Source organism: Halorubellus litoreus (assembly GCF_037081675.1).
In the GTDB taxonomy this organism is placed as follows: Archaea; Halobacteriota; Halobacteria; order Halobacteriales; family Natrialbaceae; genus Halorubellus; species Halorubellus litoreus.
The window spans coordinates 897,916-954,111 of the sequence record NZ_JAZAQL010000002.1; the positions used below are offsets into that span (position 1 = coordinate 897,916).

Annotated in this window: 56 protein-coding genes (2 of these 56 cut by a window edge); 28 read left to right on the forward strand and 28 right to left on the reverse strand. The window is 66.8% G+C overall.

From position 1 onward, the window contains the following. The 6 genes from VYJ16_RS11745 to VYJ16_RS11770 form a co-directional block, all read right to left on the reverse strand. Positions 1-350 carry the start of a hypothetical protein gene (locus VYJ16_RS11745; protein ID WP_336350494.1) on the reverse strand. Its footprint begins 784 nt before the window's first position, so 350 of the gene's 1,134 nt are visible here — the first part of the coding sequence; it begins with the start codon at positions 348-350; its stop codon lies off the left edge, out of view. A 77-nt stretch (positions 351-427) separates the two neighbouring features. After that, positions 428-700 (reverse strand): hypothetical protein, encoded by a 273-nt coding sequence (locus VYJ16_RS11750; protein WP_336350495.1) that lies wholly within the window; start codon positions 698-700, stop codon positions 428-430. A 248-nt stretch (positions 701-948) separates the two neighbouring features. Next, on the reverse strand, positions 949-1,452 hold the full coding sequence (locus tag VYJ16_RS11755) for a hypothetical protein (RefSeq protein WP_336350496.1): 504 nt from the start codon (positions 1,450-1,452) through the stop codon (positions 949-951). Continuing rightward, positions 1,449-1,907, reverse strand: a complete 459-nt coding sequence (locus VYJ16_RS11760) for a metalloprotease family protein (protein ID WP_336350497.1) — start codon at positions 1,905-1,907, stop codon at positions 1,449-1,451. The genes VYJ16_RS11755 and VYJ16_RS11760 overlap by 4 nt, the downstream gene beginning before the upstream one ends. 792 nt (positions 1,908-2,699) lie before the next feature. Next, positions 2,700-3,479 (reverse strand): hypothetical protein, encoded by a 780-nt coding sequence (locus VYJ16_RS11765; RefSeq protein WP_336350498.1) that lies wholly within the window; start codon positions 3,477-3,479, stop codon positions 2,700-2,702. Between the two features lie 234 nt (positions 3,480-3,713). Beyond that, positions 3,714-4,058 carry a hypothetical protein gene (locus tag VYJ16_RS11770; RefSeq protein ID WP_336350499.1) on the reverse strand — a complete coding sequence of 115 codons (345 nt, stop codon included), beginning with the start codon at positions 4,056-4,058 and terminating at the stop codon, positions 3,714-3,716. A gap of 193 nt (positions 4,059-4,251) precedes the next feature. On the opposite strand from VYJ16_RS11770, the gene VYJ16_RS11775 reads away from it, so the two are divergent. From VYJ16_RS11775 to VYJ16_RS11790, 4 genes are all read left to right on the forward strand, one after another. Then, positions 4,252-4,473: a hypothetical protein gene (locus tag VYJ16_RS11775; RefSeq protein WP_336350500.1), complete on the forward strand. Its 222-nt coding sequence runs from the start codon at positions 4,252-4,254 to the stop codon at positions 4,471-4,473. 76 nt (positions 4,474-4,549) lie between these two features. After that, positions 4,550-5,044: a hypothetical protein gene (locus VYJ16_RS11780; RefSeq protein ID WP_336350501.1), complete on the forward strand. Its 495-nt coding sequence runs from the start codon at positions 4,550-4,552 to the stop codon at positions 5,042-5,044. 128 nt (positions 5,045-5,172) lie between these two features. Continuing rightward, positions 5,173-5,772 carry a site-specific integrase gene (locus VYJ16_RS11785; RefSeq protein WP_336350502.1) on the forward strand — a complete coding sequence of 200 codons (600 nt, stop codon included), beginning with the start codon at positions 5,173-5,175 and terminating at the stop codon, positions 5,770-5,772. Positions 5,773-6,239: 467 nt separating this feature from the next. Continuing rightward, positions 6,240-6,692, forward strand: coding sequence for a GIY-YIG nuclease family protein (locus VYJ16_RS11790; RefSeq protein ID WP_336350503.1), 453 nt, complete (start codon positions 6,240-6,242; stop codon positions 6,690-6,692). A 258-nt stretch (positions 6,693-6,950) separates the two neighbouring features. Here the strand turns inward: VYJ16_RS11790 and VYJ16_RS11795 are convergent, their stop codons facing one another. The 5 genes from VYJ16_RS11795 to VYJ16_RS11815 all read right to left on the reverse strand — a co-directional run bounded on the left by VYJ16_RS11795 (position 6,951) and on the right by VYJ16_RS11815 (position 15,581). Then, the gene (locus VYJ16_RS11795) at positions 6,951-9,938 is read right to left on the reverse strand and encodes a hypothetical protein (protein ID WP_336350504.1); all 2,988 of its coding nucleotides are present in this window, start codon (positions 9,936-9,938) and stop codon (positions 6,951-6,953) included. Positions 9,939-10,090: 152 nt separating this feature from the next. Next, positions 10,091-11,923 (reverse strand): N-acetylmuramoyl-L-alanine amidase, encoded by a 1,833-nt coding sequence (locus VYJ16_RS11800; protein ID WP_336350505.1) that lies wholly within the window; start codon positions 11,921-11,923, stop codon positions 10,091-10,093. A 478-nt stretch (positions 11,924-12,401) separates the two neighbouring features. Further along, positions 12,402-13,670 carry an iron-containing alcohol dehydrogenase family protein gene (locus VYJ16_RS11805; RefSeq protein WP_336350506.1) on the reverse strand — a complete coding sequence of 423 codons (1,269 nt, stop codon included), beginning with the start codon at positions 13,668-13,670 and terminating at the stop codon, positions 12,402-12,404. After that, positions 13,667-14,665, reverse strand: coding sequence for a ring-cleaving dioxygenase (locus VYJ16_RS11810; RefSeq protein ID WP_336350507.1), 999 nt, complete (start codon positions 14,663-14,665; stop codon positions 13,667-13,669). The genes VYJ16_RS11805 and VYJ16_RS11810 overlap by 4 nt, the downstream gene beginning before the upstream one ends. Before the next feature lie 253 nt (positions 14,666-14,918). Beyond that, positions 14,919-15,581 carry an HAD family hydrolase gene (locus tag VYJ16_RS11815; RefSeq protein ID WP_336350508.1) on the reverse strand — a complete coding sequence of 221 codons (663 nt, stop codon included), beginning with the start codon at positions 15,579-15,581 and terminating at the stop codon, positions 14,919-14,921. Between the two features lie 187 nt (positions 15,582-15,768). On the opposite strand from VYJ16_RS11815, the gene VYJ16_RS11820 reads away from it, so the two are divergent. Beyond that, the gene (locus VYJ16_RS11820; RefSeq protein WP_336350509.1) at positions 15,769-17,835 is read left to right on the forward strand and encodes a S8 family serine peptidase; all 2,067 of its coding nucleotides are present in this window, start codon (positions 15,769-15,771) and stop codon (positions 17,833-17,835) included. Between the two features lie 18 nt (positions 17,836-17,853). Here the strand turns inward: VYJ16_RS11820 and VYJ16_RS11825 are convergent, their stop codons facing one another. Both VYJ16_RS11825 and VYJ16_RS11835 read right to left on the reverse strand, forming a co-directional pair. After that, positions 17,854-18,891 carry a hypothetical protein gene (locus VYJ16_RS11825; RefSeq protein ID WP_336350510.1) on the reverse strand — a complete coding sequence of 346 codons (1,038 nt, stop codon included), beginning with the start codon at positions 18,889-18,891 and terminating at the stop codon, positions 17,854-17,856. 119 nt (positions 18,892-19,010) lie between these two features. After that, positions 19,011-20,279 (reverse strand): lycopene cyclase domain-containing protein, encoded by a 1,269-nt coding sequence (locus VYJ16_RS11835; protein WP_379762307.1) that lies wholly within the window; start codon positions 20,277-20,279, stop codon positions 19,011-19,013. A gap of 175 nt (positions 20,280-20,454) precedes the next feature. Here VYJ16_RS11835 and VYJ16_RS11840 point away from each other — a divergent pair, with 175 nt between their 5' ends. Beyond that, positions 20,455-21,540 carry a hypothetical protein gene (locus VYJ16_RS11840; RefSeq protein ID WP_336350511.1) on the forward strand — a complete coding sequence of 362 codons (1,086 nt, stop codon included), beginning with the start codon at positions 20,455-20,457 and terminating at the stop codon, positions 21,538-21,540. Between the two features lie 38 nt (positions 21,541-21,578). After that, complete coding sequence (locus VYJ16_RS11845) at positions 21,579-21,995, forward strand: VanZ family protein (protein WP_336350512.1); 417 nt, start codon at positions 21,579-21,581, stop codon at positions 21,993-21,995. A gap of 3 nt (positions 21,996-21,998) precedes the next feature. Here VYJ16_RS11845 and VYJ16_RS11850 read toward each other — a convergent pair whose 3' ends face one another. Continuing rightward, positions 21,999-22,973 (reverse strand): ornithine cyclodeaminase family protein, encoded by a 975-nt coding sequence (locus VYJ16_RS11850; RefSeq protein WP_336350513.1) that lies wholly within the window; start codon positions 22,971-22,973, stop codon positions 21,999-22,001. A gap of 109 nt (positions 22,974-23,082) precedes the next feature. Between VYJ16_RS11850 and VYJ16_RS11855 the strand changes: the two genes are divergently transcribed. Then, complete coding sequence (locus VYJ16_RS11855; protein ID WP_336350514.1) at positions 23,083-24,249, forward strand: NAD(P)/FAD-dependent oxidoreductase; 1,167 nt, start codon at positions 23,083-23,085, stop codon at positions 24,247-24,249. A 94-nt stretch (positions 24,250-24,343) separates the two neighbouring features. Here VYJ16_RS11855 and VYJ16_RS11860 read toward each other — a convergent pair whose 3' ends face one another. The 4 genes from VYJ16_RS11860 to VYJ16_RS11875 all read right to left on the reverse strand — a co-directional run bounded on the left by VYJ16_RS11860 (position 24,344) and on the right by VYJ16_RS11875 (position 26,357). Further along, positions 24,344-24,553: a hypothetical protein gene (locus VYJ16_RS11860; RefSeq protein ID WP_336350515.1), complete on the reverse strand. Its 210-nt coding sequence runs from the start codon at positions 24,551-24,553 to the stop codon at positions 24,344-24,346. Further along, positions 24,550-25,044: an HTH domain-containing protein gene (locus VYJ16_RS11865; RefSeq protein WP_336350516.1), complete on the reverse strand. Its 495-nt coding sequence runs from the start codon at positions 25,042-25,044 to the stop codon at positions 24,550-24,552. Before VYJ16_RS11865 ends, VYJ16_RS11860 begins: the two co-directional genes overlap by 4 nt. Positions 25,045-25,484: 440 nt before the next feature. Further along, complete coding sequence (locus tag VYJ16_RS11870) at positions 25,485-25,613, reverse strand: DUF7989 family protein (RefSeq protein WP_336350517.1); 129 nt, start codon at positions 25,611-25,613, stop codon at positions 25,485-25,487. A gap of 90 nt (positions 25,614-25,703) precedes the next feature. After that, entirely contained in the window at positions 25,704-26,357 is a 654-nt protein-coding gene (locus VYJ16_RS11875; protein ID WP_336350518.1) for an HAD family hydrolase, read from the reverse strand. Positions 26,358-26,498: 141 nt separating this feature from the next. Between VYJ16_RS11875 and VYJ16_RS11880 the strand changes: the two genes are divergently transcribed. The 3 genes from VYJ16_RS11880 (at position 26,499) to VYJ16_RS11890 (ending at position 30,302) form a co-directional block, all read left to right on the forward strand. Continuing rightward, positions 26,499-27,314: an aldo/keto reductase gene (locus tag VYJ16_RS11880; RefSeq protein WP_336350519.1), complete on the forward strand. Its 816-nt coding sequence runs from the start codon at positions 26,499-26,501 to the stop codon at positions 27,312-27,314. A 114-nt stretch (positions 27,315-27,428) separates the two neighbouring features. Next, positions 27,429-28,817, forward strand: coding sequence for a DNA polymerase IV (gene dinB, locus VYJ16_RS11885; protein WP_336350520.1), 1,389 nt, complete (start codon positions 27,429-27,431; stop codon positions 28,815-28,817). A 66-nt stretch (positions 28,818-28,883) separates the two neighbouring features. Beyond that, complete coding sequence (locus VYJ16_RS11890) at positions 28,884-30,302, forward strand: DnaJ domain-containing protein (protein WP_336350521.1); 1,419 nt, start codon at positions 28,884-28,886, stop codon at positions 30,300-30,302. 42 nt (positions 30,303-30,344) lie between these two features. On the opposite strand, the gene VYJ16_RS11895 is transcribed toward VYJ16_RS11890, so the two are convergent. Continuing rightward, positions 30,345-30,980 (reverse strand): uracil-DNA glycosylase family protein, encoded by a 636-nt coding sequence (locus VYJ16_RS11895; RefSeq protein ID WP_336350522.1) that lies wholly within the window; start codon positions 30,978-30,980, stop codon positions 30,345-30,347. A 120-nt stretch (positions 30,981-31,100) separates the two neighbouring features. Between VYJ16_RS11895 and VYJ16_RS11900 the strand changes: the two genes are divergently transcribed. From VYJ16_RS11900 to VYJ16_RS11925, 6 genes are all read left to right on the forward strand, one after another. Further along, positions 31,101-31,673 (forward strand): peroxidase-related enzyme, encoded by a 573-nt coding sequence (locus VYJ16_RS11900; protein ID WP_336350523.1) that lies wholly within the window; start codon positions 31,101-31,103, stop codon positions 31,671-31,673. Positions 31,674-31,866: 193 nt separating this feature from the next. Beyond that, positions 31,867-32,457, forward strand: coding sequence for an AsnC family transcriptional regulator (locus VYJ16_RS11905; RefSeq protein WP_336350524.1), 591 nt, complete (start codon positions 31,867-31,869; stop codon positions 32,455-32,457). A gap of 89 nt (positions 32,458-32,546) precedes the next feature. Further along, positions 32,547-32,747, forward strand: coding sequence for a heavy-metal-associated domain-containing protein (locus VYJ16_RS11910; protein ID WP_336350525.1), 201 nt, complete (start codon positions 32,547-32,549; stop codon positions 32,745-32,747). Between the two features lie 67 nt (positions 32,748-32,814). Next, entirely contained in the window at positions 32,815-33,234 is a 420-nt protein-coding gene (locus tag VYJ16_RS11915; protein WP_336350526.1) for a plastocyanin/azurin family copper-binding protein, read from the forward strand. A gap of 99 nt (positions 33,235-33,333) precedes the next feature. Next, a complete protein-coding gene (locus tag VYJ16_RS11920; protein WP_336350527.1) occupies positions 33,334-33,804 on the forward strand; it encodes a plastocyanin/azurin family copper-binding protein in 471 nt (156 codons plus the stop codon). 122 nt (positions 33,805-33,926) lie between these two features. Next, positions 33,927-34,592, forward strand: coding sequence for a plastocyanin/azurin family copper-binding protein (locus tag VYJ16_RS11925; protein ID WP_336350528.1), 666 nt, complete (start codon positions 33,927-33,929; stop codon positions 34,590-34,592). Positions 34,593-34,840: 248 nt separating this feature from the next. Here VYJ16_RS11925 and VYJ16_RS11930 read toward each other — a convergent pair whose 3' ends face one another. Continuing rightward, the gene (locus VYJ16_RS11930) at positions 34,841-36,031 is read right to left on the reverse strand and encodes a mechanosensitive ion channel family protein (RefSeq protein ID WP_379762538.1); all 1,191 of its coding nucleotides are present in this window, start codon (positions 36,029-36,031) and stop codon (positions 34,841-34,843) included. Between the two features lie 147 nt (positions 36,032-36,178). On the opposite strand from VYJ16_RS11930, the gene VYJ16_RS11935 reads away from it, so the two are divergent. The 3 genes from VYJ16_RS11935 to VYJ16_RS11945 all read left to right on the forward strand — a co-directional run bounded on the left by VYJ16_RS11935 (position 36,179) and on the right by VYJ16_RS11945 (position 39,362). Then, positions 36,179-36,682: a metal-dependent hydrolase gene (locus VYJ16_RS11935; RefSeq protein ID WP_336350530.1), complete on the forward strand. Its 504-nt coding sequence runs from the start codon at positions 36,179-36,181 to the stop codon at positions 36,680-36,682. Between the two features lie 95 nt (positions 36,683-36,777). Continuing rightward, a complete protein-coding gene (locus VYJ16_RS11940; protein WP_336350531.1) occupies positions 36,778-38,550 on the forward strand; it encodes an acyl-CoA dehydrogenase family protein in 1,773 nt (590 codons plus the stop codon). Between the two features lie 59 nt (positions 38,551-38,609). Next, positions 38,610-39,362 carry a preprotein translocase subunit SecD family protein gene (locus VYJ16_RS11945; protein WP_336350532.1) on the forward strand — a complete coding sequence of 251 codons (753 nt, stop codon included), beginning with the start codon at positions 38,610-38,612 and terminating at the stop codon, positions 39,360-39,362. A 70-nt stretch (positions 39,363-39,432) separates the two neighbouring features. On the opposite strand, the gene VYJ16_RS11950 is transcribed toward VYJ16_RS11945, so the two are convergent. Then, entirely contained in the window at positions 39,433-39,606 is a 174-nt protein-coding gene (locus VYJ16_RS11950; protein ID WP_336350533.1) for a hypothetical protein, read from the reverse strand. A gap of 117 nt (positions 39,607-39,723) precedes the next feature. On the opposite strand from VYJ16_RS11950, the gene VYJ16_RS11955 reads away from it, so the two are divergent. Further along, the gene (locus tag VYJ16_RS11955; RefSeq protein ID WP_336350534.1) at positions 39,724-40,416 is read left to right on the forward strand and encodes a class I SAM-dependent methyltransferase; all 693 of its coding nucleotides are present in this window, start codon (positions 39,724-39,726) and stop codon (positions 40,414-40,416) included. A gap of 15 nt (positions 40,417-40,431) precedes the next feature. On the opposite strand, the gene rbcL is transcribed toward VYJ16_RS11955, so the two are convergent. Together rbcL and VYJ16_RS11965 are read right to left on the reverse strand one after the other, a co-directional pair. Beyond that, entirely contained in the window at positions 40,432-41,688 is a 1,257-nt protein-coding gene (gene rbcL / locus VYJ16_RS11960; protein WP_336350535.1) for a type III ribulose-bisphosphate carboxylase, read from the reverse strand. Positions 41,689-41,775: 87 nt separating this feature from the next. Further along, a complete protein-coding gene (locus tag VYJ16_RS11965; RefSeq protein WP_336350536.1) occupies positions 41,776-42,558 on the reverse strand; it encodes an HAD-IIA family hydrolase in 783 nt (260 codons plus the stop codon). Positions 42,559-42,684: 126 nt separating this feature from the next. Here VYJ16_RS11965 and VYJ16_RS11970 point away from each other — a divergent pair, with 126 nt between their 5' ends. Both VYJ16_RS11970 and VYJ16_RS11975 read left to right on the forward strand, forming a co-directional pair. Next, the gene (locus VYJ16_RS11970; RefSeq protein WP_336350537.1) at positions 42,685-43,704 is read left to right on the forward strand and encodes a phosphotransferase family protein; all 1,020 of its coding nucleotides are present in this window, start codon (positions 42,685-42,687) and stop codon (positions 43,702-43,704) included. A 72-nt stretch (positions 43,705-43,776) separates the two neighbouring features. Then, complete coding sequence (locus tag VYJ16_RS11975; RefSeq protein ID WP_336350538.1) at positions 43,777-44,358, forward strand: NUDIX domain-containing protein; 582 nt, start codon at positions 43,777-43,779, stop codon at positions 44,356-44,358. Between the two features lie 53 nt (positions 44,359-44,411). Here VYJ16_RS11975 and VYJ16_RS11980 read toward each other — a convergent pair whose 3' ends face one another. After that, entirely contained in the window at positions 44,412-45,386 is a 975-nt protein-coding gene (locus tag VYJ16_RS11980) for a Gfo/Idh/MocA family protein (protein ID WP_336350539.1), read from the reverse strand. Between the two features lie 123 nt (positions 45,387-45,509). Here VYJ16_RS11980 and VYJ16_RS11985 point away from each other — a divergent pair, with 123 nt between their 5' ends. From VYJ16_RS11985 to VYJ16_RS11995, 3 genes are all read left to right on the forward strand, one after another. Then, positions 45,510-46,364 carry a hypothetical protein gene (locus tag VYJ16_RS11985; RefSeq protein WP_336350540.1) on the forward strand — a complete coding sequence of 285 codons (855 nt, stop codon included), beginning with the start codon at positions 45,510-45,512 and terminating at the stop codon, positions 46,362-46,364. Between the two features lie 59 nt (positions 46,365-46,423). Beyond that, on the forward strand, positions 46,424-48,376 hold the full coding sequence (locus VYJ16_RS11990) for a hypothetical protein (protein ID WP_336350541.1): 1,953 nt from the start codon (positions 46,424-46,426) through the stop codon (positions 48,374-48,376). Between the two features lie 80 nt (positions 48,377-48,456). Next, the gene (locus VYJ16_RS11995; protein WP_336350542.1) at positions 48,457-49,686 is read left to right on the forward strand and encodes a hypothetical protein; all 1,230 of its coding nucleotides are present in this window, start codon (positions 48,457-48,459) and stop codon (positions 49,684-49,686) included. 86 nt (positions 49,687-49,772) lie between these two features. Here VYJ16_RS11995 and sucD read toward each other — a convergent pair whose 3' ends face one another. Continuing rightward, complete coding sequence (gene sucD / locus VYJ16_RS12000; protein ID WP_336350543.1) at positions 49,773-50,642, reverse strand: succinate--CoA ligase subunit alpha; 870 nt, start codon at positions 50,640-50,642, stop codon at positions 49,773-49,775. After that, positions 50,639-51,793: an ADP-forming succinate--CoA ligase subunit beta gene (sucC, locus tag VYJ16_RS12005; RefSeq protein WP_336350544.1), complete on the reverse strand. Its 1,155-nt coding sequence runs from the start codon at positions 51,791-51,793 to the stop codon at positions 50,639-50,641. Before sucC ends, sucD begins: the two co-directional genes overlap by 4 nt. 235 nt (positions 51,794-52,028) lie before the next feature. Between sucC and VYJ16_RS12010 the strand changes: the two genes are divergently transcribed. Beyond that, complete coding sequence (locus VYJ16_RS12010; protein ID WP_336350545.1) at positions 52,029-54,131, forward strand: histidine kinase N-terminal 7TM domain-containing protein; 2,103 nt, start codon at positions 52,029-52,031, stop codon at positions 54,129-54,131. Between the two features lie 233 nt (positions 54,132-54,364). Beyond that, positions 54,365-54,952: a DUF7344 domain-containing protein gene (locus tag VYJ16_RS12015; RefSeq protein ID WP_336350546.1), complete on the forward strand. Its 588-nt coding sequence runs from the start codon at positions 54,365-54,367 to the stop codon at positions 54,950-54,952. Positions 54,953-54,995: 43 nt separating this feature from the next. On the opposite strand, the gene VYJ16_RS12020 is transcribed toward VYJ16_RS12015, so the two are convergent. Both VYJ16_RS12020 and VYJ16_RS12025 read right to left on the reverse strand, forming a co-directional pair. Continuing rightward, entirely contained in the window at positions 54,996-55,526 is a 531-nt protein-coding gene (locus VYJ16_RS12020) for a 50S ribosomal protein L16 (RefSeq protein ID WP_336350547.1), read from the reverse strand. A 100-nt stretch (positions 55,527-55,626) separates the two neighbouring features. Further along, on the reverse strand, positions 55,627-56,196 hold the 3' portion of the coding sequence (locus VYJ16_RS12025) for an ABC transporter permease (RefSeq protein ID WP_336350548.1). It continues 405 nt past the right edge of the window; the window shows 570 of its 975 coding nt (coding positions 406-975); the start codon falls outside the window, past its right edge; its stop codon occupies positions 55,627-55,629.

A 56,196-nucleotide genomic window follows, 5' to 3' on the forward strand; every position in this document is an offset into this window, starting at 1 on the left:
GCGACGTGCTCGTCGACAGTCAGGTCGGGGTTGACGAACGCGCTCCAGTCCTCGACGCCCTCGTCGCGCATCACGCCCTTGATGGCCCGGAGCTTCGGGACGTTCAGCCCGTCCTTCGAGAAATCGAAGCGGTCGCGCTCGCCGTCGGTCAGCGAGAGCTGACCGGTGCCGTCGTGGTCGTCGCGGGAAATCGCCGCCTGCTGTCCGACCGCGTCGAGCACCCGGTCGGGCGCGTCCGAGACGATGGTGACGGTCTTCATGCGAGCGTCGTCGTGCGGGCACAGGTACTCGTCGAACTCCTCGCGAACGCCACGCGCCTCGTCGCGACTCCCGAACTCGAACTCAGGCACGCGCCACCTCCAGCCGCGGCGTTTCCGGCAGTCGCGGCAGCACTAAGCCCGGCAGCCACGCCGACGGCCAGCCGCCCTCAGACATCGCCGTACACCTCGATGTACGGGAAGAACTCGCGGTTCGGTTCGGTCTCCTCAAGGCGACCCCAGGAGACGACGAGCGCCTTCTCACCGAGCGCGCCAACGTCGCGGTCGTCGTCGAGCGCGGGATACTCCGGTGTGTCCAGTGTCCACCACGCCAGCCCGTCCGTCTCACCGGCCAGCGCCTTCCGAACGCCCCGGAGGAACCGCTGTTCGGCCTCTGTGTGCGCCTGAAACACGACGCGATCACTACCCTTCGAGACGTTCATCCGTGAACTCGTCCGGGAACGAGTGGTCGTTAGCGAGATGCAGCTCCATCCCCACTCGTGTGGCTCGATTTACTTTGCACCCATCACGTCGGCACTCCATAGGTCCCACCTCCTTTTACGGACTCAATCAGCTCGGTTCTGGTCAGTTTGACCATGCCCACTCGTCACGGCCGAACCCCGTAAACGTAATCTAGTTTATAATTTCTGAATCTCTGAATGTCGGAGGATATCTGCCATCCGCTCAATTTCTACAACATTTTCCAAACCACGACCGAGATAATCACTGAGAAATAGACATAAGGAAGCGCGATTACGCCTACAAGCGCTACAGACGGTTCACTATATGATAAGAGTCGATTTGATAACTTAATCCAGAAATAAACTCCTGCAAGGAGGTTGAGCAGAAGACAGCCTCCTATGATGGATTTGGCGAGAGTAGAGTCCGGCAGTAGTTCCATCATCCCTCTCCAAAGGTTCCAGAATTTTTCACCGAAATCGCTCTTGGAGTTCTTCCGGCGGTTCCTTCTGTTTTCCCGCCGAATTTGTGCAGGACTCTTTCCCGCATCTGCGTCCAATAGGTTCTGAACCTGCCTCATCAACAGGTGTGTCATTGAGGCAGCGAACATCACAAGAAAGAGTATAACGAGATTCACTCTACTCGGAGAAATTGAGTAGACTAGGATCGAGGCGGCAAGCGGCCAAAAGGCCATTTCGGGAGCGCCCTTGGCGGCCGAAGAAAAGCTGATTCTCATGGTGACGACTCACCTTCGTCCGTAGGAAAGGCAACGTAGTTTTCAAGGTCTTCTCCAACCGTCACCATAGTATCATCTGGCCACAAGAGAAGTCGAAAAATCCAGAGAAGGTCGCTGTATGAACCGAGAGAATGCATTAGGAGACCCCATACGAGCAGATGCTCCATGTCGCCAAGATCTCCTGTTAGAAGGAGTGGTAAATAGATAATTGTGAGCAGTTGAGGAGCCAACAAACCAAGGATACTCTCCCAGGTCTCGACGTCTTCATCAGGGATATAGATACTACTCGGCCAGATATACACGGGATTATAACCCAAAGCTCGGTCAGCTATGAAATGCAGAGATTCATGGAGAAAGAGAGTGCCGGCTAACCCTATTCCGATTCCTACAATTAGAAGTCGGTAATCGGGGTGACCAAATTGTAAACCGTATTCCAGAGTCAGAAGCAAGAACATGCTACCGATTAGACCGAGGGATATCCACTGAGAATACCCGGGTAAGGAATACTGTTCGTAGGGAGTGTAGCCCTCTGGAGAATTAGGAGCAACCAATCTTTTCCACCATGTACCCGATTACCAGTTATGTTGTTGAGGTTTTCGGAAGCGGGGGTGAAATTCGTAGTTCTTGGAGGAGTTCGACGGTTAGGTCCCTTCCGCCTCTGGACTATTTTCGCGGGCAAGGCATAAGTGATAACAGGGAAGAATACCCGCAAATGGATGTTCCGTTCGTCGGTGAAAGAGGCGAAGTCACTATATCCAGGATTAGCAATAACGGGAACGCTCTAGTCGAATTGGATGATGAAGGCCACATCAATGTTGGCCCGGTCCATTGTTTGACTGTGGAAGAGGGCGATACTGTAGAGGTGAAGCGTCTCAATGAGAGGTATGCTAAGTGTGTTTCCGACGATACAGGGATTGAATATGACGTCGAATTTCAGAAGGTGGCAGATTGCTCTTCGTCAAGCAAGAATAGTACGGACAGTGTGAAAACGGCCGACAGGTCAAATAGCAAAACCAGTAAGGATACGAAATCTTGGAAGGGCGAAAATAAGAATCATCTCGCCAGCGATCGGCTATAACATCACCTATTCTTATCAGGAGAACTCAAAAATCAGGAAGAGGGAAGTCGGGGTTCTTGCCAAAGACCGGCAATAGGGGTAAATCCTGATGAGAAGGCCTGGGGAATCCTGAAGTTGAAATTTCCGAGTTCACTAGGAGGTGTCGAATCAGTCTTCGCGGAGAGCTTTTTTACCCAAATAGATATCGGAGTTCTTCGTTATCATATGGGAGTTTCTCAGAAACCTCATATTCGATATCAGGCTCGGCTACGAGGATTGCTAAGGTCTGAATATTTTGAGGGCCAGAATTCAATTCGTTTTCTCCCCCATCAGGTAGGAAACCACGTGCTGGGAGATTTTCATCGCTCGTTGTCAAAATCTCTTCTAAGTTTTCAAATATCCAAGGGTCTCCGGTCACTCCTCTGAAGAACGCGTTAAGGAAACTACGAGTTTCTCGATTTCCTATGCTTAAATGTAAATGCTTCCCATTTGCCCCATAATTATCTGGATCAACTTTCCGTATGCTTTGAGCCGGGAAGTACCGGAAGCTTTCCTTTAGATACACCAAGCCAAATGAGCTAGGTGTGTGATGTAGCATGGTTTCACAATCTTCCTTTAGATGCCGGACTAGATCTTTCGCCGCACCTCGTTTAGCGTATTGTTTCTTCCATTTCGCTTGGGCCATCACGCCTGTGCCTGTAATGCCCCCCTTTTTAGCAAAAAAGAGAGCAAGGATCAGATCTGATCCAACATATTGTTCTGCAGAATTCTGCCCCGAATCCGGGACTTTTTTTGACTCTATATGATATCGTGTCGCCTTTCCAACATTGTTTATTTTTGATTTAATGTTATTGATGAATTCGTTCGTGACCTTGTCCTCATCCCACCATGACGAGTACCCATTACGTGTAATTCGTGCCGCTTCGGCCCCAAGCTGACTCAATTCATCCGCATCATTGGCGTATAACATTAATAGTGCCTGCAAATCAGCAGCAAAGTCATTAGTCTTTGTTATTTATATCACCAACCCAAATGTGGGAACCGCAGATTGTTATTTACCCATACTATAGTAATAAAATGGCAATAGGGCGGTGAGTTGCCGGACAAGAGTTCACAGTTCTTGAAGATCTATGAGGACTAAGTCACTAACGAAGTTAGAGACATGAGAAATAAAGATGCGGGAACGACTAAGGACAGTAGAGACTCACCTACTGAATCTGTCCCAGGTGTCACTCACGTCTGGTATAGAATCCGTAGCATCAGAATCTTCCCAGGGAATTAGATAGACGCCTGCGTCTGACATCTCTTGATATCCGAGGTCGTCCATTAGTGAGTTCCACCGGCTTTCAATTGTAAATCCATATTGACTCCGCAACACAGAGGGGAGTTCTGTATACAGCATCCTTCTTTCTTTATCATGAGTCTTGAGCCGGTCTGAAATTGGGCCGTATTCTGGAGACTTGAAGCTGCGTAATAAGAGAAGGAGCCGGATATTACGTTCATAAATGGTCCCGAATTCATCTGCAAGAGCGTCATTCATCTCTCTCATCCAAGCATGGGCTCCCATAGTAACGAATTCAATTCCAGGTATATACATTTGCCAGTAGAATGCGTTCCACGATTATCAGGGAAGGTCTGTGATTGGCTACAGCGCAAGCCAACTCGCACCGTGGGAAGATCGGTCGAGCCAAGACCGGAATGCGGGCACCACTCATATATGTCTGAGAGATAATCGGTTCAAGATGGCCCAGAAAGAAGCACCTTGTCTCTACTGTGATGAGACGTTTGTCTTCGTAGCCGCAGCTCATTTGGAGACCCACTTTGGTGATTCAAATGCTTTTAATCGCTACAAAGAATGGCTCGCTGATGAACATGGGATTGATTCAAATCATGAAGTGTTCCACACTCCAGGAGCACTAACGCGGGCTGAGGACTTTGAGGATTACAAGCACCTTTTTGACTGAGTCCGAATCACGTCTCTGCTTGCAGAGATGAGCAACCAGAAGAATCTGGTTGCGTAGTTCTTGGACAAGTTCATCGATGAGGCTTCGCACAGGGGCTGTGCCACATTTTAGGATGCCCAAACAGAATGTCCTGGTCTATCTTACGCCCTTTTTGAATTTGGAAACCACCAAAATCCTTATTTTGATTCTAAAACATGGTATTGACAGGGCGAAACGCCCCAAGAGAGCGAAAATGAATCTCAATATAGAGATGAACTTCGAGGAGGACGAAATCGGTAAAGCGGCAAAGGTCATCGAAGCAGTACAAGAAGAGGCCTCAGCTACTGTCTCAGTTTCCGGCATCGAATTGTCGGTTACTGAATCAGCAGTTTTGGAAGCCGTCAGAAATGATGCCGAAGGGAGAGCATTGCGAACGGTCCATCGGAAAGCGGCAGAGCTCGAAGATTCAATCACGTGGACTGACGAGTGGAGCGATGAAAGGACGAAGGTTCAAACGGCCCTGGGGAGTCTTCGAAACAAGAACTTAGTCCGGCTGGAGGACCGCTCCTACTATCCTGTAGAAAACAACTGAGACAGGAATCGTTTCAAAATTTCGTAGTTCTACAACAAGTCCGACACGCACACCCTGTCTGACCCCAGATTCGGCCTGATTCTACGGGTGGAGAAGATTCTAGGTGTCGGGGTTGTTGCAACTACTGTATGCGCATCGAACGCTGCGAGAACCACCACTCGTATCGCTGCTGGCTCACGCCCGACGAGTACCAGCACCTGAAGCGTGCCGCGGGCAGTTATCGCGACAGTCTCATCATCCAGCTCGGTGGGGAGGTCGGGCTCCGGTCGTTCGAGATCCCGCAGATTCGTCCCGAGCACGTTCGCCAGGTGGACGGGCACGCTCGACTCCGGGTGCCGGAGGGAAAGGACACCGAAGGTGGCGGTGGGAAGCCACGCGACGCCTACCTTCCCGAGAGCGTCGAGAGCGACCTACTGCGGTATGCGAACGTCGAGGGCATCGAACGAGACGAACCCATCTTCGACGTCACGAAGCGAACCGTCCAGCGCCGCGTGAAGGCGACCGCCGAGGTCGTCGCCGACGAGTCCGACGATCCGGACTGGCGGAAGGTATCCAGCCACGATTTGCGCAGGTACTACGCGCAGACGCTCCTGGTCCGAGAGCGGATGAATCCGAGAGTCATGATGCAGGTCGGCGGCTGGGGTTCGTTCGACGCTATCGGACCATATCTGAACGCGCCGACTGAGGAAGTGGTCAACGAGGAGTTCGCTGGAGCGAGTGTAAACTAAGCCTCCTTCATCGAGGGAGAGTCTTGGATTCCGTACGCAGTCGGCCCATCTTTCTTCAAGGAGAGAATCCCGCCGTTGACGGTGGGAGTGAATCCGACAACCCCTCCACACCCCTCGTTCAGCAGCAAGACAGATATTTAAGTAACATCGACTCGTCGTATGATGTACACCGAGGCGGGCATCCACCGCCCAAATAAACGGATAGTATCGGGACTCCGAGACCCAGAACGTTCGAGACACCAATCTCGAACCGCTGTGCGTGTCTCGACTGCGAGATAACTCCGAGTCCCCCTGCCGGGGATAGGAGTAACGGCGGTGTGGCCCCGCCATCGACCCGTCATACCGACGAGTCGTGAACCCGCAAATATCCCAACCAAGCGGTGCGGTGCCGTGGGAAGCCTCGCCGTTCACGGCGAGGAGGAGGTCACACAAGGACCGCTCCTGTACTGTCAGGTAGAGAGGGGAGGATGGGTTCCAACTATACACTCAAGGACGCCCCCGAGCACATCATCCGCGATCTGATTGAACGCGAGTATCCCAACGATGGCGATGTCCACAGTAGAAATGCGCTCTACCTGCTAAGGTGCCGCCACAGCTCGTCTCGCGAAGCAATCAAACGCGAAGTCGTCCGCGGAGAAGACAGCTACTACGATTCTCCACCGTCCTGGATCGACAAGGCGTTCGATGCAGACCGGCTGTACTACGTGGGGCGATACTCTGGAGACGTGCGAGAGCGGATATTGAAGCACTGTCGGGGTACGGGTGCTAATTTCACCGGTATCTTTCCGCCCGTCGAGATTGTCACCATAAAGTGGATTCCCGGATCAGAGGACACGGATGAAAGAGAGCGGAAGTTAGCAAACCAGATACAGGAAAGCTCTGAGAACAACGGTTACAGCGCCTACGTCTACCAGTTCTAGCTGCTTTGGTTCGTGTTCTGATTTCTGGAAGTTTCCGGAAACGACCCTGAAAGCCATTTGAGTAGAGCGGCACTTGTATCGGTCGTTCCAGGTGCTGTATGGGTCGTGGACGGCGATGGTGTCGGTGGTGTAGCGGACGGCGACGACGATGTGGCCGGCGCTGGCTATCCAGCCGTCGGTCACGACGGGGGTGGCCCGGTCGAGTCGGGTTCGAGGTCTGTTCTGGTTCGGGTGCTGGTGGCGCGTCGCGGGTTCGCGCTATTCGTCGGCTGGCATCGCGCGCTCGACGCGCTCGTGGACGACCGGGTCCAGGTCGTCGAGAACGCGTCGAACCCGGTCTGGGTGTTCGCTGGCGGCGCGTTCGAGGAGCTCGAGGACGCGCTCGCGCCAGTCCGCGTCCGCGTTCGCGTCGACTACGTCGCCGAGCACGTCGGCGTGATTCTCGACGTCGTCGACGGTGACGGCGGCGTCGCTGTTTCCGTCGTCGGCGAGTCCTTCGAGTGCTTCTGCGACGCGGAGCTGTGCGGGACGCGTGGAGGCGTCGAGCGCGTCGACGAGTAGTTCGAGGACGTTGACGCCGGTTTTCTCCGGGACGGTGGACGCGTCAGGGAACGAGAGCTCGGTCCGGCCGCCGACGTCCTCGACGACGACGCCGTCGTCGGTCTCCGCGATGGTGTCTTCGTCGAGCGGGACGGCGCGCGTGGCGACGAACTCGGGGTCGTCCACCCAGAGCGCGGTGAGGACGCGGAGTGCTTCCGCGGCGACGCGCGGGTCGTCGTCGTCGGTGACGACGGCGCGCAGCCACCCGAAGCCGCCGTGGTCCGCGAAGAACGCACGGTCGGTGTTCGCGACCTGTTCGATGACGCTGACGGCCGCGAGGCGCCGTTCGGGGAGCGTCGACGTTCGGCCGTTCGTGACCCGGTCCCAGGCGTCGTCGGTGAGTACCGGGGTGCCGGCGAGCGACGCCGTCTGCACGGCCTTCGAGCGAAGGTGGGAGTGTTGGTGCGTCTTGTAGATGTGGTGCATGGCGGCGTCGACGGATTGAGCCAGCTGACTGGGGTGTGTGTCGCCGATGGCTCCCTCCAGTCGGCTGCGGTCGGCCGCGCCGATCATGCAGAGTGCTCGCGCGGCGGAGTCACGCGGCCCGCAGCGGTGATAGTCGCTCGTCGCCGTCTCGAAGAGCGGGTCGACGACGGCGTCGGCGACCGATGGTTCGTGGTAGCCGAGACGACCGAGGACGGTCGCGTGGAGTTCGCGAACGCCGTCGAACTCGCCGCGTCCGGTGACGAGTGCGTCCGGGAGGTTGCCGTCGCCGAGGACGTATTCCGGGTGCGTCTCGTAGAGTGCGCCGAGCAGTCGAAGCGCCGGTTCGGTCCCGTTCGGATTGAGCCCGGGATGGTGCTCGCCCCGGATCAGTGCGAGGAGCGTGTCGCGGACGTCGACGGCGACGACGATTTCCGGGTCGAGTGCGGCGAGCCGTTCCAGTCCCTGGCCGGCGCGGTGCTGTTTGTGCGGGTACGGTTCTTCGAGGTTCGACACCAGGACGTCGGTAGCGGTGTCGACGACCTCGTCGAAGACGCTTCCGTCGTCGTCCCCGGCGAGCGCGGCGACGAGCGTTCGCTTCGCGGGGTCGCGTTCGTCGTCGGTACCGACCGTCGCTGTCGTGATGATTGCTTCGGGTATCGTGTCGAAGACGTCGACGCCGACCTCGCGGAGGTCGTCGAGTGCCGCGGCGAGTGACGCTCTGACGGTCGCGGTGTCACCGGGTTGGTGCCCGGCGCGCTCGTCGAGTGCGCGGCAGAGCGCCGGTGCGTGGTCGCGGAGCGCGCTCGCGTCGGCGGCCGCGAGCGCGGCGAGTGCACCCGCAGCGTCCTCCCTGATGGATTCGGTGTCGTCACCGTCGTCGTCGAGCGCGTCGACGAGTGCGTCGGTCGCGGCCGCCACCGCGGTCGGTTCGACGTCACTGATCGCGTGAAGTGCGCCCGCGGCGGCTTTCCGAACGTCCAGCTCGGGGTCCGCGAGCGCTTCGGCGAGCGCGTCGACGTGACGCTGCTCGGCCCCGGTGTCGACGGCGACCGTCCCGAGTGCTTCGCTCGTTCGTGCCCGCGGACCGGGTTCGGCGGTCGTCGCCCACGTCACGAGGTCGTCGACTTCGTCGGTCGTGACGGCGTCGGGGTCGGTGTCGACGGTGGTCACGACGGCGCGCTGGGTGGCGGTGAGCCCCTCGTCGTCGCGGGCCCGCTCGCCGTCGGCTGGCTCGACGGCGTTCGCCGGGGCGACGAGAACCTCGTCGCCGTGGCTGGCGGGGAAGGCGTCGTCAGACTCTTCGACGACACCGAGCCGGAACTGCGTGAGGCGATGCCGCGTCGGCGTCACGATGGCGTACTCGCGCTCGACCGTCACGGTCGCCGTCGCGTCGCTCGGCCCATCGATGGCGTGCTCGAACCCAGCGAGTGCGGACGACGGCTGGACCGTCCACGTCCGCGGGTGGCCGACGCCATCGGGCTGGTTCTCGTCGTCCACGGCGAGCGTCGGAACCGTCGACGTCGCCCAGACCGTCTGTGGTGCCAGTTTCTCGTACCGCTCGCGTTGCGCTTCGAACGCCGCCGCCTGCGCGCTCCCGTCGACGAACGCCTCCCGGTCGAACGGCTCGAACAGCCATTCGACGACGAAGTACGCGGTCGTGTTCTCGTAGGACGACGGGTCACCGGTGGCGTCGTATATCCGCCCCCGGTCTTCGGGCGTCGTCTGGGCGAGGCCGGCGAGGAACGCGCTCGCCGCGTCGAGGTAGTTCTCGGTCGCCAGCGCGCCGGTAGGCGCTTGCACCTCGTAGTACAGGTACCGCTCGTCGTCCATGTCACTGTACCCGGCGGCGTCGGCCTTCGCCCCTTCCCGTTGCTTCCTGTGGTGTTCGAAGTCGGTGTCCCGCACCTCCTGTTGCTCTCCAATGATGCCCGGGTCCACGTCCCCGTTGGCTGGCGACATGGCGTCGTCGTGCCAGAGGAAGTACTCGACGCTGTCGGCGTAGTGGAGGTCTCGGTCCATCCACTTGTCGTCGAACGCGCTCGGCCAGTCGGGGTCGAGCTTCGTCCCGTCGTCGAGCAGCGGCCCGGAGTGAAACTCCTCGGGCAGGTCGAGGGCGTCCGCCTGGAAGGCGTCGTACAGCGGGTCGAACAGCTCGCGCTGCGACCGTTCGACGAACTCGCGGTACGACTCCCAGGACTCGAACCCGTTCGGACTCCTCATACACTCACCACGAGCTGAGGTTGAATAAAGTCTCGCCATGCACGGTGAAAGTGGAGCTACTCGACCATCGAAGCGCCACCAGTCACGCTCCTGGGAAGCCTCGAGCGCGGCTTCGGTACGGCCGCCAGCGTTGCGCGTGACCGTCAGGTCCGTCAGCCACCGGCCGGCGTCGACGTGCTCGGGGAGCGACGCGAGGACGCGCTGGGCGACGCCTGCGTACGCGACCCCCTGCTGGACGTTGGATGACCGGGACGAAGGGATTGAGACAGCCCAGGACCAAACACTGAACTTCGTCGTCTCTCTCTATTCTGCGATGAGCGTCCAGACGTAGCCGTCGGGGCTGACAGCTTGTTCGAACGCGTCGCGGTCGTAGGTGACGTAGCGGCCGCCGCCGGCGTGTGGCTGCCTTCGTAGCGTTCGTTCCAGGTGCCGTAGGGGTCGTGGACGGTGATGGTGTCGGCGGTGTAGCCGACGGCGACGACGATGTGGCCGGCGCCCGTGAACCAGCCGTAGGTCATGACGGGGACGCCCCGGTCGATGGCGGCTTCGAGGTCGGCCATCGTGGTCTCCCGGGAGCCGCTGGCGCGGACGTCGAGGCCGTTCTCGCTGGCGACCTGGTCGAACACCCGTTCGGCGCCGGCGGGGGTCTGGCCGTCGTCGGTCCCCCAGCGTTCGGTGAGTGCGTCGGGGTCTGTGTCGAGGCCGTAGTGGCGGAAGAGCATCGACAGGCAGGTGTTCTGGCAGGAGCCGCTCGGGCTGTAGTCGTTGTCGCGCTGGGAGAGATAGGGGACGCCCTGAATGGGGTTCCCGGTGCCGTCGCCGCCGTCGTCGCTCGCGGGTTCGAGGAAGGATTGGGCGCTCCAGCCGCGCGTCTGGCCGTAGTCTATCTTCCACCACGTGTAGCCGTCGTTGGTGACGTAGCCGTTCTTCACGTACCCTGTGGTGTCTGCGTCGGCGATCCCAACGACGTCCGCGCTCGTCGTGGCCTCTTGACGGACGTTCAGGTCCGTCGTGGTCGCGACCGCCTCGCCGATATCGAACGCTGGGTCTGGTGCGTCGCCGGACTCGTCGTCCCCGCCGTCGTTTCCATCGCCGTCACCGTCGTCGTTACGTGGGTCGAGGTAGTCCTGGACGCTCCAGCCGCCGACGTCGTTCTCCCACTCGACCCACCACCACGTGTAGCCGTCGTTCTGGTAGGGGCCGTTCGCGATGGTCCCCTCGACGTCGGTGGGCTGGGTGTGTTTCACGTTGTCCGCGATCTCGGCGGAGGCGCGGACGTTCACGGTGGTCGTGGAGACGACGTCTTGTCCAGTGCCGTACGAGCCGCCGGCGTCGCCGCCGCCGGTGGAGCCGTTCATCTTCTCGAGGAGGTAGTTCCAGTTCCACGTTGCGCCGGGGTCGGTCTTCCCGCCGGTGACGTCGTCGCAGTCGTACGGTGACGGTATCTGGGAGTGCCCGACGAGCCCGCCGTCGCCGTCGTACGCGCTGCAGGGAGCGACGTCGAACGTCGGATGGCGGACCGGGACGTCGTAGGTCTCGCAGAGGTACGCGCAGAGGTCGGCGACGGCTTCGTACGTCGCCTCGGAGAAGTCGGTCTCGCCGGCGTATCCCGCGAGTTCGATGCTGATGCCGGTGTCGTTGTACGGACCGTTCCCTTGCGTCCACGCGACGTCGTCGAGGTTCACCATCTTGGTGATGTCGCCGTCGTCGTCGACGACGAAGTGACTGGAGACGTTCGCGTCGGGGTTCTGGAACCAGTTGATGCCCGCGCTCGCGGAGCCCTCGATGGTGTGGAGGACGATCCAGCGAATGTCGCTGGCGTCGCGGTCGGCGGGCGTGTAGTTGCTCTCGTGCGCTGGTTTCCAGCGCATCGGGGGCTTTTCGGGGGTGAGTGCTGCGGCGGTACCGCCGGCGGTGGCGCCCAGGAGTGTCGTCGCTGTGGCCGTGCTCGCTGCGAACCGAAGCAGGTTCCGTCTGGATTGCATCACGTGCACCCGGGCTTTCTATTCGTATATTATTTTATCAGAATAAACTACTTTTCGTCCGTCGTCGGTCGAATCGTCCGGTGACAGTGGACGTATAGAGCGGTAGTGGAGTAGCTAGTCCGGTGATGTTTCTGTGGCGGTGAGGGGTCGGACTCGGCGAGTGCTACGAGTGACGCGACTTCGAATTGAAACGATGCGATGCGTGTGTGGTGATAGTGAAGCGGCGAGGGGGAGACGAGGAAGAGGACGTGGGGGGAATTGCGTGGGCAGAGAGCGCCCGTCGCTGGCCGTGGTCGTCCGGCGCCGGCCGCGTCTCGTCGTGCGACTCGATGCACTCCTGTCGCCCGCCGTCTGTGCCTCGTGACGTGATCGGAGCCCGGGAATTCCGCCGTCTAAACGTCGGCTTCGGCCCGACAGTTCCGACGACCGTACGGAGAATGCCAGTATCGGCGGCTAGCGGCGGCTCTCTGCGGTCGCGTCAGTACGCGCGCTCCAGGATGCTCGCCACGTCCTCGCGGGACGCGTCGAGCTCACGGGGCGCGTTCGCCATGAACGAGTCGTCGAGCACGTGCTGGGCGACCGTCGGGAACGCCTCGCGCGTTGGTCCATCGACGTCCCGGAGGCGTGCCGGGAGGCCGAGCGCGTCGCGTACCTCGGCGACGGCGTCGACGATGGCGGCGTCGATGGCTTCGGCCGGTCCGGCGTCAGCGACGTCGAACGCGTCGGCGAGGAGCGCGCGACCGGCGCCGGTCTCCGCGAGGAGGTACTCGAGCGCGTGTGGCGCGACGACCCCGTGCGCGGCGCCCTGCTGGACGTCGTAGGTCCGGGTGAGTGCGTGCCCGAACGCGTGGACGAGCGAGAGCGTCGTCCCGTCGGGTCTGGAGACGCCGTACTGGGCGAGGAGGATGCCTTCGAGGACGGGGTCGACGTCGCCGGGCGTGACCGGGTCGTCGCCGAGCGCGGGGAGCGCGTCCTGGAGGACCGACAGCGAGCGCGTTGCGGTGGCGTCCGTGATCGGCGTCGCGTTCCGCGCGTACGTCGATTCCAGGGCTTTGTCGAATCCGTTCATCGCGGACGCCGCCAGCACGCGTCGCGGAGTCGTCGCGACGAGCTCGGCGTCGTGGAACACGGCGGACGGCATCAGTGCCGGATGCCCGATGCCGCCGCCGCGTTCCGCGTCGACGAGGCCGTGCTCGGGACTGGCGGTGATGCCGGCGACCTGCGAGAGCTCCGCGCCGGCGAGCGTCGTCGGGACCGCCGCGATAGGTGGAAGGGCGGCCTCGGGAACCATCACCGTCCCAGTGGTCTGGAACTCGTCCGCGACGACGGCGCGGTCGCGGTCTGTCGCCGCGAGCACGCTCGCGACGGTCGCCACGTCCAGACTGCTGCCCCCGCCCACCGCGACGAGCGCGTCCGCGTCGTGCTCGCGCATCGCGGCCACCGCGTCGTACGCCGTGGACAGTCGCTTCGCTGGCGTCGTCTCCGCGAACACGCCAGCGAGCCGGTCACCCAAGCCCTCGCGGACCGGGTCCATCACCGCTGACGTCTCACCGACGGTCCGTCCGGTCACGACGAGCGCGCGCTCGACGCCCTGCGCGCCCAGTTCGCTCCCGAGCGACGCGACGCTCCCCGCACCGAACCGGAGTACGCCCGGGCGATAGTCGAACCGGAACGACCGCCCGCGAGCCCCGCTGCCCGCTGACTCGTCGTCGGCGGACTCGTCGTCGGTTGACTCGTCGTCAGTCATCGCCCGCCCTCCGGGTGGCTCTCGGGAGGGTCGAACGCTGGGAGCGCGGCTTCGATGCGGTCGCGTTCGCCCTCGAGCCACTCGGGGAGCATCAGGTCGCGCCCGAGGTCGTCGACCGCTTCGTCGGCCGTGAACCCGGGACCGGTCGTCGCGATCTCGAAGAGGACGCCGCCGGGTTCGCGACAGTAGATGGCGTGGAAGTACGTCCGGTCGATGGGTTCGGTCGCCTCCAGTCCGAGGTCGGCGTACGCATCCCGGTACGCCGCCTGTTCGTCGACGTCCGCGGCGGTGAACGCGACGTGGTGGACGGTGCCGGCCCCCATCCGCCCGCGCGGCAGGTCGGTCTCGACGAGGTCGACGACGGACCCCGGACCGCCACCGGTCGCGCGATACCGGTACCGCGACCGGTCGTCCGCGTCCGGGCTTGCGCCGGCGTCGACCTCGGTGGCCTCGTGCTCGTACCCGAGGACGTCCTCGAGCACCGTCGCGGTCGGCTCGACCTCGGCGACCGCGAGCGTCACCCCGTAGAACCCACGGAGCTGGTGCTCGGCCGGGACAGGACTCTCCGTCCACGTCGACCCGACGCCCTCGGCGTCGGGGTCGGCGACGAGTTCGACCCCGATACCGTCCGGGTCCTCGAACGAGAGAACGGTCGCGCCGAACCGCTCGCGCTCGGCGACCGCGACGTCCGCCTCGGCGAGGCGCTCGCGCCAGTACCCGACGCTATCTCCGGGGATCAGGTACGCGGTCGTCTCCGTCTGGCCCGCACCGAACTCGCCCTCGCGGCCGTTCTCGCCCCACGGGAAGAACGTGATGGTAGACCCCGGCGACCCCTCGCCGTCGCCGAAGTAGAAGTGGTACGTGCCGGTGTCGTCGTGATTCACGGTGCGCTTCACGAACCGTAACCCGAGCGTGTCGACGTAGAACGCCGCGTTCGCCGAGGGGTCGCTCGCGATAGCGGTCACGTGATGCAGCCCGCGCGTCTCGGGAGTCACGCTCGTGAATAGGGCCCAGGGCGCTATAGGCGTAGTGCGGACGTGCACGTCACCCGGTGACGTCGACGTCACCGGGCGGCCGTCGCCCGGATTCCGCGAGGGGAGACTCGACCGTAGCGGCGTCGAACCGGCGAGGCAGTCGGCGTCGAACCGGCGAGGCAGTCGACGCCGAACCGGCGAGGCAGTCGACGTCGAACCGGTGGCACCGCTATCTAACGGCCCCGATGGTATCGGGCGCTCGACGCCTGTAGCGTCAGCTACAGATGCGCCGGAGGTCCTCGAGGCAGCTGATGTCCCACGTCGGCCAGACGTTCAGCTCCCAGTCGGTGCGGTGAGGGCGTCGGATGAACGCGGAGTCGATGCCCGCGCGTTCGGCGGCGCGGATGTCGGACTCGTTGTCGCCGACGAACAGCGCGGAGTCCGTCGACGCCTCGAGGTCCGCGAGCGCCCGGTCGATGTAGTGGGGATTTGGCTTCCGGCGGTCGAGGCTCTGAATCGTGGCCTCGCGGCCGTAGGCCGCCCCGAACTCGACGGGAACGTCGAAGTGATCGAGGAGGAAGTCCACGGTCTCCTGCTGGTTCGAACTCACGATGCCCATGTCGACGTCCAGGTCCGCGAGGACGTCCAGGTCGTCGTAGAACGTCTTCCGTCCCGCGCGGGCCTCCTCCTGCTGTGCGAGCGACAGCCGTCGGTCGCGCGTCCGCCAGAAGATGTCGGGGTCGATGTCGTAGTGGTCGCAGACGATGTCCACCTGTTTGGGGGTGGCACCGATCGTCATGTCCTCGACGTGTTCGGGGTCCGGGTCGGTCACGTCGAACAACTCGAACGTCTCCTGGGTCGCGTCCCGGAGCACGTCGAAGCTCGTTCGACCGACGAGGACACCGTCGTTGTCGAAGACGACGGTATCGTAGGTCACATCACATTTACCGTCGGGGCCCTGATAAGTGTTTCAGTCGACGGGCGACGGCCACGGAGCGTCGTCGGCGTGCTGGCGACAGCGGCCGTCGACGCCAGCGTCCGAGACCGTTTAGGGGCTGTTTACTGATGATTCAACCCTGTAAACGAACGGAATTACTATTGGTCATGGGCAAGAGCATCTGTTCATGTCTCGACGGACACCGACCAGACGGAGCGTCCTCGCCGGCATCGGCGCCGCAGGCATCGGGAGCATCGGCACGGCCGCCGGGTCGACAGGCAAGCCCGAGCGCCACGTCGTTGGCACCGCGAATCGGAAGGCGACCCGAGCGGCCGAACGCGCCGCCGACGACGTCCATCGGACGCTCGACTTCGGCGACATCGGTCGCGCCGTCGCCGGCCGATTCTCCGAGGCGGCCCTCCGGAACCTCCGGCGGAACCCGAACGTCCGGTACGTCGAACCCGACGGCCGGATGCACGCCATCGCGCAGACCACGCCCTGGGGCGTCGACCGCGTCGACGCCGACCTCGTCCACGCCGACGGCAAGACCGGTGGCGACGATACCGACGGCGACGGCGGTGCCGACGTCGCCATCATCGACACCGGCATCGACGACGACCACCCCGACCTCCAGGCGAACGTCGGCAGCGGGAAGGCGTACGTCTCCTGTAGCGGCTCCGGCTGTAACTACGCGTGGAGCGACGACAACGACCACGGCACGCACTGTGCGGGCATCGCGGGCGCGGACGACAACACCGAGGGCGTCGTCGGCGTCTCCACCGGGGCGACGCTGCACGCGGTGAAAGTTCTGGATAGCCAAGGCTCGGGGACGTTCAGCGACGTCGCCGCCGGCATCGAGTACACCGCGAACCAGGGCTGGGACGTCGCGAGCCTGAGCCTCGGCGCGTCCTCCGGCTCCAGCACCGTGAAGGACGCCTGCCAGTACGCGTACGACAACGGCGTGCTGCTCGTCGCCGCCGCGGGGAACTCCGGCCCGTGCTCGGACTGCGTCGGCTATCCGGCGGCGTACTCGACGGTCGTCGCGGTGTCCTCGACCGACAGCGACGACTCGCTCTCCTCGTTCTCCTCGACCGGCCCCGAGGTCGAACTCGCCGCGCCCGGCGGGAGCATCTACTCCACCGTCGTCGGCGGCGACTACGCGACGTTCTCCGGCACGTCGATGGCGTGCCCGCACGTCTCCGGCGCCGGCGCCCAACTCATGGACAACGGGTACACGAACACCGAAGCGAGAGACCAGCTCACGGCGACCGCGGAGGACCTCGGACTCGACTCGAACGACCAGGGGAGCGGGCTCCTCGACGTCGACGCCGCCGTCGACTCGAGCACGGACAGCGCCCCGTCGGTCTCCTGGGTGACGCCCGGCGACGGCGACACCGTGTCCGGCACCGTCGGCGTGCAGATAGACGCGACCGACAGCGAGGACGGCGACGACACGCTCGACGTCACGTACGCGGTCGACGACGGGAGCGCCCGGTCGACGACGTACACGAGCGCCGGCTACTACGAGGACGACTGGGATTCGACGACCGTCGCGGACGGCGAGCACGCGCTCGAGGCGAGCGCCACCGACAGCGCGGGGAACACCACGACGTCGACCATCACCGTCACCACGGACAACGCCGAGAGCGCGCCGACCGTCGACTCGCTCTCAGCGACCGAGGTCGAGACCAGCGACGGCGACGCGGAGTTCGACGCGTCCTGGGACGTCAGCGACGCCGACGGCGACCTCGACGCCGTCGACCTGACGCTCACGAGCGACGCGGACGGCACGACCGAGGACACCGCGTCAGTCGCGGTCAGCGGGGACGCCGCGAGCGAGACCACGCGCCTCGTCGCGGCCGACGACGACGGCAGCGGCGAGTCCTACACGGTCGACCTCGTCGTCACCGACGCCGCCGGAGCGTCCGATTCGGGCTCGACGACGGTGAACGAGACCGAGTCGACGAACGCCGCGCCGACGCCGACCATCGACCGCGTCGTCGACAACTCGAACCCGGCGTGGGACCGCTTCGACGTCTCCTGGAGCACGACCGACGCCGACGGGAACCTCGACACCGTGACCGTCGAACTCCGCGACAACGGTGGAAGCGTGCTCGACGCCGCGTCGAACGACGTCTCCGGCGGCTCCGCCAGCGGCACCAACGGAGTCCGAACGAAGCGCACCGCGGGCACCGTCGCAGTCGTCGCAACCGACACCGAAGGCGCCACCGAGACCGTCACGCAGAACGTCTGAGGCGGTCGGCGACAGTCGTCACTCGACGGTGACGAGCGGGCAGTTCACGTTCGCCGTGCCCTGCGCGAGCAGTTCCGCGTCCTTCGCGGACGCGAGGTCCGACACCGACTCGAAGTCCGCGTTGTCGTAGACGTTCACCAGCCAGAACGGCGAGTAATCGTCGTCCCCGGGGAGGGACGCGACGACGTTGTGGTTCTGCGGGCTCCCGTCCTCGGTGACGAACCCGGACTGCGGGCCGCCGCCGTCCTCGCCGGGGTTCGTGTTGAACGTCACGTAGATCGGCGACAGCGGCACGATCTCGTTCGCGACCTCGAGCGGCGCTTCGGTGAACGTGAAGTACGAGAGGACCTTCCCGTCGTACCAGCCGCGCGTGAGGCCGGTGTCGCCGTCCCCGACGTGCTTCTCGGCGGTCGACCCCTCCGGGACGACCGGACAGTTCACGAGCGTCGACGTGGCCTCGACGGGGTAGTCGCCGGCGTCGATGGCGTCGACGCTCGTGATGGCGTTCGCCGCGTAGTCCTCCGGGACGGTCACGCGGTGGACCTGCCAGAAGTCGTTGTAGCCGTCGTCGCCGGGTTTCACGCCGACGACGTTCAACTGGTCCGCGACCGGTTCGTCCTCGCCCTCGCGGAAGAGCACGTAGATGGGCGCCGGCGCGAGCGGGTGGACGTCGAAGTGGTAGTACTGCACTGTCTCGCCGTCGGGGCCGAGCCCCTGGTGCCAGAACGGCTTCTGGTCGAAGTCGACTGGCTCGTCGGGACCGGGGAGGTCCGGGTTCGCGGACCGCTTCAGGAGCGTGCCCGCGTCGTCGCTGAAGCGGTCGACGGCCACGCGCTCGGCGGCGTCGGGGTCCATCGGTTCCATCCCCATGTCATCGTCCTCGGTGGTGGTCATCCCGTCCATGCCGTCGCCTTCGGTGGTCGTCATGCCGTCCATGCCGTCGTCCTCGGTCGTGGTCGACTCGCCGTCGCCGGTGCCGAGGCATCCCGCGATCGTTCCGGCGCCGACCACGCCGAGCGTTGCAACGAACCGCCGCCGCGTGCTGTCTTCGCGCATCGTACCAACACCGACACCTACCAAACGTATGATGATTTTCCGAACTCCGACTCACCTCCACGCAAGGTCCGCCCGAACTCTCTCTAGAATCTCTCCCAGTCCACGCCCACTCGGGACTGCTACTCGCTCGACTCCGTGGTGGGCGCTTCGGTCGTATCGCTGGCGTCGCGGGCATCGTGGGCGTCGCGGGCATCGTGGGTGTCGCGGGCATCGTGGTTGTCGCGGGCGTCGCGAGCGGCGAGCGTCTCGTGGATGCCGAGGACGAGCGCCGGCACGACCACCATGAAGACGTGTTCCTCGAGCGGGATACCGAGGAGCTCGACGCCGGTCCGCATCGGAATCGAGAAGACGCCGACCTCGAGCGTGTACCAGTCCCAGACGTACGCGATCGGGTAGACCGCGACGATGGTACGAGCCGCCCGTCGCGTCGCATCGCGGCCGGCACGATAGAGGAGCGCGGCCGCGACCGACCCGAACGCCACCTCCGTCGCGAGGTACGTCCACTCGCCCAGCACGGTGATGTCGGGAAGCGCCACCCCGGCGAGCGGCCGGAAGAACACCGCCGCCACCAGGACCGCCAGGAAGACGTACGCGCCGCGGACGAGGAGCATCGTGGCGAGGTCCGGGGGCGCTCGCGACGCGTACAACGCGACGACGACGAACGCCGGAATCGAAAGCGGCGCGCTCGCCGGGACGACCCCGTCGATGGCGAACGCCAGCACCGCGAACAGGCCCGCGCCCATCAACCCGTACGCGAAGCGGCGAGCGCGCGCCTCACCGAGCAGGACGCCGACGGTGTGCTTGTCGATGCTCGCGTCGTACTCCACGTCGGTCAAGTCGTCTATCACCTTCACGCCCGTCAACACCAGAAGGAACACGACCGCGAACGCCACCGCCTCCGCGCGCACCGCCAGCGTCTGGGCGTGATTGCTCGCGACGATGACGAGCGCGATACCGACCGGATACCCGAGCGTCGCCCCCAGCGGGTTCGTGTCCAGCGTCGGCGCGTGCAGGTACCCGATGAGCCACGTCGGCGCGAGCAACACCGCAGACATCGGATCCACGGCCACCCAGAGCACGGCGAGGCACGCCAGGAACCCGACCGCGGCCGCCGCGAGCGCCAGCCGACACCCCACGGGCGTCAGCGGGTGGTCGTCGTCCTCGCCGCGCAGATGGAAGTCCACGTACCCGTCCTTGACGTGCGCCGTGTACACCGCACAGAACGTCCCGACGGAGACGACGACGAGCGGGAGCAGGGTGAACTCGCGCGCCAACGCCGCGCCGAACCACGCCGCGGCGATCGGCGGCAGCATGAACACGGGGTGGACCTGCGACGCGTACGCCTTCACGTCCGCCATCGCGCCCGTGCCATGTCGAGCAACACGCATATGTGGGACGTTAGACCACCACGTGAATAAGGGCTAGGTTCGCGGCGGTCCGCGCTCGAAAGAACCCGCGTCCGACACGACCACGGACCGCGAGTGCCAAACACGGACGAACAGCTAGCGCCGGTATCGGTATCGTCCGACAAGCCTTTTCAGGAGGGTTCTCCAAGGGAGGCCAATGCCAATCGCTCCGCCGATCCAGGGCAGCGACCTCGAGACGCTCCCCGACGACACCGACCTCGTCGAGGACCTCGCCTCCCGCCCCGACGTCGAGACCGTCCTCCCGAAGTTCGTCGGGGACGACGAGACGGGGCGGTTCGTCACCGCGTTCTTCGTCGTCAAGGGCGAACGCATGGTCGTCTACGCACGCCGCCGGGACGGTGACACCGTCGACTTCGAGCAGGTCGCCGCCGGGACCGTCGGCGAACCCGTCGACTGGGTCGGCACCGTCTGGAATCAGACGCTCCGGTTCGCCGACGAGGACGCCGGGACCATCGTCCGCCTCCGCGAACGCGCCGCCTACGACACCCACTGGCTGTTCGCCGGCCACGACCCCGACGAGTCCTTCGAATCGTACCGCGTCGACCCGCTCGGGCACGAACCAACCGGGTTCACCGACTGCGACCACGCGCCCTCCGGCGACAACGAGACCGCACCGAACCTCGGCATCGACGTCTCCTCGTGCGTCGACTGCAACGCACCGCTATTCGTCATGAACGACGGCGACGGCACCCGCTCGATGGAGGTCCTGAACGCCGTCCACCTCGGCGAAGCGTTCGGCGACGACGGCACCATCCGCGGGTTCCGCATCGTCCCCGACGGTCCCGTCTCCCCGAAGGAGGAAGCCGTGTACGTGCTCTCGCAGATGGCGAACAACGAGAACCCCGCCATCCAGCGGTACGCTCGCGCCGGCAAGCACGCCCTCGTCTTCCTCGTCGGCGACCAAGTCGTCGGGTACGCGAGCTGGCAGCACGTCGGCTCGGACGTCACGCTCGACTCCATCTACCTCCTCCCCGAGTACCGCGGCGACGGCGGCCTCGCCGAGACAGTCGTCCAGGCGTTCTACGACGAGGTCGACGTCGACGAGTACTTCGTCGAGACCCCGAACGACGCCGCCCGACGCGCCATCGCGCGCGCCGGCCACCTCGACACCGGCGTCGCCACACCCGTCGCCTCCCTCACCTGCCGCGACACGACGAACGCGAACGACCCCGGCGCCATCTACGCCGACCCACGACCACGCCCCTACAACCCCGTCCGGTGACCAACGACGACCTACCACGCACCCTCTCCGACATCGCTATGCCTCGACTCCCGAAGCCGCCGCGTCTCCTCCGCGTCTGCGCGCTCGCTGCGGTGCTCGCTATCGTCGTCTACTACTCGCTCCTCGACGCGCCACCGGTCGCGTTCGAGCCCTCGCCGTGGTACGACAAGGAACTCCACTTCGTCGCGTACACTGCGGTCACGGTCACGGCCGCAGGTGCGACGATCGAACTCCGGGCGCGCCGCAGGTACCGTATCGGTATCGTGATCGCGTTCGCAACCGCGTTCGGCGTCGGTATCGAACTCGTGCAGTGGCCGCTCGCAGACAGATACGCGTCGATGGCGGACGTCGTCGCGAACGCCGCCGGAACCGCCGTCGGCGCCGGCTGGTTCCTCGTCGAATCCCGGTTCGGGTACGTCGGTGACTCTGCGACCGAGGACGACGGCCAGTCCTGACGTTCAAAGCGACACGTCGGTACCAGTGTCTCGGTCAGCGGCGCGCTCGAGCAGCCAGTCGGCGGTCGCGGCGTCCAGGACCGCCGAGCCGACGCTCTTCACCACGACGAGTTCCTCGGGTGGGACCGTCTCGGCGTCGAACGCGTCGGCGAAGGGTCGGAGCTCCTCGACGGACCGACGGCCGGCGAGGTCGCCCGTCTCGACCGCTTCTTCGGGGACGTCGGCGTAGAGGCGGTCGGCGCGCCCGACCGTCTCGGCGTCCAGTTCCTGCATCTCGGGCGTGTACGCGCCGACGGCGACGACGACCGCGCCGTCCGGGCAGTCCGCGGCGTCGAACACGGGCTCGGTGCTCGTCGTCGCTGTCACGACCGCGTTCGCGCCGTCGAGCGCGTCAGTGGGTGATTCGGCGGCGCGGACGTCCGCGTCGAGTTCCGCGTCGAGGTCGGTCGCGCACTCGTGCTTCGAGTCGCTCGGCGAGTACACCGCGACGGCGTCCACCTCGGTCGCGGCGGCGATGGCGCGCGTCTGCCAGCGCGCCTGCGTTCCCGCGCCGAAGGTCGCGAGCGTCACCGGCGACCGTGCGAGGTGTGCGACGGCGAGTCCACCGATGCAACCGGTGCGGGCGTTCGTGACGCGCCCGCCGGCGACCAACGCTCGCGGTTCGCCCGTGGCGGCGTCCGCGACGAGAATCTGCGCGTGCACGGTCGGGAGCCCGCGGTCCGGGTTCTCCTCGTGGACGCTCGCGACCTTCGTCGCGTACGTCGCCGCGCCGTGGACGTACGCCGGCATCGCGAGACCCGTGCCGAGCGCGCGGTCGGCGTCCTCGGGGTCGAGGCCGGTACCGATCGGGAAGTGCGGTCGGTCCGGGCGTTCGACCGCGCCGTCGCGTTGCGCGCGGAACGCGTCCGCGACCACCCCGAGCAGGGCGTCGAGGTCGAGGAGTCGGTCGACGTCGTCGTCGGCGATGACGCGAACCATACCGGAGCGTCCCCGCGAACCACCTTCACGGTTGGGTCCGTGGAGAGCTCGTTCCACGGGGCGTCCGTGGTCGAGTGAAACTTAACACCGCCGGCGTGCACGGACGGGTATGAACGTCGTCGTCGTGGGCGCGGGCATCGTCGGGCTCGCGGCCGCACGCGAACTCGCGGAGCGCGGCGCGAACGTCGTCGTCTGCGAGAAGCGCAACGTGGGGTCGGGGAGCACAGAACGGTCGGCGGGCGGTATCCGAACGCAGTTCTCGACGCCCGTCAACGTCCGACTCTCGCTGGAGAGCCTCGAGACGTGGTCGTCGTTCGAGGAGCGCTTCGGGGTCGACATCGCGTACCGGCGCGCCGGCTACCTCTTCCTCGCACGCGAGCCCTCGACCGCGGCGGAGTTCGAGGCGAACGTCGCGATGCAACGCGACCTCGGCGTCGACAGCGAACTCCTCTCGCCCGAGGAGGCCCGCGAGCGCTGCCCGGGGCTGGACGCCGACGAGTTCGTCGCCGCGACGTACTGTCCGACGGACGGGTTCGCCGACCCGCACCTCGCACTCCAGGGGTACGTCCAGGCCTGCCACGACGCCGGCGTCGACGTCCGCACGCACACGCCCGTCGAAGCCGTCCACCGGGACGGAGGCGACCGCGGTGACGGCGCGGTGGTCGGCGTGAGCACGCCGGACGAGCGCATCGACGCCGACGCGGTCGTGAACGCCGCCGGCCCGTGGGCTGGTCGCGTGAACGACCTCGCGGGCGTCGACCTCCCCGTCGAACCGCGACGCCGCCAGGTCGCCGTCGTCGACCCGGAGACGCCAGTCCCCGACGACGTCCCGCTCACCATCGACCTCGATACGGGCGTGTACTTCCGGCCGGAACGCGAGGGCGCCGCCATCGTCGGCGGCCACTTCGGTGACGCCGACCCGCCCGCGGACCCCGACCGGTACTCAACGACCGCCGACACCGACTGGACGATCGAAGCGGTCGAGCACGCGGCCGACTGCGCGACGTACTTCGGCCCCGAGACACGCATCAAGCGCGGCTGGGCAGGACTGTACGCGGTCACACCCGACCATCACCCCATCGTCGACGAAGTCGCACCGGGGTACGTGACCGCCATCGGGTTCTCCGGGCACGGGTTCCAGCACGCCCCAGCCACCGCGCGACTCGTCGCCGACGCCATCCTCGACGGCGCGATAGACATCGACGGCGCCGACGCACTCGCCGCCGACCGTTTCGACGACGACCGCGACACCGACGCCGAACGCAACGTCGCCTGACCCACGCTCGGAGAAGACGGCACGTCGAGAGCGCACCCGGCAGCGCCGCTAGCGAGCTATCGAAGCATCGAGAACGCCGTGGGCACCGACGAGATCAGCGTTCCGCGTCCAGCCGCGGCTCCGGCGGCCGCTCGGTCAACATCGACTCGGGGACGAGCATGAGCAGTTCGCCGTCGCCGGTATCGATGAGCTCCTGGTCGGTGTCCGTCCGCCAGAGACAGGACCGCCACGGGCCCTCTTCGAGGTTCTCGACGACCTCCGAGGGCGTGTACCGCTCGCCGTCCGACCCGACGTACAGGGTCACGATCGTGCGAGGACCGCATCGGGTTCGTCGTCGGGCGAGTCCTCGTCGGCCGCGAGTGCCGCCAACCTGGATTCGACGGAGACGACGCGGCCGTCGTCGACGTGCGGGGCGACGTGCGTGATCCCCTCGTCGTCTCGCTCGACGAGCGTGACCGACGGGAACGTCAGGACGCGGCGGGTGTCCGTGCACGCCAGCGAGGACTCGTCCGTGACGGGGAGGTACGGGTCGAGGTCGACGCCCGCCGACGCCGCCCAGCGCTTGGCGTCGACGACGAGGTCGCTGATGGTGCTGCCCGCGGGACTGTCAGCGGCTACCCCGGAGAGCGAGAACCGGTTCGGGACGAGACGAGTCCGGACGTCCGCGTACGCGTCCACGTCGAGCGCCCGCTCGTAGAGGCGTTCCTGACGGTCGTTCGAACCACCAGGAACGTCCGCCCGCACCCAGAGTTCTGCACTCGTTCCACCGTCCACGGCTTGGGGTTGGCGAGTCACGTTCCATTGGCAGGCGCAGAAACCACAAAAACGTTCCTACGGTTGGGAACGTCCAATCCGCAGACAGGGGGAGCATATCCGAGCGATAGTTACCGATTACTAGGACTATGTACCACTGGCCTCTCCGTCCGGAACCGCCCAACGGACGCGGGTTATCGTCGCTTACGAACGGAAACCACCGCATTCCCCGCTTCGCGGAGACCTTTCACGTCGAGTCTGAAGGTTTTGGCTCCGAGCTGGTCACCGCTCGACAGGACTCGGTCAGGAACGCGACTCGCGGCCGCGGGATCGTCCGGCAGCGACTCGGCCAGCGCCCGCAAATCAGAGTGCGCGACTCGGCGCGAACGCTCTCGACGCCGACGACGTTGCTCGGGGGCAGTGCTCGAAGAAGCCGTCGCGTCGCTAGTCGCTGTGGGGTGTGGAGAACGGTCGTCGCGTCGTCAGTCGTCGGCGGGGGTCGGGCCGTCGTCGTCTTCGGTCGCGCCGCGCTCCCAGACGTTCGTGACTGATTCGCCGTTCGGTGGGGTGTGTGAGACGTCCTTCATTCGGTCTCGGTCGGTGTCTGCCATCGTGCAACGAGGTAGCACATCTCCTGTACTTAACGCTGTCGGGGAGCCTATAATAACAAACAGTACCAATGGTATGTCCTAATATACCTATTATTTCTCGAGGAGCGGCGGGATGGCATGCAGCGAGTCCACGTCGAACGTCGGCATCTGCTCGGGCGCAACCGTACGATTGTGCTCGCGGCGCACCAGCATCGAATCGACGCCCGCGGCGTGGGCCGCCTGCACGTCCGTCGCCTTGTCCCCGACGTACAGCGCGGTCTCGGCGTCGAGGTCCGCGAGCGCTCGCTCGAGGTAGTACGGTTCCGGCTTCTTCCGCCGGACGCTCTCCATCGTCGGTTCGCGCCCGTACCACGTCCCGAAGTGCCTGTGGAGGTCGTGCACCTCGAAGACGTGGTCGATGGTCGCGTTCTGGTTGTTCGAGACCACCCCCAGCGGGACGTCCAGTTCGTCGAGCGCGGCGACGTCGTCGTACGCGGGCTTCTGGCCGCGGTCGGTCGCACGGCACTGGTGCTCGGCGAACTGCGCGTCGCGCTCCCGCCAGAACGCGTCCGCGTCCAGCCCGAGGCGAGCGCACGTCTCCTCGACCCGCGACGGCGACACGCCCGCGACGAAGTCGTCGAGAAGGTCCTCGGCCGGAGCCACGTCGAACGACTCGAACGTCGCGCGAACCGCCCGCCGCAGCACGTCGCGGTCCGTTCGCTCGGTCAACACTCCGTCGTTGTCGAACACCACAGCGTCGTACACGCCGCTGACTACGCACGCCAGGACTTGACGCTTTCTGCGAAGCGCTCACGTACGACGTGGGCCTGCCAGTCCGCGACGACGAACGCCCCGTCCCTGACCTCGACGACAGGACACATTACGGTGGAACGAGAACCCTCCCCCATGGAGCACGTATCCGTCGCCGACGACGACGTCCCCGCCGTCGGCCTCGGCACCTGGAAGCTCGACGGCCAGACCGCGTACGGCACCGTCAAGACCGCCCTCTCGCTCGGCTACCGGCACGTCGATACCGCGCAAGCGTACGGGAACGAACGCCACGTCGGGAACGCCATCGCCGACAGCGACGTCGACCGAGACGACGTCTTCCTCACCACGAAGGTCCGCCCGGACCGCTACGAGCCCGGCGACCTCAAGGCGTCCGTGCGAGAGAGCCTCCACAAGCTCGACACCGACTACGTGGACCTCCTGCTCCTGCACTGGCCGAACCCCCTCAGCGACCTGGACGCGACGCTTCGCGCGATGGCCGACCTCGTGGACGACGGCGCCGTCACGCACGTCGGCGTCTCGAACTTCTCCGTCGACCAGCTCAAGCGCGCCCAAGCGCGCAGCCCCGTCCCCATCGCGACGAACCAGGTCCAGTTCCACCCGTTCAAACCGCAGCGCGAACTCCTCCGGTACTGCCAGGACGAGGACGTCATGCTCACCGCGTACAGCCCGCTCGCGCACGGCGCCGTCCTCGACGACGACCTCCTCTGGGCGATCGGCCGCTCGTACGACAAGACGCCCGCGCAGGTCGCGCTCCGCTGGGCGACCCAGCATCGCGGCGTCTGCGCCATCCCGAAGTCCACGTCGCGCGAGCACCTCGAACAGAACCTCGACATCTTCGACTTCAAACTCGACGCCGACGAGGTCGAACGGATCGCCCGCCCCAACGGCCTGAAGACCGCGGAGACGATGCTCCGCGGGATGCTCGGCTGACGTCGCGACCGCTCGCGAGCGCGCCGCGACACCCCCACGCGGAGCCGATTCCACTTCCACTCCGGACCCGGCAGATACGAGAGCGTCGAGTCCCAACCGTCGACCGAACGACCCGTGGCAGACGACGTGACCAGACTACCGGGCGCGAGCCCGGTCGAGGACGGCCCGCCCGACCAGCTCGTCTGTCACGTCGACATGGACTGCTTCTACGCCGCCTGCGAGCGCCTCCGCGAACCCGCGCTCCGCGGCGAACCCGTCGTCGTCGGCATGGGGTACGAGGCCGGTGACGACACGGGCGCGGTCGCGACCGCGAGCTACGAGGCCCGCGAGTACGGCGTCGACTCCGCGATGGCGATCACGACCGCGCTCGAACGCCTCCCGCGGCGCGAGGACGCCGACCCCGACGACCCGGACGCCCCGAACCCCGAGGACACCGGCCTCTACCGGCCCGTGGACCTCGACTACTACCAGGAGGTCGGCGCGCAAGTCAAGGACATCCTCCACGAGTGCGCGGACGTCGTCCGAGAGGTCAGCATCGACGAGGCGTACCTCGACGTCACCGACCGCACGAACTGGGAGGTCGTCGAGGGGTTCGCGCGCCACGTCAAGCAGCGCATCGCTCGCGAGGTCGGCGTCGCCGCGAGCGTCGGCGTCGCGCCGACGATGAGCGCCGCGAAGGTCGCGAGCGACCACGACAAACCCGACGGGCTCGTCGTCGTCACGCCCGAGGAACTCGTCGAGTTCCTCGCGCCGCTCGACGTCGAGGACGTCCACGGCGTCGGGCCGGTGACTGCCAGGAAGCTCCGCGAGGAAGGCATCGAGAACGCGGGCGACCTCGCTGACGCCGACCGGGACGCGCTCGTCGACCAGTTCGGGGAACGCGGCGGGGAACTCCACGACCGCGCTCGCGGCCGGGACTACCGCGAGGTCACGCCGCGGGGCGACCCGAAGAGCTTCTCGCGCGAATCCGCGTTCGGGTCGCCCGTCACCGACGCCGAGCCGAAACGCGAGCAGGTTCGCACGCTCGCCGCGGCGGTCGCCGAGCGCGCCCAGCGCGAAGGCGCGCTCTACCGGACCATCGGCGTGAAGGCCGTCGAACCGCCGTTCGACGTGAACACGCGCGAACGCTCGCTCCCCGGCCCGGTCGACGACCCGGCGCTCGTCGAGTCCGCGGCACTCGACCTGTTCGCGGAGTTCGAGGACGTCGCCGTCCGGAAGGTCGGCGTCCGCGTCGCGAACCTCTCGTTCACCGACCGCGACCAGCCGTCGCTGGCGTCGTTCAGCGGCGATGGGTCGGCGACCGAGTCCGACGCTGGCGCCACCGCCGAGAACGGCGACGAGAGCGGACGAGACGACGGGTCGAGCGAACGCGAAGACGGAGCGGGCGAGCGCGAGAACGCCGAGGAGAACGCGACCGACGGTGACGACGACGAGTCGCCAGCAGGCGACGGCCACAAGACACATGCCCTCCCCCCAGGGCAGACTTCCTTGACGGACTTCTAGCCCGACACCAAGCATTGCAAATATAAACCCCACACCCATTCTCACTATCAACTACCGCTCGACCCCATGACCGACGATTTCGACTTCTACGACCTCCTCGAGATAGACGACGACGCGAGCCAGGAGGAGGTCAAGGACGCGTTCCGGACGAAGGTGCGGGAGTACCATCCCGACCTGAACGACGACCCGGACGCTCCAGCGCAGTTCACCGCGGTCAAGAAGGGCTACGAGATACTCAAGGACCCCGCCGAACGACAGGCGTACGACCGCCTCGGGCACAAGGACTACGTCGCCAAGCGAACGTCGGGCATCCCGGACCCGAGCGCGTGGCGGACCGACGACGGCGGGTCCTCGCGGAGCGGGTCGACGACGAGCGCGTCCAGCGGGTCGTCGACCGCAGGGGGCGACAGTTCGAGCAGGCGGTCGTCGTCCTCCCGGTCGTCGTCGAGCGGTTCGTCGCGGTCGTCGTCGCGGACGAACCGTCGGAGTTCCTCGTCGCGGTCGTCGTCTTCTGGGTCGTCGAGTGATTCGTCGTCGCGGTCGAACCGTCGGAGTTCCTCGTCGCGGTCGTCTTCGTCGAGTACCGGTTCGTCGTCGAGTCAATCGTCGTCGCGGTCGAACCGCCGGAGCTCGTCGTCGAAGGCGTCGACGTCGTCGACGTCCACGGGGTCGTCGAACCGTCGAGCGCGGTCGGCGTCCACCGCGGGCGCCGGCGGAACGCCATCGGGTGGCGCGTCCGGATCGACGAGTACGACCACGGACAAGGATTCGACCATCGGAACGAAGTCGGAGCCGTCGTCGTCGTCGTGGACGGACAACGCGCTGTTCAACTGGTGGCGGAGCCTCCAACTGGGCTACCCGTTGATGCTGCTGTCGACGCTCCTGTTCGTCGGTGGCGTCGGCTACTGGGCGTACTACAACCTCGGCGCGTTCCGGCGGTTCGGGAGCGCCCTCGCCGCCGCCGGCACCGACACCGCCGCGCTCCGCGACGTCCTGGTCGCTCGACGTGGCATCCCGACGATGTACGAGTTCGTGCAGTCGACGACGCTCGTCGAGCCGATGCTCCCGACCATGCAGTGGTACGGCGCGCTCGCCGGCGCGGTCGTCGCGACAGCGCTCGCGTTCGGCATCTACCGCGCCGTCTGGGCGAAACGCCCGTACAAGTGGGTGACGATCAACGAGACCGTCGGTCTCGGCGTCGTCACCGCGACCGTGGCGACTGTGTACGGCGGGCCGCTGCTCGCGGGAGCGGTCGTCATGCCGTTCGTGTTCCTCGTCATCATCCGCCACACCCACATGGCGTACAAGTTCAAGCCGTCGTACGCGTACGTCCTCGGTGTCAGCGTCCCGCTCGCCGTCATCGGCGCCGAGTACGTCGTGCCGTCGCCACCGCTGGCCGTCGACCTCCTCGCCGCGCTCGTACCCGTCCTCACGGTCCTCGTGCTCCTGTTCAGTCTCGTCGTTCGACCGAGGCTCTTCGACTGACCATCGGGACCGACGCCTCGCGGGCCGCAGTCGTTCTCGGAGTCACCCGACGCGCGTCGCGACGCCCTTCGTCTGCCGGTAGTCGCGACCCCGGATGGCGTTCAGTCGGTCGACGAGCGCGCGCTCGTCGCCGTTCGTCCACGCCGCCGGTTCGCGTATCGGGACGACGAGGAACCCGCGGCCGCGTATCTCGGTCGCGTGGAGCGCAGCGTCGTCGACGTCGCGACCGACCTTCCGTCGCTGCGTCGTGTACGCCTCGAGGACGTGGTCGATGGCGCGCTCGCCGACCGGCAGGAGGATGTGCGCGTTGATCGCGCGAAGCTCCGTGTCGAAGTACCGCTCCAGGTCCGCGTACTCGCGCGGACTCGGGTCGCGAGGCCGTCGCCCCACGAAGAGGTAACTCAGGTAGCAGTTCGACGCATCGGGTTCGTCCGCGTACGGCGCCGCCAGGAACCCGGTCTCGTGGAGGACGCGCTGGAGGCGCTCGCCCGCGACCGACCCCGTGAACGGGACGCCCGTGTCGTCGCCACCGTGAACCGCCGGCCGGTCCCCGACGACGTGGAAGTCCGCGTTCGCGTCCCCGTACCCGTACACCGCCGGTGGGTCGTCGTCGCCCGCGAACCGCTCCGGGACGACGAGCCCGAACGGATTCCGGACCCTGTCCGTGACGTTCTGCACGACCCCCCGTAGGCGACCCCGGGAGAAAACCGTCGCGGTCACGCACTCCGTCACCAGTGCGGTCGCGTTCGCGCCGCCGCAGTCGGCGGTTTCTTTGCAGCAGCGGTCGTGGGCTCGCGCATGGCAGACGACGTGCCGGCGATGACGCGATTCCCCGTACCGGACCGCGACGACCTCCCCGAGGACGTCCGCGAGCGAATGGCCGAGGAGGAAGACGAGGCCGGGTTCCTCGCGAACGTCTTCGAGGCGTTCGCGTACCGGCCGTCGCACTTCCGGGCGTTCTTCGCGTACTACGACGCGCTCACCGAGCACACGGAACTCGAGCGCGAGGAGATCGAGATGATCGTGGTGGCGGTCTCGGGCGCCAACGACTGCTACTACTGTAACGTCGCTCACGGCGCGCTCGTCCGCATCTACGCGGACGACCCGCTGCTCGCCGACCAGCTCGTCTCGAACCATCGGACCGCGAACGTGAACGACGCGCATCGCGCGATGCTCGACTTCGCGGTGAAGCTCACCGAGGACCCCGCGGCCGTCGAGGAAGACGACATCGAGCGCCTCGAAGACCACGGGTTCTCGCGGCGCGCGGTCTGGGACGTCGGGAGCGTCGCCGCGTTCTTCAACCTCTCGAACCGGATGGCGCACCTCGCGGACATGCGGCCGAACGCGGAGTTCCACGCCATGGGCCGGTAGTGTCCAGATACCGAGTGGAACGCGTCTCGATGCGGCGACCCCTCGACTGTCCGTTCACTGTCACGTCCTCCGGTTGGTCCTTCGAATCGCAAGACATCGATGGGTGCGAACCACCCCCATAGTTATTTGCGAAGTAGGCATATTTCAAACTATGTCGAAACTTGTATAGCCGAAAACCGTATCGTATTCAGACATGCGCGACTTGGACGAAACAGACCTCGACATCCTTCGACTCCTCGTCGAGGACGCCCGCCGCCCGTACAGCGAGATCGCGGACCGCGTGAACGTGTCCCCGCCGACGGTCTCCGACCGCGTAGAGCGCCTCGCCGACCTCGGCGTCATCAACCGGTTCACCATCGACATCGACCGGTCGCTCATCTCGAAGGGCGTCCCCGTGCTCGTCGAACTCGACCTCGTCCCCGACGCGGACGACCGCGTCGCCAAGCGCCTCGCGGACACCGAACCCGTCGAGCACGTCTACCTCACCGCCGAGAACCGCCTCGTCGTACACGCCACCGTTCCCGACGGCGAGGTCCGCGAGACCCTCCACCGCATCGTCGACATGGAACTCGTCGACTCGCTCGACGTCAGCCTCGTCGAGGAGCACGCGTGGGAGCCCCAGGTGAGCGACGGCGAACTCAGTCTCTCCTGCGAGGAGTGCGCCGACCCCGTCACGCACGACGGTGTGACGACCCAGTACGACGGTGACCTCTTCCACTTCTGTAGCGAGGAGTGCCTCGGCACGTTCGAAGACCGCTACACTGGCCTCACGAGTCAGAACTGACGGCGGTCCCTCCAGTCCGTTCACGACACCGGCTTGCGTCGGTCGTCGCGACCAAAACTGTTCTAACCCAGGCTTGCGCAGTGATGTGTATGGGCACGACTCTGCGCGTGACTGGCATGACCTGTGAGGGCTGTGAGGACATCGTTGAGACAGCACTGGAGATGGCTGATGGCGTCGAGAGCGCGTCGGCCGACCGGGAGGCGAACGAGGCGACCGTCGAGGGGGACGCGAGCACGGAGACGCTCGTCGAGAAGGTTCACCTCGCCGGCTACGACGCGGAAGCCGCCTGACCCGGTCGGCTATCGGGCCGTCCGCGGGACTCGCTGGCTTTACTTCGTCGACCCCGTAGTGTCGACCATGAACGGTTCGAGTGACGACGACCGGACGCTGCGTCGACGCGATCTCCTCGGAAGCGCCGGTGTCGCGGTTGTCACAGCATCGGCCGGGTGTTTCGGGAACGACGACGGAACGCAGTCCGCGAACGGCGAGAACGCGGTCGTCGTCGGCCCTGGTGGGTCGTACGCGTTCGAGCCGTCGTCCCAGACGGTCGCCGTCGGTGACACCGTCACGTGGACGTGGGACTCCGCGAACCACAACATCGTGGTGAGCGCGCAGCCAGACGGCGCGGATTGGACGGGGACGGACGGCGACGGGTCGAAGACGTACGACACCGACCACGTCTACGAGTACACGTTCGAGACGGCGGGCACGTACGAGTACTACTGTCAGCCCCACGAAGGGCTCGGGATGGTGGCCGAGGTGGTCGTCGAGGAGTAACGCCCGCCGCGGTGGTGCTCGAACCCACTGGCCGTCGCGTACGCGAGTCCCGTCGTATCGGGGGAATACCTAATTGACCAACGGGCGTACTCGTCGAGTATGGACCGACCAACGCGACGACAGGTGCTCGCATCGACTGGCGTTGCCGTAGCGACGGGCGTCGCCGGCTGTTCCTCCGGCGGGGAGGAGACGACGACCGAACCCGACGAGGAGACGGAGCCGACGGAGACCGAGATGGAGACGACGACCGAGGCGGAGACGACGACGGAGAGCGACGGGCCGACGACGGTCGTCGTCGGCCCCAACGGCGACTTCCGGTTCGCGCCGTCCTCGGTGACGATAGCGGTCGGGGACACCGTCGAGTGGGTGTGGTCGTCGGGCGGCCACAACGTCGTCGCCGACAGCACGCCCGACGGCGCGGATTGGTCCGGTACCGAGGGCGCACCGAGTGCGGTCTACGACGCCGGGTACGAGTACTCGCACACGTTCGAGGTCGCCGGCACGTACGCGTACTACTGTAATCCACACCGCGGGTCCGGGATGACCGGCGAGGTCGTCGTGGAGGAGTGACGCGGTGCGCTCCGTGAACCGGGCCGTGTTCGTGGAGTAACGTGGTCGTACTGGCGAGAAGGCGGTGGTTTTTGGGTGAGAACTGGGGAAATCACCTTACGGGTCGTCGGCGACCGAGGTGTATGGACGAATCCTCCAGGCGGCGCGTGCTCGCTGGTGCGACGACCACGCTCGCCGCGGCGCTCGCTGGTTGTTCGACTAGCGGCGGCGGGACGCCGGACGGCGGCGCGACAGGGACGACGACTGACGGCGGCGGGACGACGGAGCAGCCAACCGGGGAGACGACCACGGACGCGACGGCGACGACAGCGGAGTCGACGACCACGGAGCGGACGACGGACGAATCGACAACCGCGGAACCAGAGACGACCACGGAGCGGACGACGGACGAATCGACAACCGCGGAACCAGAGACGACCACGGAGTCGACGGCGACGACGGAGCAGGGGACGACGACGGAAGCGTCGACGACGACGGCCGAGCCGACTGCGACGCCGACGACCGAGACCGTGACGGTCGCCCCCGGCGGCCGGCTCCGGTTCGACCCGGACCGCGTGACGGTCCCGGTCGGGTCGACCGTCGAGTTCCGGTGGGACTCCGGCGGCCACAACGTCCGCGTCGCCAGCCAACCCGACTCCGGCGACTGGGAAGGAACCAGTGGCGGTGGTGGGACGACGTACGGCGCCGGCCACACGCACTCGCACACGTTCTCGGCGGTCGGCACGTACGAGTACTACTGCGCGCCGCATCGCGGCGCGGGGATGCGCGGCACGATAGTCGTGGAGTGAACGCCGGAACGCGCGCCGTTGTCGGCGCGACGCCTGCCTCTGTCGCCGCGACACCTGCCCCTGTCGCCGCGACGGTCCCTCACAGGTCGACGCGGTTCAGATACCAGAGCGCGACGTACGCCAGCCCACCGACCGCGAACAGGACGACTGGAATCACGAACGGACCGACGAACTCGTAGATAGAATCGAGCATGCGTCGACCTCGGGGTGCGAGCGTCTTCTTTCGTTCGCTCGCGTCACGCCGGCTCTCACTGCGTTCCGTCGGTCGCATCCTCCGCAGCCGCTCCCGTGGCGTCCGCCGGGGCGTCCTCGTCCCCGCCACCGTCGGCGACGGGTTCGTCGACGTCCGCGGTCGCTCGCTCGGGCTGGACGCCCGCCGCCGGAGCGGTGTCGGCCGTCGTGAGGTTCACGTCGCGCTGCGGGAACGGAATCCCGATGTTCGCGTCGTTCAACGCGTTGTAGAGCCCCTTGTTGAGCCGATGCACGGCTTTCGCGCGCTTGACGGGCGTGCTCACCCAGCACAGCAACTCGTAGTTCAGTGCGGAATCGCCGAACTCGCGGAGCCGCATCCGGGGTTTCGGCGAGTCCAACGTGAGCTTCTCGTCGAGCGCGACCTGCACCGCGAGCTCCTCGAACTCGTCGAGGTCGGTCCCGTACGCGACGCCGATGGGGACGCGGATGCGGCGTCGACGCTGTGGCGCGGACTCGTTCGTGATGCTCGCGGAGTTCAGTTTCGCGTTCGGGACCGTCACCATCACCTCGTCGCGCGTCAGGAGCGTCGTCGACCGGATGCCGACGCGGACGACCGTCCCGGAGTCGCCGGTGTCGAGCACGACGTAATCCCCGATCTTGTACGTGTCGTCGAAGTACAGCGCGAGGCCGCCGAAGAAGTTCGCGACGGTGTCCTTCGCCGCGAACCCGACCGCGATACCGGCGATACCCGCGGCGCCGAGCAGCGGCGTGATGGCGATGTTGTAGATCGACAGCGAGAGCACGCCCGCGCCGGCGAGGACGATGAACGTCCAGACGTTCGAGAAGATCGGTGCGAAGTCGTACTTCCCGGTCTTGTCGACGAGGTCGACCGCGCGGTTCACGATGCGGTTCAGCGCGAACGCCCAGATGAGGACGATGAGGACCGCGGCGGGGCGCGCGAAGAAGTCCTGGAGGTCCCGTTCGCTGACGACGACGTTCGCGGCGTCCGCCGAGGACACCGTCAGCAGCCAGATACCGCCGAGTGCGGCGGTGACGACGAGCGGCCATCGGACCTCGGAGACGACGACGTCGTCGAACTTGCTCCCGGTCTGCCTGACCACCTTCCGCGCCACCTTGAATACGACGAACTCGAGGACGACGGCGGCGGCGAACGACACCGCGAGCACGAGGATCGTTCGCTCGACGACGCCGTACCCCGAGAGGTACTCCAGTAGCGGGTCGAGCACTGGATTAGCCATGGCACCCGTTACGCCACGCCGTCGTTTAATCGTTTCCTGGGAACCGACGACTGGCCACTCCCATCTGGGCGGGGGCACCGACGCCGGATGCGAGTAGGCCGAGCGTTCTTGTACGAGTACGCGGAAGGGGTGGTCGTGTATCGCCTCGGTCACTACGGCGTGTCGCTCCTCCTGTACGCCCCCATCGGGTTCGTGCTGGCGCTCCTGGGCGAACCGGGACTGGCGGTCCTCGGCGGCGCGGGCGTGCTCGCACTGGCGCGCGTCCCGGACTACGACCAGCGCGTTCCCGGCATCACGCATCGCGGCGTGACCCACACCGTCCTGTTCGCGGTGCTCGTCGGCGCCGCGTTCGCCGGCGGTATCGTCGCGCTCTCGCAGGCCGGCGCGAACCCGCTGCCGGCGACCGAACTCGCGACGCCGGTCGCGTTCGCGTTCGCCGTCGGCACCTTCGGCATCCTCGCGCACCTCGCCGGCGACGTCCTCACGCCCGCGGGCGTCCCGCTCCTCTGGCCGCTCTCCGGGCGAACGTACACCGTGTCGCTGACCACCGCCGACAGCACGGTCTGGAACTACCTCCTGTTCGCGCTCGGCGTGTTCGCGACCGCGGTCGCGGGATTCGGCGTCCTGCAACTCGCATGACTCGGCGGCCTTTCAGCGAGCGTCCCGCGGCGAAACGATCGTGAACGCGTGACCTGTTGGCAAATCCCTTTGTGCTGGCTGCCGTCGGTTCGGACATGAGCGACCTGGATTACGCCGCCCTCGACCGCGGGCGACACGTGAACTACCACGCGTACGACCCGACGCTTCGACGCGCAGTCGACCGCGTCCTCGACGGCGACGACCACGCGGCCGCGACCGAGCGCCTGCGTGCGTTCGGCGAGCACGCCGGTCACACCATCGCGGACCACGCGGACTACGTCGACGACCACGGCCCCGAACTCCGGACGTACGGCGACCACGGCGACGTCGTGAACGACGTGCGCTACCCTGCAGAACTCCACGAGGAGGCCCGGCTCGCGTACGAGTCCGGGATGGTCGCGGACGTCTTCGACGCCCCCGATGGGCGCGAGGACCCGCTCCCGTTCACGCATCACTTCGCGATGGGGTACCTGCTGTCGATGAGCGACGCCGGGCTGTACTGTCCGGTGTCGATGACCGCGGGCGTCGCGCTCGTCCTCGACAAGTACGGCGACGGCGACGCCCTCGACCGGTTCCTCGCGGAGACGACGAGCCGGGACTACGACGCGCTCTCGGAGGGCGCGATGTTCCTCACCGAGGAGCAGGGCGGGAGCGACGTCGGCGCGACCGAGACCGTCGCCGACCCGACCGACGAACCGGGAGTCTACGAGCTGACCGGCGAGAAGTGGTTCTGTTCGAACATCGACGCGCAAGCGACGCTCGCACTTGCTCGAACCCCTGACGCTCCCGAGGGAACGAAGGGGCTGTCGCTGTTCGTGGTTCCGCACGAACACGAGAATGGCGAGTTGAACGACCAGCTATACCGCCGCCTGAAGGACAAGCTCGGCACCATCTCGGTACCCACCGGCGAGGTCGAACTGACGGGCGCGACTGGGTTACTCGTCGGCGAGGAGTCCCGCGGGTTCAAGATGATGACGGACATGCTGAACCTGGAGCGACTCGCGAACGCCTCGGCGTCCTGCGGTATCATCGCTCGGGCTCGCCTGGAGGCGACGGTGCAGGCCGCGAACCGCGAGGCGTTCGGGAACCCCATCGAGGAGTACCCGCTGATGCGCCAGGACCTCGTGGACATGGCGGTCGACCACGAGGCGGCGACCGCGTTCACGTTCGCGGCCGCGGCGACGTTCGACCGCCGCGAGAACGCGGCGGACGACGGCGAGCGCGAGGACGCGTACCGGTTGATGCGCGCGCTCGTCCCGATCGCGAAGTATCGGACGGGCCGGATGGCGGTGGACACGGCGAGCTACGCGATGGAGATACTGGGTGGGAACGGGTACGTGAACGACTTCGTCACGAACCGCTTGCTCCGGGACGCGCAGGTGCTCCCCATCTGGGAGGGGACGTCGAACATCCTCTCGCTGGACCTCCTGCGGGCACTCGACCGGGAGGACGCGCACGAACCGCTCCTCGAACGCATCCAGTCGCATCTCGATACGGCGACGCACGACGCGCTCGCCGACGCGACGGCGGTCGTCGAGGCCGAGTACGCCGAACTCGGTGGGGCGCTCGCGCACCTCGGGACGCTCGACGGCGAGGCGGCGCAGTTGAAGGCGAAGGACCTCGCGGACTACGTGTTCGACGTCTACACGGCGAGTCTGCTGTGCGAGATGGCCCAGCGCGACCTCGAGGACGGCGACGGGCGTCTCGCGCTCGTTGCGCGCCGGTTCGTCGACACCCACCTCGACGCCGCGAGCGGTCGCGGTATCACGGACGACGACCGGTTCTCGCTCGAGCACTTCGACGCGGTCGTGAAGCACGCGACCGTCGACCCCGAGCGCGTCACGCCCGCGGCGCCGGCCGACGACTGACCCGCTATCTGACAAGCAGGCAGAACGTTTTTGACGTGGTCGGGAGTACGCTCGCAGCGATGCGAGAACCGACCACAGCCCAGTCGACGGTCCTCGCGGTTGTCCTCGTCGCGCTCGCGCTCGGAACCGCCCTCGCACCCGTCGGCGCGGGTTCGACCGGTGACGCGCGTCCGAGCGGACCCGCGGAGGCCGTCGCATCGACCGCAGCGACCGCGCCGAACGCGTCCCTCGTCGCCCGGTACCCCGCGGACGGCTCGATGGTCGAACGCACGGTCGTCTCGGCCGACGCCGTCGCTCGCGTCGGCGAGCCGACGAACGACTCGCGGACCGGCGCGTGGACGGTCACGCTGACGCTCACCGACGACGGCGCCACGGACTTCACGGACGCGCTCGTGGAGACCGGGTTCGCCGACCACCCCCGCGCGTGTCCCCCCACGGACGGCCGGAACGACGACGGTTACTGTCTCCTCCTCGTCGTCGACGGCGACGCCGTCGACTCCTTCAGCCTCGCCCCGGGACTCGCCCAGGACGTCCGCAGCGGCGCGTTCGCCGACGACCCGCGGCTCAGACTACTCGCGGAGAACCGGAGCGAGGCGCGCGCCGTCTGGCGCGGGTTCCTCGCGGAGAACGGGACTCCGACCGCCGATGGAACGAACGACGGTACCGACGACGGTGGTGTTGGCGCAGCAGCGGGCGGCGACGCTGACGAGGACGGCGACGACTCGACGGGGGCCACGCCCGGATTCTCGGCAACCGCCGCTCTCGGCGCGATGCTCGCAGCGACCGTCGTCGCCGCACGTCGTCGTCACTGAACGCGGTCACGGGACGCGACCGCGGGGTGGAAATCGAGTCACTGGACGCGACCACGGGGTGGCAATCGAGTCACTGGACGCCGACGATGGCGTGACAGCCTCCGCAGACGTACACCTCGGTCGCGTCGCCGTGGACCTCGTAGGTGTCCGGGTCGAGGCGCGGCACGTTCTCGACCGTCTCGAGGTCTTCGTGCGTGAGTTCGCCGCAGTTCTCGCACTGCATGGGGTCGTGCTCGATGCGCATACACTTTGGACGCGCGACAGCCACAAGAACGCACCCCGAACGTGCGACACCAGTGCACACGAGACGGATTCGCACACCGGGAGAACTGTTTTGGTGATCCCGGACCCGTCTCGAACCGTGACACGAGACGACGACTCGGTCGGTGACGACGCCCTCGCCCAACGCACCGCCGTCAGGCGCGGGTACGACGACCTCGCAGACGCGTACGCAGCCGAACGCGACGACGCCAACTACGACGTCCTCCTCGACCGGTTCCTCGCGGACGCACCCGCCGGTCCCGTCCTGGACGTCGGCTGTGGCGCCGGCCAGCCCGTGCTCTCGGACCTCGCCGCCGACCGACCCGTCGTCGGACTGGACTTCTCTCGCGAACAGCTCTCGCGCGCCGACGACGTCGCCCCCGGTCGCGTCGTCCAGGGCGACATGACCAGCCTCCCGTTCGCCGACGACGCCTTCGCCGCCCTCACCGCGTTCTGCTCCGTCATCCACGTCCCGTTCGACCAGCACGCGGACGTCTACGCGGAGTTCGAGCGCGTCCTCGAACCCGGCGGCGAACTCCTCGTCACCGTCGGCGCCGACGACTGGAGCGGGCGGAACGACGACTGGCTCGACTCCGGCACCCCGATGGAGTGGAGTCACTACGGCCTCGAGAAGAGTCGCGAACTCATCGAAGACGCCGGATTCACCGTCACCGACGCGGTCGGCATCCTCGGAGCCGGCCTCGGCGACGACCGCGCCACCGAGCCGAGACTGGTCGAGCCCGACGCCGACGGCGCCGGCCATCCGTTCTGCTTCGCGCGCCTCCGAGAGTAGCCCGCTACGGGAGTCCTATCGCGGCGTCTCCGCGCCCCACTTCTCGAGCGCGGTCGCGAGTTCGGCGTGGTCCTCCGCGTACTCGGCGAGCGGGACGTCCTGCATCGTCGCCTCGACGGACTGCCGGAGCGCTCGCGCACCCGCCTCGGTCCCGTCCGGGTGGCCGTGGATGCCGCCGCCGGCCTGGATGGCGATGTCGGTGCCGAGCGCGTCGATGAGCGCATCCGTCACGCCCGGGTGCAGGCCGCCGGAGGCGACCGGGAGCACGTCCGTGCAGTCGTAGAGGTCGCTCTTCAGCCACGCGTTGATGCCCGGCGTGTCCTCGTTCGCGAGCTTCCCGAGGCCCGCCGTCCCCGTGTGGATGTGGTCGACGCCGCAGAGCCTGGCGACCTGCGCGATGACGCGCATCGACACGCCGTGATGGTCCATGCGGTCGAACGCCGCGTGCATCGCGCGATGCGCGTGGATGGCGAGGTCCATGTCCTCGCAGTGCTCGCGGAGCGTCTGCACCGCCGACCACCCGCACGTCACGACGTCCACCATCACGAACCCGCCGCCGTGCTCGTGCACGAACTCCGCGCGCCGGATCATCTCCTCGGTCTCCGCGGTGACGTTCACGAGGTAGTCCTTCTTCTCGCCGGTCTCCTCCGTGAGTTCCTCGGCCTTCGCGAGCGACCGCGAAACGCGCTCCTCGAACGGATTGAACGGCTGGTCGGTGAGGTTCTCGTCGTCCTTCAGGAGGTCGACGCCGCCGCGCCACGCGTCCTCCGCGATCTGGACGTGTGCGTCCGTCGACAACCCGACCTTCGGCTTCGGGACCGTCGCGAGCACGGGCCGGTCGCCCGCGTCGAGTTTCTCGCTCGCGACGCTCGTCCCGAACTGCGGCCCCGGGAACCCGTCGACGACCGTCTCCGGCCAGTAGCAGTCCTCCAGGCGGATGCTGTCGACGGCCTTCATCCCCATGATGTTCCCCGCGATACACGAGAGAATCTGCGCCATCGACCCCGCCTCGAACAGTGCCGCCGGATAGGCGACGCTGATGCGGTCGTCGTTCCCGATCATGTACGCCGTCGCGCCGAGGTCGGTGAGTTCGTCCTCGTCGACGGCGAGTGCCGCCCACGTTCCGTTGCTCGATTCGCTCGCGACGCGACTCGCAGCCGCCTCCATCGTCATGCCGTCGGCGGGGTCGATGGTGAACTCGCACACCAGGTCGTCGTCGCGTGGTTCGTACTCCAGGTCGAGGAAGTCGTCGTACTCGATTCCGGTCGTCATAATTCGCGACTTCTCTCGCAGCATACAAAAAGGTGGGTTGGCGTTCCAGCGTCCCGGCACGGCGCCGCCGCACCGCTCACACAGCAGTCACTCGATGTCGAGGACGCGCGTGACGTCCGAGAGGACGTGGTCGGGCGTGACGTCGCTCGCGGCGGCGTCGGCGCTGGTGGCGACGCCGGTCTCGACGAGTGCGGTGGTCGCACCCGCTCCGGCGCCGAACGCGACGTCGGTGTCGAGTCGGTCGCCGACGACGAGCGCGCGAGCGGGGTCGCAGCCCAGGCGGTCGAAGACGAGGTCGCGCGTGAACGGGTGCGGTTTCCCGAGGACGGCGTCCGGCCGGCGTTCCGCGACCGCGGCGACGGACTCGACGATGGCGCCCGACCCAGGGACGAGCCCCGAGTCGGTCGGGATGGTTCGGTCGGGGTCCGAGCCGACGAACCAGTCCACGCCCGACTCGAACGCGGTGAGTGCGTCCGTGAGCCGGTCGTACGTGAACTCGCGGTCGATGGACGCGACCACGCCGTCCGCGGCCGTCGGGTCGTCGACGACGTCGAGCGTCGCGTTCGCGAGCTGGGACGCGAGCCCCTGTTCGCCGACGACGAACGCCGCGTCGCCAGGGTGCTCGCGTTCCAGGAACGCGACCGTCGCCGTCCCGCTCGTCACGACCTCGTCCGCGGTCGCGTCGATACCAGCACCGCGGAGCTTCCCGACGTACGAATCCGGCGTCCGCGTCGGGTTGTTCGTCACGAACGCGACCCTGGCGCCGGACTCGCGGACCGCACGCACCGTCTCGGCCGCACCCGGAATCGGCTTCCGGCCACGCACGAGCGTTCCGTCCACGTCGAACACGACGCCCTCGAAGTCCCTCATCGCTCGCGAGTTCGCACCAGCACGCCGTAAACCACCGGGTCGCGGTTCCCACCATCCCCGAACCGCGTAGCGACGGCTGGAAGTGAGACCGGTACGATTACGTCTGCCTGACAAGAACCGGCTCGCATGCCTCCCGTCCCCGGGTCGCTCGACGTCGAAGCCGTGCGACGCATCCTCCACCACATGGACGTCGTCCCGGACCCCGACGAGCTGTCCGCGGGCATGCTGACGGCAGTCGGCGACGGCGTCAACGACGTCCTCGTCGTCGACGCGCCGAGCGGCGAGTTCGAGCGCTTCGTCCTGAAGGTCGGGACGTTCTCCAGGACCGAGCACCTCCGCGCCGGCGTCGCCGCCGCGCACGCCCTCCGCGCGTACACGACCCTCCCCGTCCCGGCGGTCCTCGCGTTCGACCCCGGGAGCGACGACCGCCCACCAGCGGTCGCAACGACCTACTGCGACGGAACGCCGCTCGCGTCCGGGTTCGACGACGTCCCGAACCTCACCGACCCGGCGCGCGTCTCCCTGCTCGGCGCCGTCGTCCGAGAGTTCGCGGCAATCCCACCCGATGCGGCGACTGGATACGGGAACGTCGTCCGCGAGGCGGGCACCGAGGACCGACCCCGCCTCGTCGGCGAGACCGAGAGCTTCGACGAGTGGCTCCACTCGTACGCGACGAAGCACTTCGAGTCGCCCGCACCGCATCCCGCGCTCGAACGCGTCGCCCCCGACGCACTCGCGTTCGTCGACGCGAACCGCCGTCGCGTCCCCGCCGAACCGACACCCTCCGTCCTCGTCACCGACCTCTCGCCCGGGAACCTCCTCGCGCCCGGCGGCGAACCGCCCGCGACCGTCGACGGCCTCGCGGGCGTCGTCGACCTCGAACGCGCGAAGGTCGGCCCCGTCGCGTTCACCGCCACGAACCTCGAGTACCTCCTCACTGCCGGCGTCGACGACCCGACGCCCGTCCAGCGCGCGCTCTACGAACAACTGCCGTTCGACCACGACCACGCGCTCCACGACGTCTACCGACTCGCCGCGGTCAGTCGCGCCGTCAGCGGCCTCGACACGTGGGAGGACCCCGACAACGACCGGTTCGACCGGCGCGCCCGAGCCGTCGCGCGCGAGGTCGAGGCCATCGTCGACTGACGTCGCCGCAGCCACGCTACCCTCTCACAAGCCATCGAAACGGTTTCGGGAGCGACGGTCGAAGCACGAGCGATGCCGTACACGCTCGACGCGCGCCGCCCGACGTACTGTCCTCACTGCGGGGACGAACTCGACGCACTCACCATCGAGGGGTCGACGGTCCCGTCCTGTCCTGACTGCGGGCTGCGCGCGTTCCAGAACCCGACGCCGTGCGCCGCCGCGACCGTCGTCGACGGCGACAGCGTCCTCCTCGTCGAACGCGGCCGCCCGCCGAGCGTCGGCACGTGGTCGCTCCCCGGTGGCCACGTCGAGATAGACGAACCACCCGTCGCGGCAGCCGCACGCGAACTCGCGGAGGAGACCGGGCTCGCCGTCGACCCGGACGCGCTCGTCCCCATCGGGAACGGCTTCCTCCGGTTCGAATCCGGCGACACCACGATCTCCATCAACTACGCCGCGCCGCGGGACGCCGTCACCGGCACCGTCGAACCCGGCGACGACGCCGCCGACGCCAGGTTCGTCTCGCTCGCGGAGATACGCGAGACCGTCCCGACCCAGGCCGACGTCCGAAGCGGCCCCGGCGACCGCTCGATGCTCGCCGGCTCCGGCCCCGCCCACGTCGAGCGTGCCATCGACCACTTCGCCGATCACTGAGCCCCACGCACCCGTCCGCGACCCAGTCGCCGACCACGCGAGGCCACGCGCCTTCAGTCGATAGTTACCCGGCCGCCATCGTCGGCGCTCTCGTAGATCGCGTCGACGACGCGCATGTTCGCGACCGCCTCCTCGCCGTCGGTCTCGGGCGTCCGCCCGGACTCGACGCAGTCCGCGAAGTGCTCGACCTGCAGGCGGTACTGGTCGCCCGCCGGGAACGTCTCGACGACCTCCCGGCCGTCGACCGCGTACCGGAGCTCGACCTCGTCACCACGCGGATTGAACGCGTCCGCTGGCGCCTCCAGCCAGCCGTTCTCCGCCTCGATGCGATACCGCTGCACGTCCTGCGTGTCGAAGCTCGCCGACACCTGCGCGGTCGCGCCGTCGTACGCGAGCTGCGCGGCGACGTGCGTATCGACGCCGCAGTCGCGCGAGTCCACGGTCCGCGCCGACACCGCGTCCGGTTCGCCGAGGAGCGTGCGCGTGACGTTCACCGCGTAACACCCGACGTCCATCAGGCTCCCACCCGCGAGGTCGGGGTCGAGGCGGATGTCGCCCGGACGCTCGCGTAACGGGAACTGGAACGTCGCGTGGGCGCCACGGACCGCGTCGAGTTCCTCGGTGACGATCTCACGCGCTCGGCGCGTCCGCGGATGATACCGGTACATGAACGCCTCCATGATCGTCACACCGGCGTCCTCGCAGTACGCGACGACGTCGCGCGCCTCCGCCGCGTCGACCGCAAGCGGCTTCTCGCAGAGCACGTCCAGGCCGGCATCCGCCGCCTTCCTCGTCCACTCGGCGTGCATCGCGTTCGGGAGCGGATTGTACACCGCGTCGATGTCGTCGTCCGCGAGCAGCGCCTCGTAGGACCCGTACGCCCGGTCGATGCCGTGCTCGTCTGCGACCGCTCTCGCCTGGGCCTCGTCGCGCGACGCGATGGCACCGACCTCGTGTTCGCTGCGTGCTATCGCCGGAACGACCGCTTTCAGTCCGATGTTCGCCGTGGAGATGACGCCGAATCGCATACCCGCGTTCACGGAACCGTCGCAGTTAACCGCCGTGGTCGCCGCCGCTACTTCAACAAATTGAGTGGTCCAGATGGGGAAAATTTAACTTCCCGTAGAACGGGTTCGTTAACTAATCACCCGATGTCCGAATCTACCCGAACCACTGCCGACGGCGGTGACTCCGACACGTTGAACGTGGAGGACCTCTTCGCCACCGACGAGACGGACATCTCCATCGACGACGGAGAGTCCGACGACGAGACGGTTACACCGGGGTCGGGGACGGTTACGCCCGACGCCGAGGACACGACCGCCGACGAACTCTTCGCGCAGCTCCGGGAGGAACAGGACGACGCCGACCAAGCACACGCCGTCGACGAACTCGGGGACGAATCACCCGACGAAATCATGGCTCGCGCGGACGAAGAGGAAGCGCACGTCGACCAGATCGACGACGCCATCCGCGCCGACGAAGGCGCGCTCGACGACCTCCTGCTCACCGAACGCCGCGAAGCCGACGGCTTCCTCTGGGTGGAGACCGAAGACGACGACGCGACCGACGACATCGGGTCGCTGTTCGCCGCCAGCGACGAAGCGAGCGAAACCCAGCAAGACGAGTCGACGCCAGCGGACGACGAGTCGAGCCCGGACGCGACCGCGGCGGAACGCAGCGACGACGGGTTCTCGCTCACGGACGACGATCCGGGGTCGTTCGACGCGCGCGCCGCGACGTTCGACAGCGACGGAGACGACTTCGCCGTCGACGCCGCCGCGTTCGAAGACGACGAGGACGCGTCCACCGCCCCGAGCGAGGACGACGCGCTCGCCAACGAAGGCGACCCGAGCGACGCCGACGAAGATATCGACGGAGACGACCCCGAGGACACCGCTGACGAAGATATCGACGGAGACGACCCCGAGGACACCGCTGACGACGAACAGGACTCCGACGACGACGGGCTTGCCGCACGCATCCGCTCCATCCTCACCGGCTGAGTCTCGCCGTTCGGGGGTCAGGTTTAATTCCTTCCCGGGCTATGGGTCCGATATCGTAAATGACGGGTGACTCAGCGCTCTCTGCGTACGTCGAAATCTGTCGCGGTTTTGGGCTGTCGAACGACGAGATTCGAGCGATCCACGCCGGCGGTGAAGTGCCCGACGACGTGGACCCGCGGAAGGTGGTCGCGAAAGCGCTCCCCGAGAACCCGTCCGCGAGCGACGCGCATCACGCGCTGTTGAAGGTCCTCTCGAACTCCTCGCGCGGTATCGACGCGCCACGGGACTTCGACGAGAGCGAGGTCGGAACGCAACTCGACGCCGTCCTCTCCGCTATCGGCGGGTCGGTCTCTATCGCGGACGCGAACGACGAGCAACTCACTGCTGGCGGCCCGAACCCGCAACCGTGGTCGATCGAGGTTGCCGACCCGTCCGGGAACGTCCGCGACCTCTCCTTCTCGTTCCCCGCGCACGACCTCGGCACCGAGAACTATCCCGCTATCTTGGACGCCATCGAGACGTCCGTTCTCGACGGCGCCCCGTTGACGTTCGTTCGCCTGTCGGACGAGAGCCGCTGGCGGTTCGTCCTCGTGAACGAGTCCAACCTCGACTCGCTCACGTCGAACCTCGGTGACGGCATCTCGTTCGCGGGCGGCGACCTGCTCGCTGCCGACCAGGTCGAGGATTTCGTCCCCGACGACGACGACGGCGCCGACGCAGAGGAACTCGACGCGCCGGACGACATCCCGAAGGACCAGGAGGAGGAAGCGATCGGGAACCTCCTGACGACCGACGAGAGCATCGACGACATCCTCGCGACGGACGACGAGGAACCTGAACCCGAGCCCGAATCGACGAGTCCAGTCGACGATAGCCTGGACGACGTCTTCGCGTCGATGGAGAGCGACATCGCGGAAGGCGGCGAGCCCGTCGACGCTGGCGATTCACCGTTCCAACCCGCAGACCCAGAGCCCGCGAGCGAACCCGAACCGGAACCCGAGCCAGAACCGGAGCCTGCGAGCGAACCCGAACCAGACCCGGAACCCGAACCGGAACCGGAGCCTGCGAGCGAACCCGAACCAGACCCGGAACCCGAACCGGAACCGGAGCCTGCGAGCGAACCCGAACCAGACCCGGAACCCGAGCCAGAACCGGAGCCTGTGAGCGAACCCGAACCAGAGCCGGAACCTGCGAGCGAACCTGTCGAGTCCGAGCCGGTCGAGGCGTCGACGTCGGCAGGTGAGATGGTGGACGCGAGTGCGGATGAGGATGCGAGCGCTGCGGCCGAACCGGCCGAGTCCGAGCCGGCGGAAGCGGACGTGGAGCCCGCGGAACCCGTTGCGCCTGCGGAGGTCGACGAGCCCGCGGAGGCGAGCGCGGAGTCCGAAGCCGAGGCCGATGTTGCAACGTCGGAGCCAGCGACCGCCGACGCCACGGCAGGGGAGATGGTCGACGCGGAACCCGAGCCTGCGGCCGAAGCGGAGCCAGAGCCGGAGCCGGAGCCTGCAAGCGAGTCCGAACCGGAGCCGGAGCCTGCGAGCGAGCCAGAACCGGAGCCGGAGCCTGCGAGCGAGCCAGAACCGGAGCCGGAGCCTGCGAGCGAGCCAGAACCGGAACCGGAGCCTGCGAGCGAGTCCGAACCGGAGCCGGAGCCTGCGAGCGAGCCCGAACCGGAGCCGGAGCCTGCGAGCGAACCGGAACCAGAACCCGTGGCGTCCGAGCCCGCTGAATCCGAGCCGGAGGCGGCGGAGACGACGGAGGGCGACCTCTTCGAGGCTGATTCCCCGAACGACGACGCAGCGGCATCCGCGGGCGGCGAACCGTCCGACGCGGCCACTGCCGAGGACGCGCCCGTGACGGAAGCCACCACGGTCGACGCGACGTCGTCCAGTGAACCGACCGACGCGACGTCGTCGCCCCCGGCCGAGTCGACGGCGAGCGGGGAGAGCGACGACTCGTCGTCGAAAGGCGTCGTCGGTCGGTTCGTCGGCTGGCTGAAGAACCTGTTCTGAGCGTCGGGTCCGTTCCCAGTGGTCGTTTCGCTGCGGTCGTGCCAGGAAGTTTCTTGGTGAGGCCCCCGTTCGGTTGAACCATGAGCGACGACGTCGCCGACGACGAGGACGTGGATGCGGAGTCGGCACCATCGGAATCACCGGACGAACAACCCGTTGACGGAGCCGACGACGACGCCGAGCCCGCGCCGTCTGACGCAACCGACGCCGCGGACGAGGAGGACGTCGACGCGCTCGAGGACGCGGCCGCGGACGTCGCGGACGCCGACGTGGTCGACGAGACGCCGGACGCGGACGACCGCGCGGCAGAGCTCGGGAAGGCAGCCGGTGACGCGTACCGCGACACCGCGGACGCCGGCCCGAAGACGTACGTCTCCGAGCGCTCGGTCGACGACGACGTCGACGCCGCTGCGGACGCTGGCGGCGGCGGTCCGCGGACGCACGTGAGCGAGGAGAGCGTCGACGACATGCTCGCCGACATCTTCGCGGACGACGACGACGGCGACGAGACTCCTACTGCGAGGACGACGACCGTCACCGACAGTACCTCCACCGGCACCGCGACGCCCGACGACGAATCCGGGGACAGCGACGAGGACGGCGACGTCGTCGAAACTGAAGCAAGCGAGCAATCGGCGGACGATGACGCGGTCGACGACCCCGCGACCGCGGTGACGACCGAGGAGACGACCGCGGACTCGTCGAGCGAGGAGCCCGCGTCCGCTCAGGACGCGCCCGCACCGGGCCCGGACGTGGACGCACTCGCCGACGCCGCCGCGGACGTCGACGCCGGAACCGAACCCAGTCCCGACGAGACCGAGAGCGACGACTCGGCGTCCGCCGGCGTCGAGGAGGACACGGACGCTTCCGGTAGCGACGCGGACGGGACGTCAGGCGACGCGGACGAAGACGCCGACGCGGTCGCGGACGCGGAAGCCGATTCGGACGCGGACGACGAGCCGCTGTCCGCGGACGAGGTCGCGCAAGCGCTCGCGGACGCCGAGGCGGACGACGGGAACTCGTTCGGTCGGCCGACGACCGAGGGCGCCGCGGACCGCGAGGACACGTCCGACATCGGCGACGTCGACCTCGACGTCGACGACGTCGAGGTGAGCGGTGCGGCGACCGGCGATTCGTCGAGCACTGCGGGGCCGCTGGCGGGCAGCGGGGGCGTGGGCGACAGCGACCCCGAAGCTGGGAGCGCCACGAGCGAACCGGCCGAAACTGGCGCCAGCGCCGATGCTGGCGATGGCGACGCAGACGAACCCGCGGGACTGTTCGCGCGACTCAAAGCCTGGCTGTTCGGCTAACGCGTCGACTCGCTGCTTCTCTTCGAACGCGAAAGAACGAGAACCGCGGTCGCGAGTGGGGTTCCGACTGGAACCGCCGAGTCGCGTTACAGGAAGCTCTCGATGTGGTCGGCGACCTCCTCGGGGGTGTCGCCGACGGGAACGCCCGCGTCGTTCAGCGCGTCGATCTTCGACTGCGCGGTCCCGGTGCCGCTCCCGGAGACGATGGCGCCCGCGTGGCCCATGCGCTTGCCCGGCGGCGCCGTGCGGCCGGCGATGAATCCGGCGACGGGCGTGTCCATGTGCTCGCCGATGTAGCGCGCGGCGGCCTCCTCGTCCTCGCCACCGATCTCGCCGCACATCACGACGGCCTCGGTGTCGGGGTCGTTCTCGAAGTCCTCGAGCGCGTCGACGAAGCTCGTCCCGATGATCTGGTCGCCGCCGATACCGATGGCGGTCGTCTGCCCGATACCGCGGTTCGTCAGGTTCGAGACGACCTGGTACGTGAGCGTCCCCGAGCGGGAGACGAGGCCGACGTTCCCGGACTCGAAGATGTTCCCCGGGAGGATGCCGAGCTTCGCCTCGCCGGGCGTGATGATGCCCGGACAGTTCGGGCCGATGAGGCGCGTGTCGACCTCACCGAGACGCTTGTTGACCTTCGCCATGTCCTGCACGGGAACGCCTTCCGTGATGGCGACCGCGAGGTCGATGGGCGCGTCCAGCGCCTCGAAGATGGCGTCCGCGGCGAACGCCGGCGGCACGAACACGACGCTCGCGTCCGCGTCGTGCTCGCGCGCCGCCTTGTCGACCGTGTCGTAGACAGGGACACCGTGGACCTCCTGGCCGCCCTTCCCGGGGACAGCCCCGGCAACGACGTTCGTCCCGTACTCGATCATCTGGCCGGCGTGGAACTTGCCCTCGCCGCCCGTGATACCCTGCACGATAACTTTCGTGTCGTCGTCGACTAGCACGCTCATTCCTGGCTCACCTCCTTCGCGTTCGCAACAGCCTGCTGTACCGCGTCCTCGAGGGTCTTCTCGACCTCGACGAGGTCCTCGTTCAGGATCTCCATGCCCTCCTCCCAGTTCGTCCCCGCGAGTCGGACGACGACCGGCTTCGGGATCTCGTCGAACTGCTCCAGGGCCTCGTTGATACCGCGAGCGACCTCGTCGCCGCGCGTGATACCGCCGAAGATGTTGAAGACGACAGAATCGACGTTCTCGTCGCTGAACACCATGTCCAGCGCGTTCGTCACGCGCTCTGCCTTCGCGCCGCCACCGATGTCGAGGAAGTTCGCGGGCTTCCCGCCGTAGTGGTCGACGAGGTCGAGCGTCGTCATCACGAGCCCCGCACCGTTCCCGATGATACCGACGTTCCCGTCGAGACGCACGTAATCGAACCCGTACTCGTCGGCCTTCCGCTCGAGTTCGTCGCCGCCCGCGTTCGCCTCGTCCTCCATCTCGGCGAACTTCGGCTGACGGAACATCGCGTCCTCGTCGATCTTCATCACCGCGTCCGCGGCGACGACCTCCCGGTCGCTCGTCACCATCACGGGGTTGATCTCGACCTCGCTCGCGTCGCTCTCGTCCCACAGCTCGTAGACGGTCTGGACGATCTTCGCGACGTCACCCGCGACGTCGCGCTCAACGCCGGCGTCGTAGACGGCCTTCCGCGCCTGGTACGGATGCATCCCGAACACGGGGTCGACGTGCTCGCGGACGATGGCTTCGGGCTCCTCCTCGGCGACCTGCTCGATGTCGACACCGCCCTTCGTCGACACCATCACGACCGGCTTGCTCTCGCCGCGGTCCATCGTCACGCCGACGTACAGCTCGTTCACGAAGTCGACGGCGCCCTCGACGAGCACGCGCTCGACGGGGATGCCCTTGAGGTCCATCCCGATGATGGCTTCCGCGGCCTCGCGGGCCTCCTCGGCGTCGTCGACGAGCTTGATGCCGCCGGCCTTTCCGCGTCCACCGACCTGTACCTGGGCCTTGATAGCGACCGGGTACCCGATGTCGTCGGCCGCGGCGACAGCCTCGTCCACTGTCGACGCGAGCTTCGACGGCGGGACCGGGATGCCGGCGTCCGCGAAGACCTGCTTCCCTTGGAATTCCTGAAGCTTCATGATGTAACTCACCTCGAAGTACCGATAGCCCCGAGTTAGTAGTATCGAAACGAGCGAGATGCACTGCGCTGTCACGGCGTCCTCGCGGCCGTCGAAGCGAACCACACGACCGTCTCGTGCTCGCACCGAGCGACGGTGCGTTCCCCGGACGTCTCGAGCCCAGTAGCCATGTGGTTTATAGTCACGGCTTCCGTGATTTCCGTATCGACAACCGCGTCCCGAACCGGGTGGGTGGATGACCTTTCAGTCGACGCCGTACACGGAACTGCTGGTGTTCTCCGCTGTCCTGTCGGGCAGCCTCAGCGTGTACGCCGTCCATCGTCATCGGTCCGCCACCAGGAACCCCGGGTCGCTCCTGTACTTCGCGGTCCTGATGGCGGCGGCCGCGGGCTGGTCGGGACTGTACGCCATCGGGATTTCCGAGGTCGAGTACGGCCCGAAGGTGTTCTGGCTCGCCGTCACGAACCTCTTCACGGTCGTCGCGCCGACCGCGTGGCTCGCGTTCGCGCTCTCGTACACGGACAAGGACCATCTCCTGACCAGGCGGACGTGGATCGCGCTGGCGGTCGAACCGGTCGTCGTCGCCGCCGTGGTACTCACCGGGCAGCGACACGACCTCTACTACATCACGCTCGAACGCGTCAACGACCCCGGGTTCTGGGTGCTGTCGCGAGAACTCGGCCCGGTGTTCATCCTGCACGCCGCGTACTCGTACGCGCTCGTCGTCGCGGGCGCACTCATCTTCCTCCAGTTCGTCAGGCTCGACGAAGGCACGTACCGCGGCCAGGCGGTGCTTCTCGTCGGCGGCAGCCTCCTTCCCGTCGTCTCGAACGCCGCGTTCGTCCTGGACGTCTTCGGCGACCACGTGAACCTCACGTCGGTCGTCCTCGGCCTCTCCGGGCTCGCGTTCGCGACCGCCATCTCCCGCTACCGGTTCTTCGAACTGGCACCGCTCGCACGCGACACGGTCGTCGAACGGATGCGGGACGGCTACGTCGTGGCCGACGAGAACGGCGCCGTCGTCGACAGCAACGAGGCCGCCAGTCGGGTCCTCGGCGTCCCCGGCGGCCTCGTCGGCACGCACCTCCGGGACGTCCTCCCGGAGGTAGCTGACGCCGTCGAGCGCGGACAGACCCCCGAGCACGGCCACGAGGAGGTTACGCGGCAGGTCAACGGCAACCGACGCTACCTGGACGTGAGCACGTCAGAGCTCGAGTCCGTCGACGGGACGCTCGTCGTCCTCCGGGACGTCACCGACGAACGGCGCGCCGAACGACGCTTCCAGACGCTCATCGAGCGGTCGTCGGACATCATCAGCGTCCTCGACGAGGACGGCGTCGTCGAGTACATCAGTCCGACCGTCGAACGTAGACTCGGCATCCCGCCCGAAGCCGTCGTCGGGAACGTCGTCTTCGACCTCGTTCATCCGGACGACGCCGCGGACCTTCGAGCGGTGTTCGAGGCGAGTCTCGATGACTCCAGGGCCGTCGAGCGCGTCGAGTACCGGCTTCCGGACGCCGACGGCGAATGGCACGTCCACGAGGCCGTCGGGCGGAACTTCATCGACGACCCGAGCGTCGGGGGGATCGTCGTGAATGCGCGCGACGTCACCGAACGCAAGGACCGCGAGCGCGAGCTCGAGGCGACGATGGCGGACCTCGAGCGGACGAACGAGCGCCTGGAACGGTTCGCGAGCGTCGTCAGTCACGACCTCCGGAATCCGCTGAACGTCGCGGACGGCTACGCGGAACTGCTCGAGGAACGCGTCGACGACCCTGCTGTCGGCGAGATTCGGACGTCGCACGACCGGATGCGGCGCATCATCGACGACGTGCTCGCGCTCGCGCAGGACGACGACGTGACCGAGCGGAAAGCGGTGTCGCTCGAGACGCTCGCCGAGGACGCGTGGGAGGCCGTCGACACGAAGGACGCGACGCTCGCCGTCGACGAGGGAACCGTCGTCGCGGATAGGACGCGACTGGCGCGCGTCTTCGAGAACCTGTTCCGGAACGCCGTGGAACATGGTTCCACGAGCAGTCGGACGGGGTCCGACGACGGCATCGACCACGGCGGTGCGTCGGTGTCGGTGACTGTCGGGCCGCTCTCCGACGACGACGGGTTCTACGTCGCCGACGACGGCCCCGGCATCCCCGAGGACGTCGCGGGGGAGCTGTTCGAGGAAGGCGTCTCCGGGGACGGCGGCACCGGCCTCGGGCTCGCGATCGTCGCGGACATCGCGAACGCTCACGGGTGGACGGTCGAGGCCGTCACGGACGCGGACGGAGCGCGGTTCGAGGTACGGTCCGACGACCATCCCGTTCTCGCGACCAGTGAGTGACTCGTCTCGCCGGCTGCCTGGGGGAGCGTTCGACTGCGTCGGCGTTCGGTAATCGCCGTCTGCTACCGGTAAGACACCGTTACTTCACCGACGAGAACCTTTAATATCCAACCATGCGTCTAGAGAACGAGTAGCGGACCCGCCCGTCCAGTCCCAGGACTGGAACGTCCACCGTGGTCGTCACGGGAGCGTCCTTCCCCTCGCCCAGAAACACCCCTCCCCAGGAGCGCCCAATGACCCTCGATCAGGACACGATATTCCACACACTCAGCAACGAACGCCGACGCTCCGTCATCCGTGTTCTCCGCGGACAGGAGACGATGACGGTACGCGACCTCACCGGCGCCGTCGCCGGTATCGAGTACGGGCTCGACCCAGACCAGCTCGACTACCGGCAACGCAAACGCGTGTACACGTCGCTCGTGCAGACGCACCTCCCGTCGATGGCGAGCTACGGGCTCGTCGAGTACGACAAGGACCGTGGCGTCGTCACCGCCGAGCGAGACCTCGACACGTTCGAACCGTACCTCGACGACGGCGCGAGCGTCGCCCGCTCCGACGCCGGAACCCTCCTGTCGCTGACCGGCGTGTTCGCCGTCCTGACCGTGTTGTTGGCCGTCGATACGCCCTTCGTCGGCGCGCTCCCCGCTGTCGCCATCGCGCTCGCCGCGACGCTCGGCGTCGGTGCACTCGCCGCGAGAACGCTCCGAGACGCTCGCAGCACGACCGACGATTCGGGGGCTTGCGAGGGAAATGAGCACGGCGGTCTCGGCGCCATCGTCGGTCTCTCCAAGCAACTCCTCCTGATTTTCCGCCGATAGCCGCCGCTTCCAGGGTCGAGAAGCAGCGAACGAGTCCGTTCGCTCAGGAGATGAGGAGTTCTTCGCCGCGTTCGACGTCGATGCGACAGGGCGGACTGATCTTGTTGTACGCGCGACGGAACGCTTCCTTGCCGGCGTCGGCCTGGTCGACGTCGCAGTACAGCGTGAACAGGCGCTCGCCCTTCTGGATGCGCGCCGCCGTCCCGACGACCTTCCCGAACGCCTGACGCATCCCGTCGGAGACGCGGTCCGCGCCCGCGCCCGTCGCCTGCTTGTTCTCCCGGATGACGTGATGCGGGAACTTCCGCAGGATCATCTTGTAGTTCCCCTCGCCCTGCGTCTTGATCATGTGCCGGTTCGCCGAGAGGCGCGCCGCCTCAAGCGAGCCGTGGCGGATCTGGAGTTCCTCGTCGACGCGGAGACTGATCTGGACGGGGTAGTCCTCGGGCTCGCTGCCCGCGTCACCCATCTTGTGCTGTGCGATCTTCGACCCAGGGATGCCCGTGATGTACTCGCGCCGCGTGTACGGCGGCTTCGAGATCTCCCGGTACATCGACGCCGGCTTGTCGCTCATGGTTCGAAGAAACGTCAGCGCGAGGAAAACGATTTCGCTTCGCGGGTCGACGACGCCGACGGCGAGACCGAGTCGTCGCCCTGCGATGCTGGCGTCGCCGTCACTCCACGTCCGTGCGCGGGTCGACGTACCCGAGGCCGACGTCCTGCACGAAGTTCGCGAACACGCCGACGGCGGCGACCGTCATCGTGATACCGATGACGAACGGGAGGTTGCGTTGCTTGACCGCCTGGATACCCATCTGGCCGATTCCCGGAACGTTGAACACGAACTCGAGCACGAACACGTGCACGACGAGGACCGTGACGAGGTCCGCGAGGAACATCGCGATGAGCGGGAGCGCGGCGTTCCGGAGGACGTGCGCCATCACGCGGAACTCGCTCGCGCCCTTCGCTCGCGCGAGCTTCACGAAGTCCGCGCTGACGTACTCCAGGCACTCCGAGCGCGCGTACCTGAGTTGTCCGGCGACCAGCGAGAGCGCGAGGATGGCGGCGATGACGCCGAACTCCATGAGGTGCCTTGGCTGCCAGATGTCGACGGCTTCGCCGACGACGTAGAACTTCGGGTCGATACGGCCGAGCGTGAAGTCGATGAGGCCGAGCTCTGTCTCGAGGACGAACAGCGCGACCTCCGCGAAGAAGAAGTTCGGGATGCCGAACCCGAAGTAGCC

Excerpts from the sequence above, each read along its gene's own strand:
- VYJ16_RS11900 (WP_336350523.1), top strand. The coding sequence starts at position 31,101 with ATGGCAGACGACGTGCCGGCGATGACGCGATTCCCCGTACCGGACCGC.
- VYJ16_RS11920 (WP_336350527.1), top strand. The coding sequence starts at position 33,334 with ATGGACCGACCAACGCGACGACAGGTGCTCGCATCGACTGGCGTTGCC.
- VYJ16_RS11835 (WP_379762307.1), bottom strand. The coding sequence starts at position 20,279 with ATGCGTGTTGCTCGACATGGCACGGGCGCGATGGCGGACGTGAAGGCG.
- VYJ16_RS11775 (WP_336350500.1), top strand. The coding sequence starts at position 4,252 with ATGGCCCAGAAAGAAGCACCTTGTCTCTACTGTGATGAGACGTTTGTC.
- sucC (WP_336350544.1), bottom strand. The coding sequence starts at position 51,793 with ATGAAGCTTCAGGAATTCCAAGGGAAGCAGGTCTTCGCGGACGCCGGC.
- VYJ16_RS11750 (WP_336350495.1), bottom strand. The coding sequence starts at position 700 with ATGAACGTCTCGAAGGGTAGTGATCGCGTCGTGTTTCAGGCGCACACA.
- VYJ16_RS11990 (WP_336350541.1), top strand. The coding sequence starts at position 46,424 with ATGACGGGTGACTCAGCGCTCTCTGCGTACGTCGAAATCTGTCGCGGT.
- VYJ16_RS11880 (WP_336350519.1), top strand. The coding sequence starts at position 26,499 with ATGGAGCACGTATCCGTCGCCGACGACGACGTCCCCGCCGTCGGCCTC.
- VYJ16_RS11850 (WP_336350513.1), bottom strand. The coding sequence starts at position 22,973 with ATGGTTCGCGTCATCGCCGACGACGACGTCGACCGACTCCTCGACCTC.
- VYJ16_RS12010 (WP_336350545.1), top strand. The coding sequence starts at position 52,029 with ATGACCTTTCAGTCGACGCCGTACACGGAACTGCTGGTGTTCTCCGCT.
- VYJ16_RS11785 (WP_336350502.1), top strand. The coding sequence starts at position 5,173 with ATGCGCATCGAACGCTGCGAGAACCACCACTCGTATCGCTGCTGGCTC.
- VYJ16_RS11950 (WP_336350533.1), bottom strand. The coding sequence starts at position 39,606 with ATGCGCATCGAGCACGACCCCATGCAGTGCGAGAACTGCGGCGAACTC.
- VYJ16_RS11890 (WP_336350521.1), top strand. The coding sequence starts at position 28,884 with ATGACCGACGATTTCGACTTCTACGACCTCCTCGAGATAGACGACGAC.
- VYJ16_RS11915 (WP_336350526.1), top strand. The coding sequence starts at position 32,815 with ATGAACGGTTCGAGTGACGACGACCGGACGCTGCGTCGACGCGATCTC.
- VYJ16_RS11765 (WP_336350498.1), bottom strand. The coding sequence starts at position 3,479 with ATGTTATACGCCAATGATGCGGATGAATTGAGTCAGCTTGGGGCCGAA.
- VYJ16_RS11985 (WP_336350540.1), top strand. The coding sequence starts at position 45,510 with ATGTCCGAATCTACCCGAACCACTGCCGACGGCGGTGACTCCGACACG.
- VYJ16_RS11905 (WP_336350524.1), top strand. The coding sequence starts at position 31,867 with ATGCGCGACTTGGACGAAACAGACCTCGACATCCTTCGACTCCTCGTC.
- VYJ16_RS11780 (WP_336350501.1), top strand. The coding sequence starts at position 4,550 with ATGAGGCTTCGCACAGGGGCTGTGCCACATTTTAGGATGCCCAAACAG.
- VYJ16_RS11755 (WP_336350496.1), bottom strand. The coding sequence starts at position 1,452 with ATGAGAATCAGCTTTTCTTCGGCCGCCAAGGGCGCTCCCGAAATGGCC.
- VYJ16_RS11845 (WP_336350512.1), top strand. The coding sequence starts at position 21,579 with ATGCCTCGACTCCCGAAGCCGCCGCGTCTCCTCCGCGTCTGCGCGCTC.
- VYJ16_RS11975 (WP_336350538.1), top strand. The coding sequence starts at position 43,777 with ATGCCGTACACGCTCGACGCGCGCCGCCCGACGTACTGTCCTCACTGC.
- VYJ16_RS11925 (WP_336350528.1), top strand. The coding sequence starts at position 33,927 with ATGGACGAATCCTCCAGGCGGCGCGTGCTCGCTGGTGCGACGACCACG.
- rbcL (WP_336350535.1), bottom strand. The coding sequence starts at position 41,688 with ATGACGACCGGAATCGAGTACGACGACTTCCTCGACCTGGAGTACGAA.
- VYJ16_RS12020 (WP_336350547.1), bottom strand. The coding sequence starts at position 55,526 with ATGAGCGACAAGCCGGCGTCGATGTACCGGGAGATCTCGAAGCCGCCG.
- VYJ16_RS11840 (WP_336350511.1), top strand. The coding sequence starts at position 20,455 with ATGCCAATCGCTCCGCCGATCCAGGGCAGCGACCTCGAGACGCTCCCC.
- VYJ16_RS11770 (WP_336350499.1), bottom strand. The coding sequence starts at position 4,058 with ATGAGAGAGATGAATGACGCTCTTGCAGATGAATTCGGGACCATTTAT.
- VYJ16_RS11910 (WP_336350525.1), top strand. The coding sequence starts at position 32,547 with ATGGGCACGACTCTGCGCGTGACTGGCATGACCTGTGAGGGCTGTGAG.
- VYJ16_RS11945 (WP_336350532.1), top strand. The coding sequence starts at position 38,610 with ATGCGAGAACCGACCACAGCCCAGTCGACGGTCCTCGCGGTTGTCCTC.
- VYJ16_RS11820 (WP_336350509.1), top strand. The coding sequence starts at position 15,769 with ATGTCTCGACGGACACCGACCAGACGGAGCGTCCTCGCCGGCATCGGC.
- VYJ16_RS11965 (WP_336350536.1), bottom strand. The coding sequence starts at position 42,558 with ATGAGGGACTTCGAGGGCGTCGTGTTCGACGTGGACGGAACGCTCGTG.
- VYJ16_RS12015 (WP_336350546.1), top strand. The coding sequence starts at position 54,365 with ATGACCCTCGATCAGGACACGATATTCCACACACTCAGCAACGAACGC.
- VYJ16_RS11825 (WP_336350510.1), bottom strand. The coding sequence starts at position 18,891 with ATGCGCGAAGACAGCACGCGGCGGCGGTTCGTTGCAACGCTCGGCGTG.
- VYJ16_RS11800 (WP_336350505.1), bottom strand. The coding sequence starts at position 11,923 with ATGCAATCCAGACGGAACCTGCTTCGGTTCGCAGCGAGCACGGCCACA.
- VYJ16_RS11795 (WP_336350504.1), bottom strand. The coding sequence starts at position 9,938 with ATGAGGAGTCCGAACGGGTTCGAGTCCTGGGAGTCGTACCGCGAGTTC.
- VYJ16_RS11870 (WP_336350517.1), bottom strand. The coding sequence starts at position 25,613 with ATGGCAGACACCGACCGAGACCGAATGAAGGACGTCTCACACACCCCA.
- VYJ16_RS11995 (WP_336350542.1), top strand. The coding sequence starts at position 48,457 with ATGAGCGACGACGTCGCCGACGACGAGGACGTGGATGCGGAGTCGGCA.
- VYJ16_RS11790 (WP_336350503.1), top strand. The coding sequence starts at position 6,240 with ATGGGTTCCAACTATACACTCAAGGACGCCCCCGAGCACATCATCCGC.
- VYJ16_RS11855 (WP_336350514.1), top strand. The coding sequence starts at position 23,083 with ATGAACGTCGTCGTCGTGGGCGCGGGCATCGTCGGGCTCGCGGCCGCA.
- VYJ16_RS11980 (WP_336350539.1), bottom strand. The coding sequence starts at position 45,386 with ATGCGATTCGGCGTCATCTCCACGGCGAACATCGGACTGAAAGCGGTC.
- VYJ16_RS11970 (WP_336350537.1), top strand. The coding sequence starts at position 42,685 with ATGCCTCCCGTCCCCGGGTCGCTCGACGTCGAAGCCGTGCGACGCATC.
- VYJ16_RS11760 (WP_336350497.1), bottom strand. The coding sequence starts at position 1,907 with ATGTTCTTGCTTCTGACTCTGGAATACGGTTTACAATTTGGTCACCCC.
- sucD (WP_336350543.1), bottom strand. The coding sequence starts at position 50,642 with ATGAGCGTGCTAGTCGACGACGACACGAAAGTTATCGTGCAGGGTATC.
- VYJ16_RS11805 (WP_336350506.1), bottom strand. The coding sequence starts at position 13,670 with ATGACTGACGACGAGTCAACCGACGACGAGTCCGCCGACGACGAGTCA.
- VYJ16_RS11940 (WP_336350531.1), top strand. The coding sequence starts at position 36,778 with ATGAGCGACCTGGATTACGCCGCCCTCGACCGCGGGCGACACGTGAAC.